Raw genomic sequence first — 57,671 nt, 5'->3', positions numbered from 1 at the left:
ACGATGATGGTGACGGTATCACGGACGAACGACAGGTGTTCGCTGCGAATGCCGATGGTTCCACGTCGACGACCGTCGAAGTACTGAGCGCGAGCGGTGCCATTCTGAAACGTGCCGTGATCGCGGCGTCTGCAGACGGTCTCACGAAAGTCACCAACACCGACTCCACAGGCGCTGGCACGTTCGACCTGGTTCGAACCGAAGTGACGGTGATCGGTGCGGACGGTAACCGTACCAAAACCATCACCTCAACAGCTGCTGACGGCACGGTGCTGGCGAGAAGCGTCGAGGCGATCTCGGCGAATGGACGTGCTCAGTCGATTGACCTCGATCACGCCGGCAATGGCCGGTTTGACGAGCGCCGGTCTGTTGCCACCGACTTGGCCGCGGATGGTGCGGTTACGACGACCGCGCATGTTCGCAACGAGGATGGGTCGCTGAGATCGAAGACGATCACCACTAACAGCGCGAGCGGCCTTTCGAAGGTCGTCTCGGCTGATCTGACCGGCGATGATGTCATCGACAGGGTTTCGAGCAATGTGACCAGCGTTGCCGCCGACGGCACCTGGACAGAAACGATCGAGGAGCGGAGCGGCGACGGATCGCTGCTCTCGCGGCGGGTAACGACCAAGAGTGCTGACCGAACCAACACTACGATTTCCGATGATAAGGATGGTGACGGCTCAGCCGATGAGACCGCAACGATTGCCGTTGCGCCCGATGGTTCAGCGACAACGACGATAACAACGCTGGCGCCTAATGGCGGCGTTGTCACCAGAACGTCGAAGGCAGTCTCAGCCGACGGTCTGTCGGGCGGGTACCAGTCTGACTGCGCGCTCGACGGCTACGACTTCGGCCACTGGTTTGTCGACAACGACAGCCACGGATCTCGACGGCGACGGTGTCGTCGATGACACGACGGTCCAGTGGAAGGCGTTCAATGCCGATGGCTCCACCTATATGGCGGTCGAAAAGCGCGCCGGGAACGGCACGCTTGTTGCCAGGACCGAGACGAACACGAGTGCGAACGGCAAACTGACAAGCCAGTCGATTGACCAGGACGGCAATGGCGTCAGTGACTGGTGGATTGAAGACAAGATCAATGACAACGGCGAACAGGTCCATTCGGTCACCGAGCAAGGCGCAGTCGGAGCCGCGTTGAGCGCTAGTGTCACGATTGTCTCAGCGAACCGGCTGATGACAACGAAGACCTTCGATTTTAACGGCGACGGTACCGCCGATCTGCACAGAAGGGTCGAGACGACGATCGAAGCCGATGGTTCGACCATCGTCATGGATGGCGAATTCAATGGCAATTGGACCCTGCGCGGCGGCACGAGAACAACGACGAGCGCAAATGGACTGACCAAGCAGATTGTCTACGCCGATGGCAACTATGCGACGCTTCGAGCCTACGCGGAGACAACCACCATCAACCAGGACGGATCGACCAGCAACGATCGTCTGTTCTTCAACGCCGATTGGTCACGGGAAAGCTACGCGGGTACATGGACGAGCGCCGACAAGCGGACCACGACAACTACCAGAGATATGGACGGAGACCTGGTCGCAGACCAGTTCGTTTTGACGCAACTCCAGAATGATGGCACGACACATCAGGTCTTCTCCGACTACGGTGCTGACGGTCAGACCGTCGTGCGCCAGACGGTGGTCGACACCAGTGGCAACGGCCTGTCGAAATCTACGACTTTCGATTTCGACGGCAACGGCGTTGTCGATGCGCAGGTGATGAAGAGCACCGCGTTCGCTGCTGATGGCACCAGGACCGTCACCACTGACTATAGCAGCCGCGAGAACGGCGCCTTGGTCCTGAAAGGACGCGAACTCGCCTCGGTCAGCGGAAACGGCCTCACCGAAAGTCTGCAGTGGGACGACACCGGCAACGGTACCTTCACGCGTCGCCAAGACAAGGTGACTGTGCTCAATGCTGACGGTTCGCGGACCACGACCGACCAGCGGTTTGAGAACGGCCAGAGATCCCGCAGCCTGACGACGTCTGCTTCCGCCAATGGCCTCGTCGGCTCCAGGCAACTTGACGCTGATGGCGATGGAACGGTTGATCAACGGCAGATCGATACCAAGGTTCTGAACGCGGACCGGACCCTCATGCACACGGTTGCGTCCACCGGGTTAAATGCCGCCGTGCTTTCGACAGTGACGACGACGACCAGCGCTGACGGCAAGACCGTCACGGTCCAGGATATCTCGGGCATCGACGGGGTTGCGTCGCGCACGACGGTCTCCGTATTGCGAGAACGCGCCGATGGTGGCTCGGTCAAGATCGATAACGTCCGTGATGCGGCCAACCAGTTATTCGAAAGGGTCACGACGACCATTTCCGACGATAAGCGGCTCGTGCAGATCGACCGGGACACCAACGGCGATGGCCAACTGGATCAAAGCGAGCAGATCACGACCACCGTCGACGGCCGCCGGGTCTCCATAGTGACAAGCTTCGCCAACGGTTCGATGGCGAGCCGAATGACGACGACGGAAGCTGCCGATGGCCTATCGTTGGTGAGCGAGCTTGATAGGAATGCTGACGGGACTGCTGAAACACGCAAGGTCCAGCAGAACGCATTGTTTGCCGATGGAAGCCGGGAAATCATTGTTGCTGAGACCGATCTGAGGTCAGGCAAGCTACGCTCGAAGACTACCAAGATCACGAGCGCCGATGGCAAAACCTACACTGAAACCAGTGACGTCGACGGGGACGGTGTGCTCGACCAAACCGTACGGGAAACCGTCCTCGCCTCTGGTACTCGACAAACCTCTGTCACCAACAATGTCGGAGCGCGGAAACAGGATCAAAAGGCGAACAACGAAACCTACTGGAATGACAAGGTTCCTGCGGCTACACAGACGACGACGTCGCCCGACGGCCAAGCCAAAACCACATCGCTTGATGTCGATGGTGATGGTCGTTTCGAAGTCTCGATGGAATCCAAAACCCGCATTGATGGCAGCGTCGTAACCACCGTCGTCGAAACCAATGCTGACGGCAGCGTGAAATCACGCGGCCTTTATGAAGTAAGTCATGATGGGATCGTGAACGTCTTCAGGAGGGATGGAAATAACGACGGCTCCTTCGAATTTGTTGAAACGACGACCCGGTTGAGCAGTGGTGGGACAGAACGAACATCGGTCACCAGGGACAACGCCGGCGCGATCACCAAGAGCGGGCGGGCCAGTGTCGATTCCTTCGGCAATATTGTCCATAGCAAGACCACGGATGGTGCCGGGCGGACGCTGGACGAACAGGTCCGGGCAGCAAACGGAACGTCAACGCGCACGACCTATGTCGCAGAGAGCGGCGCGGTCCGCATGACCGAAGTGCTCGATGCGTTGAACGTGGTTCGCGGTGTCACACATCTTGACCCGGCCAATGCCGAAACCTGGTCACGGATCGAACAGACGTTTGATGAAGCTGGCGTCAAGACATTCGAGAAGCAGTTCCTCGATGACGGCACGACGGCGGACCTCTACTATCGCGCCAGCGATGATCTGATCTATGAATCCCGCACCTTTGCTGGCAACGGTGCGTTGACGTCCACAACGCTCTACGATGCCCAGGGCCGGCGAACGAGCACGGTACTTGTTGACTCGTTGACTGAGCATCCCTGGACACGGGTCGAGCAGACGTTCGACACCGCAGGCGTGAAAACGCTCGAGAAGCAGTTCCTCGACGACAACACCACGGCGGAACTGCTCTATCGGGCGGCTGACGGGCTGATCTACGAGTCCCAGACCTTTGCCGCCAACGGCGCATTGACTTCGAGAACGCTTTACGATGCGCAAGGCAGGAAGACGGGCACGGTCCTCCATGACCCGTTAAACATACAGACATGGGTACGTGTCGAGCAGACGTTTAATGCAGCGGGCGTCAAGACATTGGAGAAGCAGTTCTTCGACAATGGCACCCGTTCGGAACTTCTATACCGCGCACTGGGCGGGGTCATTGAGGAATCCCAGAGCTTTGCCGCTGATGGCAACATGCTGTCCAGAACCTACTATGACGTCGCGGGCAAGCAGACGAGCGCCATCCTCTATGACCCTTCGAACCAGAACCCTTGGGTGCGAGTCGAGCAGGCCTTCGACGTGGCAGGCGTCAAAACGCTTGAGAAGCAATTCATGGACGATGGAACCCGCACCGAGTTCTCCTACCGGTCGCCGGGTGGGGTGGTTCAGGAAGCCCGCAACTACGCGGCCAACGGCGGCCTGCTATCGACGACGACGTACGACACAGCCGGCAAGAGAACGAGTGCTGTCGTCTACGACGCACTCAACCAGAACGGCTGGTTGCGCGTTGAACAGACATTCGATGCTGGGGACGTGAAAACCCTAGAGAAACAATTCCAGGACAACGGGACCAGAACCGACTTCTATTATCGCTCCCCCGGCGGTCAACTCTATGAAGCTCAGGTGTTCTCCACGGCAGGGGTGCTGACGAGCAGAACCGAGTATGATGCGCTCGCCAATCAGGCCTGGAGCCGGCGGGAACACCTCGTCGACGCGCAGGGGCGGATCACGCAGACAGCGACCTTTAACGACAATGGCTCAAGGACTGTCGAACTCTTTGACCCCTCGAATGCCCAGCCCTGGTCGCAAGTTACCCAAGTGTTCAACACCGCAGGTGCCCAGGAATCGCAAGTCAGCCGATGGGACGATGGCTCGACGGAAACAACGACGTTCAACGTCTATAACAATCAGCCGTGGTCACGCCTTGTCCAGGCCAGAAACGCTGGAGGTGCGCTCGCAACTGAAGCTGCCTATCAGGCCAACAACTCGCGTCTCGTGAAACACTGGGACGTCAACAACAATCAGACCTGGTCCTATATCGAACAGCAGGTCAACGGCGCGAACGCCACTGAATGGCAGATGAACCGATGGGACGATGGGTCCAGTGAGACGACGCGGTTCAACGTTTACAACAACCAGCCTTGGGCGCGGCTCGTCGAAGCCCGAAACGCTGGTGGCGCGCTTATGTCCGAAGCCGCCTATCAGGGAGACAACTCGCGCTTCGTGAAGCATTGGGACGCAAGCAACAACCAAGCCTGGTCGTACATAGAGCAACGCGTCAACGGCGCCAATGCTGTCGAGTGGCAAATGAACCGCTGGGATGACGGCTCGACAGAGACGACAACCTACAATGTCGCGAACAATCAGCCCTGGGCACGGTTCGTGCAAGCGAGGAACGCTGGCGGAGCGCTGACTTCAGAAACCGCGTTCTTCAGCAACAACACCCGTCATTCCAAGTTCTGGGATCCGAGCAATGGCCAGCCCTGGTCGTACCTGGAGCAATATATCGATGCTGCCGGACAGGTGACGGCCCAGTTCCAGAAGCGGGATGACGGCTCGGTCGAGGAGCTCAGCTTTAACGGGCAAGGCACAGCCCGCCAGATGGCAACCTTCGATGCGAACTACTATCTCGCCATGAACCCGGACATCGCCAACGGCTGGCATGCGCCGGCAATCGAGCACTACAACCAGTTCGGCTGGAAGGAAGGGCGTCGGCCAAACGCCTGGTTTGACGGCAACTATTATCTGCAGCAGAACGCGGACATTCGAAATGGTGGCCTCAATCCGTTCGAACATTGGCGGGCTAATGGCTATGCCGAAGGGCGCGCGCCGCATGCCGGCTACCAGCGTTTTGATGGACGGGCTCAGTCGGATCTGGCGGGCCTCAACGAACCGTTGTTTGCCGATCTGCAGCTCGCGCGAATTCGAGAAATGCGCCGCTACGCAGCGGACCAATTGAGCTGGTGGCTTCCGTACGACAAGGATCGCGGCAGGCTGGAGGTTGGTATCCAGAACACATTGTACCAGGTTACAAACGGCAGCGACCGGACTGTCCTAAGTATGTACCCGCAATATGTCGCCAACCGATTTGGCCTGATGAATAGACCGGTGGTGCTTGACCTCGACGGCGACAATCACATTGATCTACGGATTTTCTCGCCGGCTGAATTCGAAGCCGGCAATGGCCCACGGTTCGATTGGGACGGCGACGGTGTCTCTGACGGGACCGGCTGGATTGGCCCGAATGATGGATGGTTGGCGATTGACCTTGCCTCCGACGGAAGCTCCGGTGCGGATGGTCTCATCGACCAGGCCAAGGAACTCGCGTTCACCATGTGGAAGACCTACGATGAGCTTGCCGAAGAACAGGCCGAACTCAGCGATCTTGAGGCCCTGCGTCTGGTGTTCGACACGAACGGCAACAATCAACTGGACGCGGGTGATGCCCGTTGGAGCGAGTTCCGCATTTGGCGAGACGCCAACCAAAACGGGGCTACCGATGCAGGCGAACTGCGGACGCTGGCTGAGGCCGACGTTAGCCTGATCGAGCTTGTGCCCTCGACGGCGGGCGCGCGCCAATTTGCAGACGGCTCCGCTATTACCGGGACCAGCAGCTACCTGAAAGGTGACGGAACACGGACACTCGTTGGCGACGTCAAAGTCTTGTCTCGACCCTCTCGGTTCGAGACACCAGTTGCCTATTAGGGCCATTCGTTGCTGAAGCGAGGCCCCCGGACGGCTGAAGTCCCCGAGGGCCTCGCTATCAATCTCCTCTCAAGAAAATTGACGCTTAGCGATCATGAACGCGCCCCTTGGCCCCCACCATCCTGTCGCATCGGAGTCCGAGGCGCTGGATATCGATTCCGGCCTGAAGGCTCTCTGCCTCGTCGCCGGCTACTACCGCATTGCCGCGCAACCCGAAGTCATCGCCAAACAACTGGCGCTCGGTGAAAAGGCGGCGGCCGACGACCTGCTTCGGGCCGCCAAGCTCGCCGGTTTGAAGGCACGGCATGTCTCTGCGGTGTCCGCAGCGCGGCTCACCGCATTGCCGACGCCAGCCATCGCCTGCCTCGCGGATGGCAGGTTCGCGATCTTTGCCGGCTCGACCTCATCAGGAGAATTGCGCCTCGTCGATCCCGCGACGATGGAAACGCGCGAGGTCGATGCCGCTGAACTCCTGCGATTGACCGGCGGTTGCTTGATCCTGCTGCAGCGTAAGTTCCTGGGCGCCGGTGCGTCGGCGACGGTGTTTGGTTTTCGTTGGTTCCTGCCGTCAATCTGGCGCTATCGGAGGTCCCTCGGCCATGTGCTGATCGCCAGCCTGTTCATCCAGCTGTTCGCGCTGGTGACGCCGATGTTCTTCCAGGTGGTGGTCGACAAGGTTCTGGCGCATCGCAGTTATTCCACACTGACCGTTCTCGTGGTTGGACTGGTCACGATTGGCCTCTTCGACGTAGTGCTACAATATCTGCGCACCTATGCGCTCACCCACACGACGAGCCGCATCGACGTCGAGTTGGGCCGTCGTCTATTTCGCCATCTGCTCAATCTGCCGCTCAGCTATTTTGAGACGCGCGCCGCCGGCCAGACGGTGGCACGCATGCGCGAGCTCGAGACGATCCGCGAGTTCCTGACCGGGCAGGGGCTGTTCAGCGGTCTTGATTTCATCTTCACCTTCGTCTTCATCGCCGTGCTCTTTGCCTATTCGACGACGCTCGCCTGGGTGGTCGTTGCCTCGATCCCGTTCTACGTCGCCATCGGCTTTCTCATCCGGCCATTCCTGCGCGAGCGCATTGACGAAAAATTCGATCGCGGCGCCTATAGCCAGCAGTTGTTGGTCGAATCCGTCGTCGGCATGCAGACGCTGAAAGCCTCGGCGATCGAACCGGTGGTCGCCTCGCAATGGGAAGAGCGGCTTGCAGCCTATGTGCGGTCTTCGTTTCTCGCCGCCATGCTGGCTGCCAAAGGCCAGAACGCCATCCAGTACGTCAACAAGCTGACGAGTGCTGCACTTCTAATGCTCGGCGCTCAAGCCGTGATCGACGGCAGTTTGAGCGTCGGCGCGCTGGTCGCCTTCAACATGATCGCCGGCCAGGTGTCGCAGCCGATCCTGCGGCTGTCGCAGCTCTGGCAGGATTTCCAGCAGGTGCAGATCTCGGTGACGCGTCTGGCTGATATCCTGAATGCGCCGGCCGAGCCGCGGCCGCTGCAGCCGGTTGCCCTGCCGAAGCCGCGGGGCGCCATTGGCTTCAAGAATGTCAGCTTCCGCTACTCCCCGAACGGCCCAGAGATCCTGAAGACCATCAATCTCGACATTCAGCCCGGTGAGGTGATCGGCATCGTCGGCCCGTCCGGGTCGGGAAAATCGACGCTCACCAAGCTGATGCAGCGCTTCTACATTCCTGACACCGGCCAGGTGTTTGTCGACGGCCAGGACATTGCCCAGGTCGATCCGGCCTGGCTGCGCTCGCATGTCGGCGTCGTTCTGCAGGAGAACTTGCTGTTCAACCGCACGATCCACGACAACATTGCCCTTTCCAATCCGGCAATGTCACGCGAAGCCGTGATCAGCCTTGCTCGCCTTTCCGGCGCCGACGAGTTCATCGCTAAGCTGCCGAACGGTTACGACACGATGATAGAGGAACGCGGCGCTAATCTCTCCGGCGGTCAGCGGCAGCGGATCGCGATCGCGAGAGCGCTTTCGACCAACCCGCCGATGCTGATCCTCGATGAGGCGACCAGCGCGCTCGATTACGACAGCGAGCGCATCGTGCTTGCCAACATGCGCCAGATCGTGCGCGGCCGCACTGTCATCATCATCGCCCACCGACTGGCGACCGTTCGTTCATGCAACCGTATCATCGGCATGTCGGAGGGGCGCATCGTCGAGGTCGGCACGCATGACCAGCTGCTCGCGAAGAACGACGGGCTCTATGCGCATCTCTGGCGTCTGCAGAACGGCATGGCCGACGTGACTGCGGAGGTGCGGGCATGAACGTGCATCAGCCACGCCCAAAAAAGCCGGTCAGTCGTGCCGACCAGGAATTCCTGCCGGCGGCAATCGAAATCCTGGAGACGCCAGCCTCGCCGGTGCGCGCAGCGATGATCTGGTTGATCTGCCTGCTGGCGGCTCTCAGCCTCATCTGGGCGTACTTCGGCAAGTTCGATATCGTCGCAACCGCCCAAGGCAAGATCCAGCCGATCGGCCGCGTCAAGGTCGTGCAGTCGGAGGAGCCGGGGAGGGTAATCGCGGCCAATGCCGTCAACGGCGCCCGGGTGGAGAAAGATGCGATCCTGATCGAGCTCAACCCGACCACGGCCAAGGCGGAAGAACGGGCCCTAGCCCTCCGCCTCGAAGCGCTTCAGGCCGAGATCGCGCGAAGGCAGACCCTGAACGACGTGGTCGGCATGTGGGCACAGGCAAGTGCCTGGGAGAGGGCAGGCGGCCCTTCGAATCGCGCAATCAAGTTTCCCGAACAGACCAGCAAAATCCTCCAGGCGCGTGAGCAACAGGTCTATGCCGCCGAGATCGCGAAGCTCGTCAGCACGATCGCCAACCTGCGCGCTCAGCTTGGCAAGGGGCAGGCCCAAATCGAGCGGTTGGCCGGGACGATCGCCGCGCAGCAGGTGTTTGTGGCGACCCTTGCGCAACGGGTGACGATGCGCAGCAAACTTGTCGATGCGGAAGCGGGCAGCAAGGCGGCGATGATCGACGCCCAGGAGACCTTGCTGGAAGCCGAGCGTGACCTTGCCTCACAGCGGGGCGAGGCCAAAGAAGCCGAGATCGCTCTCGACGTAATCAAAAGCGAGGGGGCAAGCCAGTTCAGCCAATTCCTCGCCGACAACACGCAACATCTTGCCGAGGCCCAGCGCGAAGCAGACCAGACGGACCAGGAACTTGCGAAAGCGAACCGCAAGCTTTCGGCGATGACGATCAGGAGCCCCGAGACGGGAGTGATCCAGGCATCGGCGATCACCACGGTCGGGCAGGTGCTGTCACCCGGCACGGAACTGATGCGCATCGTGCCGACCGGCCAAAAGTTGGAGATCGAAGCCTATCTGCCGAACCGCGACATTGGGTTCGTCGAAGCAGGCCAGGAGGCGGTGATCAAGGTCGAGGCTTTCCCCTTCACTCGCTACGGTGTTTTGCACGGCAAGGTCATCCGCGTCGCCACCGACGCGATCCCGGAGCCGGACGCCAGGCAGACGGAAGAGTCTTCCTCCGCGAGCTTGCAGACCTCGGTCCCGTTCAGCAACGCGCAACGCATGCAGAACCTCGTTTATCCCGTCGTCATCGAACCGATCGAGACTGACATTCTCGTCGACGGCCGGGCTGTTCCGCTGTCACCGGGCATGTCCGTGACCGTCGAGGTCAAGACGGGGCAGCGACGGATCCTTGAGTACCTGTTCTCGCCGCTCGCCGAAGTGTCGTCGAGTGCGATGAAGGAGCGATGAGTGCAACCCACCATAGTCGGTTTAGGTAGCGATCTCATTATTTTCCGGCTTAGTGCGTCCGGGATCGCATAATGTATCAAGTGGAAGCGTCGCAATTCCTTTTTGCGCTCTCCAGCTCAAATTATGCGCATTCGCGGTGGCGAGCTGTAACGGCGGAGGATTGGGAAAACCCGCCCTCCTTAGGGTCGGTTCGGCGATTGCCGCGAGGACACGCTCGCGGCCGCGGGTACCAAGTGAGCGTACGCTTAGTCATACCTTCTTGTCGTGTCTAAACGCTGTCGATCCTTGTGGCGGTCATTTCAAGCGGTTGTGTCCCGGCGGACCGTCCAGTCTATAGTGCCTCGGAAGCTCAACGCGCCGAGATTTGAGGATTTGAGAACATCAGAGCCCACGTTGACGATCCGCGGCCATCGGCTTCAGCTTATGACCCTGGAGGCCGGTCGTTCTGAAAGGAAGGCCGACTATGCTTGCCATATCAGGAGGTGGTTCCGGGGGAGCCTTTGCGGTTGGGATCGAGCGAGCCGGTAGCCTCGATGCCGGTCCGCATTTCGGCAATTTCGTGCGTTATCTTGCCAGACGGTCGCAATCAGGATGGGAAAACTGCCATGACCAAGAACGTTGTTTCGCCGCCAAGGGTCGACCCAAAAGACACGCCGCGGCGCCCGCCCGACAAAAAGAAAACGTCACCAGCCCCCGACGACCGAAGCCCTCCGCCGCGCGATACAAGAGAAACGCCAACCCCAAACCCGAATGGCCCATCTGACAAAGCGCTTGGGACGAGCAAGCGGTGAACCAAGCCGGAGGAACGCATCCCATTTAATCCGGCTGCCTCACAAGCGCAGGCCCACGCCCTTCGAGCGATACAGTTGACTTTTTACCTGTGTGGCGCTGAGCACGAAATATGGTGGGCCCGGCAGGACTCGAACCTGCAACCAATCGGTTATGAGCCGACGGCTCTAACCATTGAGCTACAGGCCCCACCCGAAAAGCTCTTTAGTGACAGCAAACGGATTGTTCAAGCTCGGACCGCGATGAGTTTGTTCGCAAATCCGGAGCTAATCATCATATCGCCCGCCTGTTCGTATCCGTTTAAGGGGGCGGAGCCACGGCGCCCGCAGACATTTGAATAGCAACACATCGTGAATGCAACCGTCCAGTCAAACCCTCTGTTAAATCACTGGCGCTAATATGTCCCAAAATGGGGTAGGAAGGGCATATCTACGAGAGGCGCAGCGCCGGTAATGCAGCAACACTTCCTGAACAAGGAAGAGTCCTTCATGTAGGATCGCGAGGCGAACTTTCCGATGGAGGACACGCGCAACGAAGCGCGCACGAATATACCGAAAAGGGCATGCCCCAACTGAGCGCGCGCCGTTGCGAGATCCTGAAGCTGTCGAAAAGCGGCGCCGTGCTCGGCATCGCCACCCAGTTTCGTTTGCCGCAGAATTTTTACCTGGATATACCGAGCGCGCGCATTCAGATGGTCGGTTGCCTGTTGAAGCGGGTGCATGCCAACAACGTCGTCGAAGCGCGCTTCCTGCGCCTGCTGACCGACCGCGACCTCAATCGCATCTTCGTCTACAGCACTCACTCGAACCACCGGAACCGCAAACTCGAGATTTACCGCTAGAAACTGAGACGGTTCGTATCCCTTCGGCGGGAACCGCCTTGCGAAGTTCCGCGTCTCCCGTGAGTCTGCGCTCTTAAGAGTGGGCTTAAGAGTGCATTGAACATGGGACATGCAGTTTTGCTGACGGGGCCGGAGCGGCGTCGGCGATGGTCGTTGGAAGATCGCGCGCAGATTCTGGCCGAGGCTTTCGCGCCAGGCGCGGTGGTTTGCGAAGTCGCACGGCGTTTCGATGTTGCGACTGGGCTGATCTATACTTGGCGACGGCAAGCTTTGGCGCAGGAAGCCGGTCCGGCGTTCGTCCCGGCCAAGCTCGTTGACGTTCCGAACAATGGTGATGCGGCCGAGCCGGCCATGTGCGTGGACTTCCCGAATGGTGTGAAGGTGAGGATTGGCGCAGCAGCGCCATGCGACCTGGCAGCCGCGATCATGCGAGCGCTCAAATGATCCCGATCAGTTCCGGGGTGCGGGTGTGGATCGCAAGCGGTCACTGCGACATGCGCAAGGGCATGCAGGGTCTGGCGCTGCTGGTGCAGGAGGGCCTCGGCCGCGATCCGTTTAAGGGTGACGTCTTCGTCTTTCGCGGTCGCAGCGGCCGACTGATAAAGGCCCTTTGGGATGATGGGATCGGCCTATCGCTGTATGCGAAGCGGCTCGAGCGCGGCCGCTTCATTTGGCCGGCGACCGAGGATGGCGCGATCGCGCTGACCGCCGGTCAGATGTCCTATCTGCTGGAGGGGATTGATTGGCGAAACCCGCAACAGACTTGGCGCCCGACCAGTGCCGGGTGACCGTCCGAAGGGCGATTATTCCGCAACAAGTCCTTTGAAATGCTAGGCAAATCAGGGCGTCTGTGATTCACTTCGGGCATGGAAACTAGCCCCGATTTGCTTCCCGACGATGTTGCCGCCCTGCGAGCAGAGCTCATAGCGGCACGCGCCAAGGGTGCCCAGATCGAGGCTGAACTTGCCGTTGCCAAGGCCAAGGCCTCGGAGGATCTTGCCGTCATTGCTCGGCAGAAGCTGCGCATCGAAAAACTCGAGCGGCAGCTTTATGGCCCGAAGGCAGAGCGTCACGCCCGGCTGATTGATCACATGGAGTTCCAACTGGCGGAGTTGGAGATGGCGGCGACCAGGCCCGATCAAGGCAACGACCCGACCATGACGACAATTGAACTGAACGAACAGCAGGCCCACAATGGGGCGAAACTCTTGCAGGCCATCGCCCATCCGAAGAGGCTCTTATTGTTGGCTGTTCTTGCCGATCGGCGTTTGTCGGCGGGCCGGCTCGCCGCCGCGGTCGGCCTGCCGTCGGGATTGGTCTATAAGCACCTCCATACGCTGGTCGAGAGCGGCCTCCTCCGGGTCAGCGCGAAGTCCGCAGGGATGTGCTTCTCCTTCAAACTCACGGAGATTCAGGCGGTGCTGGCGGCACAGATTCCGGGGAACGTTGCCTGACAGACAACGCGGCAGGAATGTCAGTTCTAAAAAATCCAGGCGCTTCCGGCCGTCTCCCAGGGTCTCGTTGCCCGACGACCGCAGCCACCGTTCAGACTGGTCCAGCTCATCGGCGCACATTCGCTCACACCTGCCGACAAGGGCGCGTCGGAGCCTGGATAGCGGGAAGGTTGCCTTGAATCTCGTCACCAAGGCTTTGCGTTCAACTTCTCCTTACACCCGGCATCCCCTGCATCCGACAAAGACGCTCCAGCCATTAAGCGACGAAGCCGCGGCGACGTGAGATAGAGCGATCGCCCGAGGGTTCGGTAAGCGAAGTGAATTCGTGCAAGCTGTCGCTTGGGGGAAGCCGCCATGGCTTCGCTATCCATGACGGTCAGTGTCACTCAGTCACTCAATTACTTCGACTTCACCATCTTCGGGACCTTCCTCGAGATCTCTTCAAGTGTCGCCATGGCCCTGTTCACCTGCGAGAGCGTGGACGTCCGCTCAGGAGCATACCTGACGACGAGATACTCTGTGCTTGAGGAGAGCGTCAACAGGTGCGCCAGGGTGCGTTTGCGCAGGACAAGCCCCACGGCCACCGCTATTTGCGCCCGCTCGCCAAGATTATGTTGGAGGCTCGTGTCGTGACCGAATCCTTTGGTCAGAAGAAGAGCGTCGAGATAAAGCTCGATGGCGTGAAGGGCCAGCAACCGTTGCGGAAGGTCGGTGGGCTTGGATGAGGTCTCTCCCAGCTTGACGGCGGCGACTCTGTATTGCGCCGCCAGGTTTAGAAGGTCTCGTCCGCTTGCTGTTTCGCGCCGGTCCATCCTGATAAACCTTCCCGTCAGGGTGAAACGTCGTGGTCGGTTTCGACCGCGTCTTCAGCCGTCTGGGCGGACGCTTTTGGACTTTTCGTCCCCGTGATACGGATCAGGTCCTTCAACATCCTCCGCAGCTCTGGCCAGGGGGCGTCCTCGAGCTTCAGGACTGGATCGTGCGTAACGATTAAACAATGTAGCTTTGCAGCGACTTCGATCACTGAGGAGACTGGTGCGATCAACATCACCCGCCCCAGTACCCCGGTCTGCTCTGCGAGTTCCTGTTCGAGAGCGGCGACTGCGCTGTAGCCAAGGCGCTGATCAGCCTCCTTCCACCGTTTCTGGCGCTCGTTCAGTTCTGCCTGTCCGGCGCCGACGTTCAGCTGCGCGATGCGGTGGAGGGAGGCCGATGAGCGGATCGCCACGGCGCCGTCGTCTCCAACTGTATTCAGTTCAGAAATCGGCAAAGCGCCGGCGGCCGCCAGCATGTCCGAAGCAAGCCTTTTTCGGAGGAGGGCGGCTCGGAGGCAGTGATGATGGTACGCGTACCAGCGCGGCCACAGCTCCCTGACGGGCGTTGGACCGCTTTCCCTTCGCCCGTCAAGTTCTGCAATGCGCGTGCCCAGCATGCGTCCGGCCACTGGCAGGAGGTTACGACGATCGATCCGGTTTGGAAGGTTTTTGGGGGCGTCATCGTCCGCGTCTTTAATTCTACGCGTAATTGCAGGCAAAGTTCTGCTAATCTCAGAATCAGCCATGATCCGAGCTCCCTAAAGCTTGAATTGCGGTCAGGCTACGGACGGTGTCGCAAGCACCGTTCGTGGCCGCTTTGACCATCGCAGTGAGTTTGAATCATCCAGAGATTATGTCAAGGTTATAATGTTGACTGCCGATCAGGTCCGAATGGCGCGGGCTGCTTTGAAGTGGGGTGTCCGAGATCTGGCAAGTCGAGCCAATATCACGGCCGCTACGGTTTCCCGGATTGAGGCTGGGCGCCCAGGGTATTCGGCGACCCTGGAGGCGATACGTATTGCCTTCGAAGCCGCGGGCATCGAGTTCATCCCCGAAAACGGGGGCGGGGCTGGCGTCCGGTTTTCTAAGCCCAAACATCCACCTCTGGGGACAGTATCCGACTAGCTGCAGTGAGCCTATCCTCATTTGCAGTGCGGGCCTCGCAAGGCTGCGAAGTTTTTTCAACGCGAAAGTTCCTCACATCGCGCGACGGGTGACCTGATCCTCACTCGCTCAGTACGTGAGCCCGTGTCATCCGCGCACTTCCTGGTCGGCGCGGCGAATCTCTTTCGCGCGGCTTGTGCCGCCACATTTTTCGTGAGGTGAGGGGCCGGGGGAGCTCCGCCCCCTTCGCCCCTTCAAGCGGCTGCCGCCCAGCTTCCTCCACTCCACTGACGTTGCGTTCCGTGCAGCCGGTTCCCCGCGCAGCCGCTTGCACCCCAATCCCCCGCTGTTCCGCACGAGCTCGGAAGCAGGAGCGAAGGGCTCCCGCTTCACGCGATCCAAGGAAAGGGCAAGGACATGGGAAAGGCAACCGAGACCACCACGACCGTCAGTGACATCTATGAGCGCATCACGGCTCGCATCGTCGAGCAGCTGGAGGCCGGCACGCGACCGTGGATGCAGCCATGGGGTGCTGGCGGCACGCCAGTTCGGCCAATGCGGCACAACGGGGTCGCTTATCGCGGCATCAACACGGTTTTGCTCTGGATGACCGCGGCCGAGCGCGGCTATAGCTCGCGCTACTGGATGACGTTTCGGCAGGCGCAGGAGCTCGGTGGCAATGTGCGCAAGGGCGAAAAATCCACCCTCGTTGTCTATGCTAACGCGATCGAGCGCAAGGAGACGGACGAAGAAGGGGCGGAAATTGAACGCCGTATCCCGTTCATGAGGGGCTACAATGTGTTCAACGCCGACCAGATCGATGGCCTGCCGTCGCGCTACTACGCCTTCGAGACCGCACTGGTCGAGGGGGAGGATAAGCAACGTATCGAGGCTGCCGATCGGTTCTTCGCCAATCTCAACGCCGACATCCGCTATGGCGGCAACAGGGCGTTCTATCATCCCGCCGGGGACTTCATTCAGGTGCCCGTCTTCGACGCGTTCGTTTCGGCCGAAGCCCATGCGTCAACTCTCGGCCATGAATGCATCCATTGGACGATGAAGAGCACCCGGCTTGACCGAAACCTTGGCCATCAAAAATGGGGCGACGAAGGATATGCGAAGGAGGAACTGGTCGCGGAACTTGGCAGCGTCTTCCTCTCAGCCGACCTTGGCATTGCGATCGAACCGCGCGAGGATCATGCCGCCTATATCGCCTCATGGCTGAAAGTGCTGAAGAACGACAAGCGCGCCGTGTTCCAGATGGCCGCCCACGCCGAACGTGCGGTGACCTACCTTCACGGTTTGCAGCCGACCGTCGAGGATGCGGCAGCCACCGCCGGCGATCCGGCTATGGCATAGGGAAGATGTTTCCATCGTCTTTGGCCTCCGGGCTGGATGTTTCAAATCCAGCTTGGAGGCATTTTGCCGGCGTCGCCCCGCGTGCGGGGCGACCAAGATCAGGTGACCGGCTTTTCTACCGGCGCCCGCATCCGCGGGCGATACCCGCGCCGAAGCTTTCGGCGCACTAGCACAAGGAAGAGACGAATAGCTTCGTCCTCCCGAGAGAACCCGTGGGCTGCCGTTTGCCCCAGCGCACCAATGCGTCCCCAGCGGCGGGTAAGGCAGATTTCGCCGAAGAGGTTGCTGCCGATCTCAAGCGAATAGAACCGCGCCATGTTCCGGGTCGCGTCTCTGCGCTCGGTATACAAACGATAGGGCTGCGTGATCATGCCCGCAGAATCGCGCGTTCCCGACCGACCGTCCAACGACACTTATGAATCCGTCCGGCGCCATCGATTCTTTTTCGTGATGAACGAGGTTTCGGCGAACATCGCTCGCAACTGTTCGGGCCTGGCTTTATGAACTGCTGACGGAAGCGCCGCCTTTTCTAGCGCGGCGCGTCTTTGCGTCGGAGCAGATGAGCGCTGATCGCATCGCGCTTTGACGCTGATGCGGCGAGAGAAGATGCTGATGCGTCGACACTGGACCCATTGCGCGCCTTAAAGCCTTCGTACTTCTTCAGCGCATCCAGACGATCGGCATCTGAGACCGGCCCAACCGGCTCGCCATTGATGTCATGGCGCATAGAACCCGGCCGTGCGACCGCGACCTGGTAGCTGCGCGCGTGCACGTAGGTTGCCAGCGCCTTGCGCAATGCCGAGACGCTCACGTCCGGCTTCAGAAGCGGGCGGATGTCGTTCCAGAGCCCGAGCGCAAACGGCCGGATCGGATCGCCAACCCTGGAGGGAAGAACGGCGATGGGTCGAATGAGAAGGGCATTGATCGCCACGGTCTTAGCGACCTCCCGTTCTCGCGCCAGAACCAGGCTTGAGCCCGCGCGAGGAGATTTGATCGTCGGTTGTTTTTGGCCCATCGTAATCCGTCCAATCCAAACTGCCATCTGTCAGGACAGGTCCACGTACACCCGACCCAACGACATCGCTTCAGTGCCAGAGCATCTAGTGCGTGTGGCCTGAGACTTGAAGTGGTGCAATCTCGCTATTGCGGCCGGGTGAACAGGCCGTCGAACTCCTTGTCCTCGAAATACCGGATCTTTGCGACGACGGCTGGCGACTGCCCTTGGCGCAGCAGAATCATCTTCTTTCCCGACAGCCGCAGGATCTCGTCAGCGTTGATGAGATCCCGCGCGGCGATGTGTTCGGAACTGGATGTGGCGCCCTTGCTCCAGGATTGGGTGATGTAGTTGGCATCCCTCTTGCCGATCGTGCGCGCGATCAGCTCGGCGGTCTCGATGTCGTTGACGCCGAAGACCTGTAGGATCGCGGCGTTCGACAGGAACGTTCCGGCGCGCCGGCCATAGGTGGCTCTGAGCTGATGCACATCCTGCAGGATCGGCCAGAGCTGGACACCGTAGCCGGCCATCAAACCCATGGCACGTTCAACCGGCGCCAGGTGACCGAGGGCTGCGAACTCATCAAGAAGATAGAGGACCGGACGGCGAGGCGCGGTCCGTTCGCGGGCCATCGCAGAGAGGCTTTGCGCGACGAGCAAACGAAGCCAGCGGGCATAGCTCGACAGCCGGTCGGGCGGCAGCACGAGGAAGATCGACACGTTCCTCCGCTTCAGGTCGGCGAAGCCAAAGTCCGACCGGCTGAGCACCGCGGTCATGCGCGGACTGTCGAGGAAATGGGTATGCCGTTGCGCCGCCGACAGCACGCCGGCGGCTTCGCGATCCGATTTGCCGAGATGACGATTGGCAGTACGGGCAATCAGGCCATTGCCCTCATCCATCGCCTGCATGCGCGCCAGCAGCGCCAGGAAGCGTTCGGGCGCCAGGGTCAGATATTCGCGTAAGGTTCCAAGGTGCCGGCGGCCGGGGGACTCCGCGACAACGATCTTCAGGATCAAGCCTGATATCAGCGCTTTGGCTTCCTCGTTCCAGTGTGCCTCGCCACCTGTGCCCGGCTCGTCATGAACGAGCGCGTCGGCAAGCGTGCTTGCGTCTTCGGCAACATCGAGACCATCAGGATCGAGCACGTCGAGAGGATTGTAGGCCGATGATTGCTGACAGGTGGCTTCAAAGGGATCGAGAACATGGACCGGACCGAACCGCGCGCGTGCCTGGCCGGCGATCTCAGCGTTCTCACCTTTCGGATCGATGCAGACAATCGAGCGATCGGCGGTCAGAAGGTTCGGAATAACCGTGCCGACGCCCTTGCCAGTCCGCGTCGGCGCCATGGTCAGAAGGTGGGCTGGCCCATCATAACGCAACAGATCCCCTGTCGCCGGATCGCGTCCGATCAGCAAGCCGTCATTGCCGGCGGCAAGCGCTTTCAGTTCGCGATCGTTGGCCCAACGCGCCGATCCGAACACCGAGGTCGCGATGTCGCCCGAGACGAAGGCGGCGATGAAGCCAAGCACGCCAAGCGCGATCGGCAGGTGTTTCGCGATCAGAGTGACGACGTCGTTGGCAAGGCCGTACTCGACGCCGGCGATGAGGTGGATGAGGAAGTTGGAAAGCAGGATCAGCGCCGAAAGCACCAGGCCGAAGAGGACGGATATGATCGCAAAGACCGGCGCCTTGATCAGCGACTTCAGGACAGAGGTGATCCTCATTCTGCAGCCCTGCTGGTCTCCTCAGTCTGAGCGGGTTCGAGGATGTCGTCGAACAGCGCCTTGTCCCCGTCACGCACGAGAAAACCCGGCAGTTCCCGTTGCAGCCATTCTCGCAGTCGGCGGGTGAATTCTGGGTCGTTGGCATTTTCCAGGCGATGCAGCACCAGTGCGCCGATCAAGATCTTGCGGCGCGTGTCCTGGGCGCGCTCCTGTTTGCCGAGCCGAGCCTTGAGCGTCTTCTTGCGCTCTTCCAGTTCGGCGAGGCGCTGTGAGATCGACTTGCGTGCCATGAGATTCTCCTGATGCTTGTGGTATCCGAGAGTTTCTGCCATTGCGCGTTGTGGCCGGAAGTTAGTCGCCGGCGCGGAATGCACAACCCCGAATTGTTATGGGGACGGCGCATCTTGCATGATCCCGGACGGAGAGAGCGGAGCGAACGAAGTAAGAAGGGCGCACTTACGAGTTGCCGTGCAACTCAGTGCTTGGTATGGTTGTGCGACTTTGGGGAGTGTCGCTTGGCCATCTACCATTGCAGCATGAAACCGATCGCTCGAAGCGGCGGCCGCAGCGCGATTGCTGCCATCGCCTATCGCACGGCGACAAAAATGCTGAACGAGCGCGACGGCATCGTGCACGACTTCACGAACAAGCGGGGCGTCGAGCATTCCGAGATCGTGCTTCCGGATGGCGTCGAGGCTGCCTGGGCGCTCGATCGTTCGACGCTCTGGAACGCGGTCGAGAAAGCCGAGAACCGCAAGGATGCGCGCGTCGCACGCGAGTTTGAAGTGGCGCTTCCCCATGAGATGGATGCGGCCGATCGGCTGGCGCTGACGCGTGACTTCGCCCGTGACCTCGCCAACCGCTATGGCGCGGCTGTCGACTTCTCCATCCACCTACCACAGGGCGAAAGCGACATCCGGAATTTCCACGCGCATGTGGTGATGACGACGCGGGTGGTGACGGAACAGGGGCTCGGCGAAAAGACGTTGATCGAGCGCGAGAACAAGTGGCTGTTGAACCATGATCAGCCGACCTCGCACATGCAGCTTCGTGATATCCGGCAGCTCTGGGAGCACCAGACCAATCGCCATCTGACGCGGCTCGGTCTGGATATTCGCGTCGACCATCGCTCGCATCTGGAGCGCGGTCTTGAGATCGAGCCGACCGAGCATATGGGCGTGCATGCGTCGCAGATGGACCGGCGTGGGCTGGACGTGTCGCGCGAGCGGATCGATCAGAAGGCAGCGCAAAAAAATGCCGAGTTGATCCGCAGACAACCGGAGCAGGTTCTCGCGATCATCACCGGTGAGAAGAGCGTGTTTGATCGTCACGACGTGGCGCGAGCGTTGCACCGTTGCATCGACAATCCGGAGCAGTTTCGAAACGCCTTTGCCGCGGTCATGGCATCATCGGCGCTGGTGGAACTGAAGCCCGAAACCGAGACCGAGCTTGCGCGCTATTCGACGCGCGAGATGGTCGAGATCGAGCACGCGATGGCGGCGGGGGCGGAGCGCATGCGCCAGTCGGAAAGACATCCGGTCCATCGTCGTCATGTCGAGCGGGCGCTGAGTATTCAGGACGATGCCATTCGGGCAAGGGCCGCCACGTCCAATTCGAAACCGTCTGGGCTTGCGGGGGAGGAACGGGTGTCGGATCGCACCGGGACGACAGGCCATGTGGGGTTGAGCGACGAACAGCGTCTGGCGGTTCATCACATCACCGGCTCTGAACAGATAGCTGCGGTGATCGGCTTTGCTGGAGCGGGCAAGTCGACGATGCTGGCCGCGGCGCGCGACGCCTGGGCCGCCCAAGGGTATCGCGTGCATGGCGCTGCCCTGGCCGGCAAGGCTGCCGAAGGATTGGAGGAGTCTTCCGGCATTCCCGCGCGCACGCTCGCCTCCTGGGAATACGGTTGGCAGAACGGCAAGGGACAGCTCTCAAGCAACGACGTGCTCGTCATTGATGAAGCCGGCATGATCGGAAGTCGCCAACTGGCGCGCTTCGTCGCCCAGGCGGAGATCTCCGGCGCCAAACTGGTTCTTGTCGGTGATCATGAGCAACTGCAAGCGATCGGCGCCGGCTCGCCGTTTCGGGCGATCGTCGAGCAAGTCGGTGCGGTCGAACTCTCGGAAATCCGCAGGCAGGAGCACGCCTGGCAACGCGAGGCGTCCGTTGCCTTTGCCACGCATCGCACGGGCGAGGGGCTTTCGCTTTATGCGGAGCGTGGTGCTGTCCAGTTTGACGATACTCGTGATGAGGCGAGGGCAACACTGGTGCGCGATTACCTGGCGGACACCAGTACAAGACCGTCCGGCTCACGCATCGCGCTTGCGCATCGGCGCGTGGATGTCAGAGCGATCAATGCCGAGATCCGAGCAGGCCTTCAGCAACGTGGGATGTTGGCGAAGGGCCCGGAAGACCATGACAGCCTAGGGAAGGAAATTGTCTATCGAACGAATGACGGCGAGCGGTCCTTCGCGCGCGGCGACCGCATCGTGCTGCTTGAAAACAACCGCGATCTCGGTGTGAAGAACGGCATGCTCGGGACGGTGATGGCCGTCGAGACGGACGCGCTACATTTACGTGTCGACGGCGGAACCCACGGGAGAAACAGTGCCCGGGCCATCTCCCTACCGGTCAACAGTTACCAAAGCTTTGATCACGGCTACGCCACCACCATTCACAAGTCGCAAGGGTCGACGGTCGATCGCGCCTTTGTCATGGCGTCGCGGACCATGGACCGTCATCTTTCCTACGTCGCGATGACGCGCCATCGGGATGGAGTGCAACTCTACGCAGGGCGCGAAGAGCTGAAGGACATGAAGACGTTGAGCCTCAGCATGGGACGCTCTGGCGCGAAGGAAACGTCGCTCGATTACACCAGCGCCTTTGCCGAACGGCGGGGGCTTGCGGAACAGCTTGGCGTCAGCAGTGAGATCCAGATTGCGCGAGGTCCGGGTCTGGCCTCGCCGCCAATTTCGTCGAATAAAATGGACGATCGAGAGCGTCGGAGCGAAGTCGTTGTGCCGTCGCCTGATCTGTCAGGCGGGCAACGTCGGACCGTCGAGCCGCTTGTCCCCGCAATCACGTCCTACGCACGCAGCGTCGACGATATAGCCCGCGAGAAAGCCCGGCCGGATTTTGACCGGGCAATGGAGCCGGTGCAGTTGCTCGGTCGGAACGTCTTTGCCGACCCGGGTGGCGTTGCTGCCAAGATTGCCATGGCGATCATCGACAAAGGCAGTGATGGAGATGCGCTTGCGAAATCTATCGCCGAGCGTCCAGAGCAGTTCGGTGAGTTGCGGGGCAGGGTAGGGCTGCTTGGTGAGAACAAGGAGCGCAAGACCGCTCGCCAGTTCGCGCGCGCGTTCGGCAATCACGTTGGAGCAGCGGCCGAGACCTGGGCACGGCGTCTCAATGCGGAGCGCGATGCTGAGACCTGGCAGCGGGACAAGCGCGACGTGGTCGAAGTTCCTGTTCTCACCCCACGCAGTGAGGGCATCCTGAAGCAGCTGGATCAGCTGCCCCAGGCGCAGAAGGCGCAGTTCGTAGAAGAGCTCGCGCACAAACCTGAGGGACACGAGGCGCTCGAGGAGGCAAAGAAGATCGCGCATTGTCTCGAACAGCGCTTTGGCAATTCGGACCCACGCTCGTTCAAGAAGGAGCTCGACCGCCTTGGATTGACTGACTCGGCGAAGATCGAGCGCATCACTGACGTCGCCCGGGTTGTCGATCGGGCTCATCGGGCGGAACTGAGCCGAAAGTACGAACTCACGCGCGGACTGAAAAAGGGACTGGGCTTGGGAATGTAAAAGCTGCGCGTCGGGACCTTTCGTGCCGCTCAGTTTTTAAAGCGTGAACTCGCTTGCGCGACAAGGCGGGCGATCCGGCTTGAAAGCGAATCTTCATAGTCCGCGAAAAAAGGGGGTCACGCGCAACCTTGACCACCGCTCGTTGCTGTCCTGATCCTTCCGGTCTATGATTTTGAGAATGGCAGTCACGAACTTAAAGGTGAATGACCATGTCGAGCTTCACGGAAGCGCTGCCCTACCTGTTCACGGGCTTCTTCGGCGCGGTGCTGGCCTGGATTCTCTACTGGTTCGTCCGGTCACTGTTGTTCTACTGGCGGAACGGCTGGGATTTCTCCGTGGACTTCGGCCCGCCGATGGCCTGGGGCAATGAGTTCCAAACATCCAACGAGTTGCGGCCGCGCGAGAAAGTCATGTGTGGCTATCCTGTTGCCCTGCTGATCAGCACCTACCTATTCGGTATCTCGGTCCACCTCTTCTGGGGCCACTGAGGGGTTTTTCTGTTTCGGCGCAATGGTGGAGCCGCCAAGCTGAAATCGGGCCGAACGCAAAAGATGAGTCGCGACCTGGGGTTTGGCAGCATCCTGCGGCTACCGCCGGACTTTGAAACGACTCCGGCGCTGAGAGTTGCCTTTCGCCCCAAGCGCAGGAAATATGTTTGATTATGGGGTCGGTTCCGGCTTGACACTCTAAGCCGTTGCTTCCTTGGGTCATAGGTCAGTAATATGTGTGCCCAACCAATCGGAGAGATATGCGCCAGAAGTTCGGGAGGCACGTCAGGTCCTTCATTCCGCCGCTCTGCGACTGCATGCAGAGCCGCTCAAGCGCGAGGGGCACCTTCTCGTCAGTGAAAGCTTAGAGCGCCATTGGGCCCCGTCCCACAAACGTTTCCAAGAAGGCCCCAATCTCCGAGCGGCTGCACAGCTTTAACTTATGCAACGGATGCACCTCGAAAAAGCGCTCATGGGCTTCGAAAGAATTCAGGTGGTTCTTCCGAAGACGATAACCGCGCGTGTATTCTAACAGTTCCTCGAACTGCTCCTCAGTTCCGCCATCTGCTTGGCCTCGTTGCAGGAGGTTGGAAATGCACTCCTCGTCGGAGATATCGAGCCAAATCAGCGTTGTCACACGCGGGAGTACTTGCCGGATGATCGAACCGTAAATGCCCTCCATCACCCAAGAGCTCTCGTCCATAGCCCGGGCCACCAATCGGTCACGCTCTTCGCGTGGACGCTCGCCGGCAAAATTCGGCATCCAATGGAAGGCATCGAGGTGATGCGCAGCGTGTTGCAGCCTGTGGGTCAGCTGTGTGGCCAACCACGTCTTGCCACTTCCTCCGTTCCCCATGATGAAAATTCTGTCCATCATTCGTTCGTCTCGCTGAAAGTTGGGCCGCAGGTGATAGTAAAGGCATCAATGTCAAATTGCCGGGGGTTGTAAAGATCCTCACCGGACTGGTCGAATGGGGAAACGGTCTCGGCCGGCACGCGCCCGTCAGTCATTGACAGGATGTGATGCCCCCGTATCCTCGCTCAAAAGATCAACCGGTGATAGCGATGTCGGCAATAACGGAACATTTGATTGATCGGGGCGATGGTACTGCTGTTGAGCTTTTCTTGGCTCAGCCCTCAGCGGCCAAACCAGCTGGCGCGCTACTGTTCGTGCATGGCTATCAGCGGGGACTTTTTCTCGGCGGAAGAGAAGCTGTTGATGACGGATCGTTGCTCTATTTCTCATCTCGCCTGAATGTGACGGCGGCAGCAGTTTCGCAGCCCGGTTTTGGTGCATCCGACGGCCCCGCCGACTTCTGCGGACCGGATACTCAACGAGCGATTGTGGTTGCCTTAGACTTCCTCAAGGGCTTACCAACAGTCGATCCCGCTCGTATTGTGCTCTACGGAAACAGCCGGGGGGCCGTCGCTTCCGCGATGGTTGCCGCACAGGTACCCGACCTTCGAGCAATCATATTGGCGAGCGGCGTCTACGATCTCGAAGAGGTGTATCGAAACAGTTCGCGGGGCGTACAACGGGCCATTGAGACCGAGGCAGGGCTTTCGCCTAAAGCGTTTTGGGATCGCTCTGCAATGTATCACTGCGACAAAATCCGTGCAGAAACATTACTCTTGCATGGAAAGTCTGATGACCGCGCGCCGTTTGATCAGGCCGAGAAATTTGCGGGAACTCTTTCGAAGGCTGGGCAGTTAGTGTCGCTCCGTACCTTTGAGAGTGGGCATCGCATCCCACGCCAACAAACTTTCCCAATCCTTCGAGATTTTCTCATGAGAGTGTTCACTTCGACTTCTGCGTATCACTGAGGCGATGGCTGCTTCGAGCCGATTGCGGACCAACTGGGCCCTCCGGAACGCGCGCCAATAGCTGTTGGGCCGTTGCATGGCAGATCGGCTATGACGCCGTCTATGCTACATCGATAGCAAGGACGATGCTGATTTGGGCCTCAGATCAACAGCCATCCTGCTCGGAGAATGCGGAAAGGTCTGGCTTGGCGCATTCTACGCGTTGACCGTCGCCGCCTAGTCAATCGGAGTGCGGCCGGACTCGCTTAGGGTGTCATTTCGCCCTCAGCCGGAACCGACCCATCGTCGGCAATCTGGATATGTCCTGCCTGAAGGCTTTTCAGCCATTCCATCGCCCTTCGGTTGAAGGACGCGGGTCGGCGGACCGTTGACCGTTGGCGAGTTTCGCCTGTGTGATGAAAAGAGCAGATTTCGGGGTAGGCGGACAAATGAAGGCCTCATCGCGGGTGACGAGGCCACACTGCCCTCATTAGTGATGAAACACGCTTCAGGATCCCGGAGGGCGGGGATGCGAATGCAAATGTTGCCTGCTAGGGTTGGCTGTGTAGAAAGATGGCCTAAATAGTTAATAAAAACAAAGACTTAATCGCATAACGTGGATTATGGAACTGGCGCTCCCCTATTTGAGGAGCGACAAGAAGGCGTGAGTGAGGATCGCCCGCAGGCGAAACCTGGGCGGTGATTTGCGGTGTCAAGCTCGCCCCCGCTCTCCCCGAGTTGCCACGTTGAGAAACAACGTGCTACGGACTTGAGACGGAAGATTAGTCAACGGCGTTCTTGAATGACGGCAAAGGCGAACGAAAAGGGATATTTGGTTAACTCGGTAGATCGAGCGATCGATATCCTTGAAGCGTTCACGCAGCGCCAACCAATGATGTCTCTTGGCGAAGTCGCGAGGGAAGCAAATCTCTCGAAGGCAACCGCCTATCGATTGTTGACCACGTTGCAGGCTCGCGGTCTGATCGGGAAAAGGGCTGACAATCAGTATTTCTGCCTCGGTCCATCGATTTCTGCCCTGGCGGCAGTTCGTACTTCGCACACTGGTCTGTTGGACGTTTCCGTGCCCGAGATGAAAAGCGTCCGCGACGACCTCGATGAGACAGTTTCGATCGGCTCGCGGTCGGGTGATGAGAGAGTGCAGCTCTATCAACTAGAAGGCTTCCGGTTGCCCAGGCGGGGTTCAATGAGCGGTGATCGGTCGCCGCTTTATGCTGGTGCCTCGAACAAGCTATTGCTCGCGGCTATGTCGGATGCCGAAATAGAGAACTATCTGGCAAACGGAAGCTTTCGCGCTTTCACGGAGAATACGATCGTCGATCGGGCCTCACTTTGGGATGAAGTGGCGAGCATCCGGCGCCAGGGCTATGCCGAAAGCAACAGCGAGAAGTTTCTAGGCGGTGCGTCGCTCGCTGCCCCCATCTACAATGCCGAAAGGCACATCATCGCCGCCCTGAGCGTTTCCATCCCGATAGAGCGTTTTGATGACGCTCACAAGCAACGTTGTCTGGCGCGCATCATCGAAGCGGCCCACAGCATTTCAAGCGAACTGGGTTATCGTCTGTAGGGCGCTGCGCCCCGACTTTGCTGGATCCTTCCCAATTTTTTGCCAAACAGTCGCTACTCCTGTGCCTAGCGTGGCTTGTTAGATCGCAATTGCGGCCGTGATTCTGGCTGCACACGGTCAGTCGGCGTTATGATATTATGGTTTCATCTAGTGAGACCGAAATATCACTTTACAGAACCGATTTTTCATATAACGTTTGATTAGTACCGCCTGATACAACCAGATTCTCATTCTCAATTGCTATCATCGGAGTTCCCATGCCAGATCGAGCGACTTCCGCAGCCAAGATGCGCGCCCTGCTCAAGGGTGACAAACCCATACTTCGCATGTCGGTTGCTGATCCAATGACAGCGCGAATGGCTCAACATGCCGGCTTCGACAGCCTGGTTGTAGGCGGCTACATGCTCGGCGCGCAAAGCTGCCTGACTGAACCGATCATCGACATGACTCAAAACTGGGAAGCCTCTCGTAAGGTCCAGGCAGCCGTGGATATCCCTGTTTCTGTCGATGCAGGCGCGGGATACGGCGAAGCAATTCAGGTGTGGCATACCGTAAGGCAGATGGAAGCTGCCGGCCTCGCGGCATTGCAAATGGAAGATCAGCTTTTCCCAAAGCGCGCCCACTACCATCGCGATTTCCAGGAAAACACGATTGAACTTGGCCACATGCTCGAAAAGCTGAGCGCCGCCTTCGAAGCGAGAAAGGATCCGGATTTCTGCATTTTCGCCCGTACAGATACCCTGAAGACCCATGGCTACGATGAGGCAATCCGCCGGGCCAATGCATTTCTAGATGCAGGGGCCGACGCGATCATCCTCTTCCCGAATACGATGGAGGAACTTGAGCGAGCGCCGAAAGACGTCAAGGGGCCACTGACTACGATCGTCAGTCATGGCAACCGCGTTGGCCGGCCGGTGTTGTCGGCCAGTGAACTCGCCGACATGGGCTACAAGATCATCTCCTACCCCATCACAACTGGTCTGGTAATTTATCAGTCGCTCATGGAGACCTATCGCGAGATCACACGGACCGGTCGCGCTGAACTTGACCACGAGGAAATGGTGAAGGTTCGCCTCGAACTGGAGGATACGATCGGTCTTCCCGAACTCTATGCAATAGAAGAGCGGACGACGGAAAAGCCGGGTTCCGCTATTCATCAAAATCGCCAGCAAGCCCGTTGAGGCCTCACCATGGCGAACCGTGTCCGAAAACTCATAGAAAAGGGCGCGCCGGCGATCGGCGCGCATGCCAAGATACCCAGCCCCACAGTCGTGGAGATTGCAGCCAACGCGGGTTTGGATTTCGTCAGAGCCGATCACTACCATTGGCCGTACGACGAACACACGCTTCGCGCGATCGCTGACACCGCAGCCGCTCTCGATATTACGCCTTGGGTCCGATGCGCCTGCGACCCGATCATCATTACCTCCATGCTGGAATACGGCTTTCGCGGATTCACACTGCCGTGTGTCGCATCCGCCAGTCAGGCGTCCATGGCAGTCCAAACCATCGATCGCTTCGTCGAGAAAGCGGTCGGGATTGAACGGGAGGACATCCTACTTGGATGCGCCATAGAAAACCGGGAGGGCTTGGAGAGTTTTGAGAAGATCGCCGCGCTCTCCGGCGTCGACGTCTTGTCAACGGGTCCCTCGGACTTGGCATTCGCCTTGGGTGAACGCGATAAATCCAGCGCGAAGGTCCAAGCTGAGTATACCCGTATCCTCGAGCAATCGATTTCGCGAGGCAAGAACGTCTACCTCTCCACACGCACGTCCCCGACGGAATGGGAAAAAACCCGTGTGTGGATCCGCAAGGGCGCGCGCATCATCATCATAGAAGAAGAATATCGCGTGCTGATGAAGCACCTTCTTGCCAGTGAGACCAGCCCGTCCAAGCACGAAGAGAAGCAACCGTGACAAAAGAAGATAAACTTGGCGCAAAGTTCTATTCGGTCTCACAGCTGGTTGGCGCAAGGTCACCCTCCAAAGGTCTGATCGTCAGCATACCATCCGCCGCTGCGGTTGAAATTGCCGGCATAAGCGACTGTGATCTCGTGATCCTGGATGATCGCTCCGCCGAAATGACCCGGGAGAAGACCGACGCGATGGTGCGCGCAGCCTATGCGCATGGCCTTTGTGCTCTGACACTTTCGAATGCTGATGCATGGGAGATCATGAGCCAGCTTGACACGGGCGCTCACGGTTTGGTCGTGCGGGGCGTGAAGACTGCCGCCGACGCCCGAGCCGTCGTCGCGCGAGCGCACTTCCCCCCTGTAGGTGAGCGCGAGGCAAACAAACCCCTGCGCTTTCAGCGGATGACAATGGACGAATTCGCTAGTTGGACCCTGGAGAACATCTTCGTGTCAGTCCTTGTCGACACGGACGAAGCGATCCTGAACATTCGAGAAATTGTCCAGGTTCATGGCATCCACGGCGTCGTGCTTTGTCCGGGGGAACTGGGAACACAGAAGTTTACAGCGAAACAAGTTGAGCACGCCCGAGCGGTTGTTGCGGAAAGCGGCGCTTTGTTGATTGCAACCGCCGCCCCTCACCAACCATCACCCGACGTCACTCTCCTGGGCTCAGACCGGACGATTCTGGGCGAAGCCTACCAGAGAACGGCAATCCATTTGCGGGGATAGAGCGGAGGCGCGAGCCAATCGAGAAATGGGCGCTCGGAATGGGTTTTTGTCAGAAAGGGAGGACAGTATGACAAAGCTAATTACCGGAAATACCAGGCGCGAATTCCTGACCAATATGGGCCTGATGGCCGCAGCATTTTCGTTTGGAGCCACGACGCTCCCCAGCATTTCATCTGCAAAACAAAACAAGGGCGGAACCGTCAACATCCGCCTGTCGAGCGACCCAAGTTCGTTTGACCCCATAGCAAATACCTCGTCGATCGCCATCGCCATTCTCTCCCCGTGTTACAGTTCGCTGGTGTCCTATGACCAAGCTGACCCGAGCAAAATTGTCGGCGACCTCGCCAATGCGTGGAACGTGTCTGACGACGGATTGACCTACACATTTGAGCTGGAGCCATCCGCCAAGTTCCATGATGGCGCCCCGCTCACTGCGGCTGATGTGAAGTTCACTTTCGATCGCGTGCGCAATCCCCCGGCAGGCGTCAGCAGCGCACGAAAGAATCTCTTTCGCATGGTGTCGGACATTGCCACTCCGGACGCGCAGACCGTCGTATTCAAACTTCAGCGTCCAGCACCCGTGTTTCTGGCGACTCTGGCATCGGCCTGGATGGTCGTACTCCCCAAGCATCTGTTGGAGTCGGGTAGTCTCAAAGACCAGATCGTCGGCTCGGGACCTTTTAAGTTCGAGCAATACACAAGGGGAGTAAGCGTGAAGCTCGCCCGCAACCCCGACTACTATCGGGCCGGAAAGCCCCTCGTAGACAAGCTCGCTTTCTATATTGTGCCCGAAGACAGCACGGCATACGCCACTCTGCTCAACGGACAGATCGATATCTTTAGTGAAATCGATGGACAACAGGCTGCTGATACGAAGCTTCGCTATGGCGACAAAATCGCCACCTTGGAGGCGCCCAGTCTTTCAGCAGATGGGATCAGCCTCAATGTTGGCCGGAAACCATTCGACGATCTGAGGGTGCGAGAGGCAATCAGCCTCGCCATTGACCGAAGGGCCGCGATTAAGTTTGCGATGCAGGGATACGCAACTGAGGGCGGATTTCTGCCACCTGGACCATGGGCACTGTCCCCGGAGCAATTAGAAACTGTATCGGGATACTCCGGCAACGTTGCGGACAATCGATCGGCGGCAAGAAATCTCCTCAAAGACGCGGGATACGGTACCGGCTTCGAGGTGAAGATCCTGGCGCGAAAGGGAGTTTCGACGCACGAAGCGCGAGCAATCACTGTGAAGGAACAACTCGCGGAAATCGGCATCAAGGTGACAGTCGATCTCAAGGAAAGTGCAACCTACTTCGATCAGATCAACAAGCACGACTTCGACATGGCCACTACCCAGATCGGTGGTCTCGGGAATGATCCGGACCTGATTTTCGGGGAGTACCACACGAGCGAAGGATCTACCAATTATGCGGGCATGAAGGATCCGGTCGTTGATGCCCTGTTTTCGCGGCAATCCGTGGAACCCGACACGGAGAAACGCAAAGAAGTCGTCGACGACATGAACATCAAAGCGCTCAAGAACTATGCGTTTCTGGTGTTTTTTTGGAAAACCGATTTCACCTCGTTCTCAAAGAGGCTCCACGAATACTATCTGCACTCTCAAGCGGACAACAATCGCAAAATGGATGGCGTCTGGCTGGGCTAGTTTCCCCTATCGTTAAACAGCATCCTTAATTCAGCGGCGGCGTGTGTTCTGCGCGCGCGCGCCACGATGATGGGTATTCAAGACATGAACAAGGTTCGCCGCTTGTGGGCTGAAGATCGCGTTGCGATCGGCGCCCACGTGAAAATTCCTACCCCCGCGTTGGTCTTGGCTGCAGCAGAGGCTGGCTGCGCCTTCGTTCGCTTCGACCTCTACCACTGGCCTTACAATCAGCAAACGCTGGAAGCCCTTACAAATGCTGCAAGGAGTGCTTCGATCTCGCCATGGGTTCGCTGTCGAAACGATGCCAATGAGATTACCCGCTCGCTGCAGATGGGCGTGGAAGGCTTCATGATACCTTGCGTCGGAAGTGCCGAAGAAGCCCGCCACGCAGCCAAAGCGCTAAGCGCCTGCGCCGGCAGTGAAAGACCTATTCTGGCCTGCGCAATCGAAAACAGCTCGGGGTTGAACAATTTCGACGAGATCATTGCCGTCAAGGAAGTCGACATCATCTCGACTGGCCCCTCGGACCTCGCATTTGCCCTCGGAATATCCGATCGTTGGGATCCACGGGTACGCCGACTCTATGATGAGGTCCTCGCGAAAGGTCTGGCCGCCGGCAAACAGATCTACATGACCGGTCAATCCAATCCAGAATCGGTTCAACGGCTTAAGGGATGGGTAGAGCGCGGGTTGCGGGTGATCAACATCGAGGAGGAGTATCATATCGAAACTCGTAGCTACAGGCCCTTGATCGAAGAACTGCGCCGCGGATCCGCGACAGATACAAGTACCGGCGAGAGTGGCCGGCATGTTATGAAGAACAGGCTTGGCAACGAGCAAACTGTTGTCGGAATGGCCCTAAGCTTTACCCCACCGGCAACCGTCGACGTTGCCAGTCTTATGGCACCAGATTTTGTTCTCTTCGAAAACGCCTTCGACGAAACCGGTCAGGAAACGCTCGAAAACCTTATCCGTGCTGCCGTGTCGCACAATATCGTGCCCTGGGCAAAGTGCGAGAACGACCCGTATCAGATCATGCGCACGCTTGATCTCGGAGCGACAGCGCTGACTGTCTTGAACGTGAACTCCAAAGAGGCTGCACTCCAGTGCATTCGATCGGCCTGGTTTCCGCCTTGCGGCGACCGTGAGGCCAACCGGCCATATCGAACGCAACATATCCCGGCAGCCGCCTATGGAGAATGGAGTCGTCAGCATACTTTCATTGCCTGCGAGATCAGCGACCAGAAAGGGCTCTTGAATGCGCTCCAGATTGCCGACACCGACGGGGTAGACGCCATTGTTGTCGACGTCCGGAGGCTGAAGGCCGGGATGAATGTTCTGCGGGACCTCGCAGACTATCTCCAGCCACTTGGAAAGCACCTCATGGTTGAAGGTTGGCCCGAACCGGGTCTCTTGCGCATGCAAGCGGAGCTCGGCGCGAAACTGATCGTACTTGGACCCGAGCGTGATAAGATCGCCGCTACGTTTTCCCAAATGGTCTCAGAGCTCTCCGGCATTAGAATTGCATTGCCGCTGGGGCTTTAGGGCTTCCCATAAAAAAGGCCGCCCAGGGGGCGGCCTTAGGTATGAAGGCTATCAAGCCTTCAGCGGGGAGCTGATCGAGGCGGCAGAAGCGCTGGTGCGAGCCGCAAGAAACCACCACTACTCGTCGTCGGCGAAGACGGGAGGCGCATTTCGTCGGTGGTGTACCAGTCGAGCTACGCCAAAAATGACGACGAGGCAGGCGGCCAGCAAGATCGTTCCGGAGATGGGGCTTTCAACGAAGACGGAGAAATTGCCGTTCGAGATCTCGAGGGCTCGGCGCATATTGGACTCCAACAGTGGACCGAGCACCATCGTCAACACCATCGGCGCGATCGGCAGGTCTATCTTCTTCATGACGTAGCCCACCGCACCGAATGCAATCGTCGTCCAGACGCCGACCATGCTGTTCATGAGCGAATAGGAGCCCACGAGCGTTAGAAGCACGATGATTGGAGCCAGCAGGGAGTACCTGACACGCAACATCTGGATCCACACAAAGGCCAGCGGCACGTTCAGCACCAGTAGAATGAAATTGCCGACGAACATGCTTGCGATCACAGCCCAGACGACATCGGGATTGTCCCGGAAAAGAAAAGGTCCGGGCGTCAGACCGTACATCATCATTCCCCCCATCAGGATCGCCAATGAGGCAGTTCCGGGAATGCCAAGCGCCAGCAAAGGAATGAAGTTCGCGTTCGCAAAGGCATTGTTGGCCGTCTCGGGCGAGGCAACGCCCTCAATCGCACCTTTGCCAAAGCGCGTGGGGTCTTTCGCCACTGCCGTTTCGGCCCCGTAGGCCAGGAATGACGCCAAAGTACCATTGGTCCCGGGGATCATGCCAATGACTGTCCCAATCAAGCTGCCTCGCGCAATCGGCGCGAAGGAGTCACGCAGATCCTTCCGAGTAGGCAGAACCGGCCCCACGTTTTCGGAAATCTTTCCGCGCACGCCCTGCTCCAGGGCGACCAAGACTTCAGAGACTCCGAATAGCCCCATGACGGCAGCGACGAAGTTCACGCCGTCGAGCATTTCGGTGCTGCCAAAAGTCAAGCGAGGGATGCCTACCACCGGATCGATGCCCACGGATGCCACAAGCAGGCCAGCAAACGCTGCCGCCATTCCCTTAGCCGCCTTAGCGCCGAGAAGTGCCGATAGCAGAGACAGGGCGAACACCATCAGGGAGAACCGCTCTGCAGGTCCCATCATGAGACCGACGGTGGCGAGCTGTGCAGCCCCGAATGCCAGGACAATCGTCGCGAAGACGCCCCCTACGAACGAGCCTATGGCCGATATCCCCAAGGCTGCCCCTGCGCGCCCCTTGCGTGCCATGGGGTTCCCGTCGATTGCCGTTATCGCGGATGAGGCTTCGCCCGGAATGTTCAGCAAAATCGTTGTGATCGTGCCGCCATAGTTGCTGCCATAGAACAATCCGGCCAGCATGATGATCGCGGCCGTAGGGGGCAGGACCGTTGTAACGGGTAGAAGTATGGCGATCGCACCGGCCGAGCCAAGTCCTGGCAAAACCCCGACCACATTCCCGAGAAGGCATCCCAGGAACGCCCAAAGCAGGTTTTCGGGCTGCAGTGCAATCATCAAGCCGTGGGCAAGTGCCTCGAGCGTCGACATTTCAGTTTCCTAACTTACAGCGGTGTACCGAGGACACCGAATAGATACTGGACGCCAAAGGCAGTTCCGACGCTTAGCAGGGCGATTGCGATCCAGTTCCTCTCGCCAGTCAGCAGAGCTGTGCCAGCCACAACCAGCACAGCGGCAGCGATGAACCCAAGGGTGTTCATCACGAAGGCGAAGAGACCCAGTAGCGCCAGTTGACAAACGATCGATCCCAATCGGTCAAAGCGTACACTTGCACTGGCATCGGAACTGGCCTGTGCCATCCAGACCAGGCACATCAAGGCAATTCCGCACGATGCGGAAAATGGAAAAAGACCAGCACCCGGGCCCGTCTCGCTCCAGATCCGCAGGCCGTGCGACAGACAAGCGGCACAAATTGCGATCGCAAGCAGCGCGAGGGGGGCAAGGTACCGTTTCAGGAGCAGGTGCGAATGCACGGTCATTTTGAAACCTGAGCCTCCACCGCCGGCTTTATCTGGTTCTCCATTTCATCCCAATACTTGGCCGTCTCGTCGGAATCGAGATAGTGAAGGCTCAACCCAAGCTTCGCCGCCTTATCACGAAGGGCTTGAGCGTCCATGGCTTTCTTTACAGCCGCCGACAGCGCCTGAATGATCTCCACGGGTGTTCCAGCAGGCGCGCTCAACGCTCGACTTGTTGCGGAAGTCATCGGATATCCCTGTTCAAACGCAGTTTTGACGCCCTGGTAGGTTTCAAGCTCCTTGTCTGTAAATACGGCAAGAAGTCGAATTTGCCCGCTTTTCGCCAACTCCACATTGGCTCCGCCAAGGTTCATCGTCATCGCATGGACGTGGCCTCCGAGAAGGTCAGCCATGCCTTCCGCTCCGCCAGCGCCGTGAACGATATTAAACTGGGCCCCGGAGATATCGGTCAGCTTTTCCAACAGCAGATGCCCCTCGCTCAGGACGCCACTATCGGAAACGGAGATCGTGCCAGGCGAGGCCTTTGTGGCTTCGATCAGATCCTTCAGCGTGGTGTAAGGAGAGTCGGCCTTTACGGCTATCCCGCCTCCATCGATGACATACATGGCGATCGGGACAAGGCTTTTGCGGTCGAAGGCGGCCTGGCGAGACTTGTCAAGGTAGATCGTGATGGCTGCCGGAAGATGCGTCCATCCGATCGTGCAGCCATCGGGTTTTGCATGCGACAATTGAGTGATGCCAATTTGAGAGCCAGCCCCCGGCACATTCTCGACTTGCACCGGAATGGCGAGAATGGCGGACATCTCAGGGGCCAAAAGTCTCGCGCCCACATCGCCGCCACCGCCTGCTGTATAGGGAACGATCATCCGGATAGTCCGGCAATGTTCAAGAAGAGGCTCGGGCGATGCCGCGTTCGTAGGTCCATATGTTGCTGCGCAAAGCACGGTGGCAGCAACAGCGGCCGCAAGTTTCCGTTTCATGCTGAGATCCTCCCAGATCTATTTGGAAGCGCCATCTCCCATGGCGCTAGTCTACTCGATTTCGAGTGTCACCAGTGGCCCGTATTGCTGGCCGCCGTAACAATCGCCGTCACCGGCATCGCATTGTCCGTAAGGGCGCGGGATGGAAATCTTGATCGCCAGCGCGGCGTCGTGCTCAAAGAAGCGGACCGTCTCGACCGGTACACGATACATCTCGGCAAAAATAGATGCCGACAGCGCACCTGAGCGGACCACCCTTTCATAGTTCTCCCTGCCATCGAACATGATGTCGAAGGTCAGGTCGAACGGACCCGCGTTCTTGGATCGAATAAGTCGCGCGAGGGTTCCAAGCTCAGCCATTTGTCACCTCCAGATAAGAAATCGGGAACATTTCATAAGGGTCGTCAGGGATGACAACGTGGTTCAAGTTAAAACGATACGCCGCGCCGCGGTTGATTTCCGCCGGCGAGTACGGGTAGGCGATCCCAGTAATAAGGCCGCCCCATTCCGGGATCGGATAGTGAACCGCGAGGTGAGCAAACGATTTTGCGATCGTTGCGCTTACGGCTTCCTCGTTGGCGGTGACCGTGAACACCAATCCGACTTCTGCCGGTGTTTCCGGGTTTGGCTCAAGTTTTCCCATCGTGCCGTCACGGCCGTAGATGCGATGATGGATCGAGTAGTCCGAAGGGCCAACAGACCCTCCGAAAATCTCCTGCACCCGCTCCTGCATCTTCGTTTTCATGTTCGCAAGCCAACTGTCCAGCTGGCGCAAGATATAGGGATCGCGGACGCCACCAATGATCACATGTTGATATCCAACCAACTCGGCGCCTTCGAGCTTGATGGTGTATTGTTCGGAGTGCCTGAACGTGGACCCATAGACACGCACTGATCTTTCGGACGCCTGCTCGTAGCGCGCCGCAGAAGAATCGATGATACCGCTTGGTTCAGTGACCAGATGCGGATCAGCGTTCTCATAGAGCGTGTGGGAAGCGATGCTCTGTGGCGTTACATAGTTTTCGAGGTCAAGGGGCTCGACTTCGAAATGATCCTGCCGGATCCAAGCAAACATGCTGTCGGGTCTCTTCCTGTTGACGGAAGCGGACGCGCCACACTCGATTGTTTTGGCCGCATGCCACACCGGTCCAGGAGAAATCCCCTGAAGGAGGGGATAGGCGGAATACAGCGATGTATCCGAGGACCTGCCCGCAAGGACCACGTCGGCTCCACTTTCGAGGGCCGCTTGAATAGGCTCCGGGCCCATCATGCCGACAATGTGCGTACTGCGATCGAAAACCTGTTCATCGATCTGGGGAGCATTCGCCAGTGGCAGGATCCTTCCCTCTCTGAAGCGCTGGATCAGATATGGAACGTCCTGCTCGCTTCGAATGACCGCGAGCTTGAACGACAGCCCCTCTTCCCTCGCGATCTCAAGCACGATGCTCTTCACGCGCTCCACGCCGGCATCCCCGCCGGCAGTACCGCATGAGCCAACGATCATTGGAATCTTCAACCGATCGCGCCCTCGCAACATGATCCGCAGATCGCGCTTCAGGCTCTTTGACGGGTGAGTACCCGATCCCTCGCCGAGCGAGGTCGGTCCACCGTCGGTCGACCCTCCGTCGCAGGCGATGACGTGCGGCAGAAGGCTCAGACCGCGCTCAAATGATTTCTCCGAAAATCCCGCCCCCAGCATTCCGGTCGCGGCCAGTATTCGAACTTCGTTCACTGTCGTGTTCCTCGATTTTTGTCTCCTCGTTTTTCGCTCTTTTGAGGCCATTGTAACAAGCGATTAACACGCGTTTTGTACGGAGAAAAATGCAAAACAGAACTACAGGTCTCGTGAATAGAGATCGTGCCCTGATCTGCCAAGCGTGATGTTGCCACCGAGGCGAAAATCACGTCACTACGCTCGAAGTTCGCCCGATCCATGGACGCTAGAAGCCGCCCAATGGCGGATTGGATGCGTCGCGCTCTGCGTTCCACTGATCTCGGCGGTCGATTGGATCAACGAACTTGTGCCAGGTTAAACAAAAAAGCACCCGCTTCGGGCGGGTGCTTGTATGGCCTGTTTTGTCAAAATGGTCAGCTTCGACGAGGTGACGCGTGATGGCCCACGCGAGGGTCGTAAAGACCAATAGTGTTATCGTATTTTGCCAGCACCTCGGCCGAGAGATATTTCCGCTCCATCTCCACGATTTCTGGGAAGCCGGAAAGATCAAACCCTCCAAACCCGCCAAGCGGATGATCCTTCACCCTGTCCATAAACTCATTGTAGGGATCCATTCCTCGCGTCTTCATATCCCCGAGCATGTCCCACATCGCTACAAGGCCCGCCTTGAAGTACATGGTGCCGCTCGTCATGCAAAGGCCAAGGTCCTGCATCTGCTGAAGAGTCAGTTGCGGCTCGATGGCGCGAGCCGTACATGTGAACAGTCCGCCCACTTCATCCCGAACGCGTTCAATTTCCTCAATCGACTGCAGTGCCTCTATGTATAGCATATCGACGCCAGCGGCGCGGTAGGCCCTTGCCCGGCGGATAACTTCGTCCATGCCGCCCCCAACGGCCGTTCTCGCGTCGGTACGAGCGATGAGAACGAAATCAGGATCGAGCTCATTGCGGAGATCGACCGCCGCGCGGTATTTCCCCACGGCCTCTTCAAGCGAGATAAGTTCCTTCCCCTTAACGAAGCCACAGCGCTTGGGCGCCACCTGATCCTCGAAAAACAAGCCGGCGGCCCCCGCTTGAATAATATCTCGAACCGTTCGCCGAACATTGATCGCGTTGCCAAAGCCGGTATCGCAATCGACGATGACCGGGATTTTCACAGCGTTGCAGACGCGTCTGGCGTTTTCGACCACTTCCGTTTGGGTAATCAGACCTGCGTCGGGCATTCCAAGAACGTGGGCCGCCATATTGGCGCCCGACAGGCCCACCGCCTTAAAGCCTTGTGCTTCGGCGATCTGAGCGTGAATTGCGATCGCGATGCCCGGTCGCAACAGGATTTCCTCGGCTTCGATCAGGCGACGCAGGACTGTGGACTTCTTCTCTGTCATTGCATTGGTACCCATGTTGGCGGTTTAACGACGCTGGCGGTGCGTCACGCTAACGCGCGCTCGGATTCACCGTCCAGCTGCGATTTGATCTTGGGAATGGCCACGAAGAGGGTGCGTCAACTCCCCCCCCGCAGGATGCCCACCTTGGCGAGCATCCTGCGGCGCGGCCTTGGGAGGGTTACTCCGACGACAGCCAGACGTCTTCCATACGCCTGTTGTTGTCCATCTGTGGGTGACGCAGCAGATCATGAACACGGCGCGACTGCCCAAGGAAGCTCTTGCGCCAAAAGAGCACGACCCTGTCCAGATTGCTCATGGCGCTCAGTTCGAGTTCCTTGACGAGTTGGTGCCGCTTGGCCTGGTCGAGTTCGACGGTCTGTTTTTGGAACAGGTCATCGACCTTTTTGTCGCAAATGCCCGAGAAATTGCGCCCGCCATCGCAGGTATAGAGCTCCCCGAGCACTGCGTCCGGATCATCCGCGTTTACTGTCTGCTCCCATGCGGCGATTTCGAACTTGTGGCTTGTGAGATTGTCGTAAGCCGAGGCATCTTCCTGCAAGTCAAGGGATGCCTTGACCCCGACCTCTGCAAGCTGGGCGGTCAGAAACACCCCAAGCGCTTCGTAGGACGCGCCCCGCTTCGTCATGAGCTTGGCCTCAAGTCCGTCAGCGAACCCCGCCTCCTCCAGCAGCTTGCGAGCCTTCGTCAAATCTGCTGCACGATCGGTACCGAAGCCCGGAAGCGAAGCAAGCTCTTCCTGAGACAGAGACCATACCCCTTCGGCCGGCATGAGACCACCCAGGTAGCCGTCATTCTGACGTAGCACCTTGAGGGCTTCGCGACGGTCGATCGCTAGATCCAAAGCCTGCCGTACTCGAGGATCATTCCACGGAGCCTTGGTGGCATTGAACACCAACGAACTAAACCCATAGGAAGGCGTGCCCTGGACGAGAATTTTATCGCCGAATTCTTTCTCTGCGCGTCGGCCATCCTCGCCTTGCAGGCTCTCATAGACGTGGATCTGCCCGGTGCGGAAGTATCCATAGACGGTCGCCGGATCGGGCACGATGTAGAACGTGATCCCGTCAAGATAGGGCCGATCGGAGACGTGGTAGTCGGGGTTGCGGACCAGATTGACGCTGACGCCCGTCTGATAGCTCGCAAATTTGAAGGGGCCGGAGCCCATGACGGTCTTCTTGAGATCACCACCACCCTCAACGAAGTGTTTCGGGATGATCAACATCCATCCAGTCGCCAAGTTGGTGAGAAGCGAGGGCGACGGCTGCTTCAGTTTGAAGATAACTGTGTAGTCATCTGGCGTGGTAATTTCATCAACCGCTGCCAACGCAGATTTTCGAACGCTTACGACACCTTCAGGCGGGTTGCGAATGCGGTCGAAGGTAAACTTTACGTCCGCGGAAGTGAGTGGGTGTCCGTCGTGAAAATGGGCATTGTCAACGATCTTGAAGACGATCTCCTTGCCATCTGGCGAGACGACCCAGCTCTTCGCAAGATCTCCCACGATCTTCTTCGGATCCATTGGATCAAACTTGATCAAGCTGTTGTAGCACGGCGCGATCGCGTAGAGGGTCCGTGAAGTAGAGTTGGATAGAGGATCGAAGTTCGGCGGATCAGACTGAAAATTGAACGTCAGAGTTCCGCCCTTTTCGGGCTCAGACGCATTTGCGGCGCCCGCTTCGTATGGCAGGCAGAGCGCCGCCAGACTGATCAGGGCTGCGCCGAGGAAAGATCGGCGGCGAGATTTAAGATAATAGGTTTCCATTTTCTCCTCCCAGGAAACCGCAACGTTTGGCGGCTGAGAGCAGTAATAGAACGGGCCAAAGCTTGCAAAAACCCACAATAACTCGTCCTTGAATGAGGAAATGTAAAGTCTGGAGTGACGTTACAAAAACTCCGTCTTGCGTGAGATTTGTTGCGTTGACGCGTCTGCCGTCCAATCCTATCGCTCGGTCCCTGCATCAATATAGGGAGGAGTTGAGGTGGGCGAGAATGGCCAGGTGTGCCGCGAGGGTTGGCAATGGTGGCGATCACAGCTTGATCGGCCTGATCGGGCTTGCTGGCAACCATCAGCGACACCAATTTCGGAAGCCGCAGTCACGCTGACGGTCAAAGCTTCGGTCGGCGACGAAGATCAATATCAAGCGCGCCATGCAAGACCGCATTGGCCCGGTGGTGAAGCCGGCATCACGGTCGGAATTGGTTATGACGTCGGATACACGACCAGTGCGCTTTTGACTTCCGATTGGCGGTCGCGGATCGACGAAATGCTCATTCATCGCCTCGAAGGAAAGATCGGGGTTACGGGTGAGCGCTCCAAAGGCGCGCTTGCGGACCTCTTCAAGCGCATCGAAATGCGGATCGAGTGGGAAGACGCGTTGTGGGTCCACCGCTACCGTCTGCTGCCGCGGATCACAGGAATGGTTGAGCGATCTTTTGGAAACTCGTGGCGGCTGGGTCCGAATGGGCTCGGAGCACTTGTTTCTCTGGCCTGGAACCGTGGCGTTCGTTTCGGTGACCAAGGCGAGAGCGTGGCGGCCATGCGTCAGATCGCCCACGAAATGAACTCCGGCAACTTCGCGGTCATTCCGCAGCTGATCGCTTCGATGAAGGACCTTTGGCCGGCGAATGATAGGCAAGCGCAAACGCGGCAAGCCGAGGCGGCCCTCTTCGAAGAGGGTCTGTCCGAGATCCTTCACTAAGGATCAACATCGAAACAAGCGACAAGGCAAGCAAGTGGGAGGGGATAGAAAATGACCGTGGGACAGGGGCAATTCTCCTATGATCTGGACGAAAACTGGGGGAAAATGCCCAACGGCGATCGCGTCCGCTATGTAAGCAGCATTGCGTGCGACGCAGAAGACCGTGTGTACGCCTTCTGCCGTGCCGGCGAAGCAGTCAGAATCTTCGATCAGGTCGGTGCGCTCATCACAGCCTGGGGCGAAGGGCGTTTCCTGCGTCCTCACGGCATCGGCCTGTCACCGGACGGACTGATCTATTGCGCCGACGACAAGGCCCATGTCGTGCACAGTTTCACATTCGATGGCGAGCTTGTCCGCACGTGGGGCAAGTCCGGCCAGCGCCGGGTGACCGAATTCGATGGCAGGCTGACGCCAGAAACTGAAGGCCCGATGTTCAACGCTCCGACCGACATCACATTCAGCGCCGACGGTACGATGTACATTGCCGACGGCTACGGAAACTCCGAACTCCATCGATTTGATCGCAATGGTCGCTGGACCCGTTCCTGGGGTGCCCCTGGCAGCAATCCCGGTCAATTCAAAACCGTCCACGCCGCATGCCTCGACAGCAAGGGCAGAGTAATTGTCGCAGATCGAAGCAACGACAGACTGCAGGTTTTTTCGCCGGATGGAGATCTCCTCCAGGTAATTCCGGAAGTCGTGCATCCAAACGCTATTCAGTGTGACAGGAACGACTTCATCTATTCCACCGGAAAGGGTCAGGTCGATATCCGCACTCCAGAAGGGGAACTGGTGTGCCGCTGGGGTCGTCGGTGCGTGGACGATAGAATAAAGCCATCAGAGATTTTGCATCGAGCACACGGTCTGGCGGTCGACTCTCTCGGAAATCTTTATCTTGGCGACGAGATGCACGATCATGGCGGCTTTTTGCGCAAGTACCGCCTTCGATCTTGAAACCGCTTCTATTGAGCGGCAGGCGCCGGGTAATGCCCCCATCATTGACGCGGTGCGCCATCCCCCACGCCATCAGTCGATCAAAATAGCAGTCCGTTCAGTTCCAAAGAGGATGGCAGATGGTCGCGTTCGAAACGCGTCAAACGGCCCCGGACAGTTTCGAGGCCAACTGTCGCGAATCAATTCTTCGCAGTCTACAGATGGTCGAACCAAATTGGAGATGGGTGACCGCCTCTACTTCGTCCGGGGATTGCGCGCTTACCTACAGATCCCAGAGGTTTGCCGCCGCCTCACTCATCAGGGTAGAGCATTCTGTACCACTCATGGCGACGGTCCGTCGCGATGAGGCCCGTATCAGTGTCTTTTTTGTCCGGGAGGGCGGAATTGAGGTCAGCGATCGGTTTGCTCGACGGGTCTTGTCAATACCTGCAGGCCACATTGCTGCTATCAGCGAGACGGCGGGGAAGCGATTGGTAATTCAATCGAAGAGTTCGTGGCTAGGGTTCCAGATACCTGAGCCTGCATTGCGCAAGCGTTTCGAAGACCTGACTAACCGCCCATACGTTTCGGGATTTTCGCTCGCACCCATCAGTGCTTGTCGCACCGATGTCCAGGGCTTCTACGATATACTGTGCCAGGCCGCAACGGACCTTGCCTCGGCCTCTCCCGAGGTAAAACCGAAACTTGCCGCAGCTTATCAAAACCTGGCGCTCGTCAAGCTGCTTGTGCAGTTGCCCAACAGCTTAGCCGAGGTAGTTGATCAAGGAAGCTCACTTGATGCTCCAAGCCAACTTAAGGCAGCCGAGGCCTTTATGCGGAACAATCTCCTAAATCCCGTCAAGATCGAGGATCTTGCCGACTTCGTGGGGTGCAGCCCGCGCGCGCTGCAAAGAATGTTTCGTACCTATCGCGGGGCGTCCCCCATCTCCGTCTTGAGCAGCTATCGGCTGTCTGCCGCCCACAGCGAGATCACGGCCGGACGGACTAGAAGCATATCGGACCTGGCAAAGAGCCTTCAATTTTCTAATCCCGGGCGTTTCTCGGTTCTTTACAAAGACGCCTACGGCATTAGCCCCTCTAACGCGCTTCGCTTCACGCGCCAGCCGGACGAAGAACCGACTGATTGAAGGGAGCGGAACTTCCAACAGTACAACGGAAAGCCCGAGTACCAGGACATCCCTGCAAATTCCTGTCGGATCTGGCGCAACGACCAGATGAGCTGAAGTCGCAATGGGACGGGACGTCCCAACAGTATGGCGCCGCCAGTTATGTAACTCTGGCGGCGCCGCACTGGAGTGCCCCCCTTCTCTTGAAGGCAAGTAGTCCCTAGATCATATTCAAGTCTATTTCAATTGACAATCAGCATAAATCCTCTTCGTATTTGATTTTGCAACTTACATTTAGCGATTAAGTTTGAATACTACTGAAAAATCATCATTGTACAAATTACGACGCAACTTTAGTCACGTAAATATCACAAATCAAACAATAACTTATCGACACAATTGTCGCCAACACGATAACGATCAGTAATGGAAATACTTAGTGATAATTATATTTCTGCTGCCCACCAGTGTTGGATGGACTGTACGCCGCAGCGCGAGCGAGCAAACCGGTGAAGTCATCACGCCTGCACCGGGCCTTGCCTAACCTAATAGAGAGACCAACCGTATGACTATCAAAAGCCTTCTTCTCGGCTCCGCTGCTGCGCTTGCAGCAGTTTCCGGCGCCCATGCAGCCGACGCAATCGTCGCAGCCGAGCCGGAGCCCATGGAATATGTTCGCGTTTGCGACGCTTTCGGCACCGGCTACTTCTACATCCCAGGCACGGAGACGTGCCTAAAGATCGGCGGCTTCATCCGCTTCCAGACCTCGTTCGGTCCGGACGAAGTCAACAAACGCCAGGGCTGGGGCGCTGCCGGCACGTCTGACTGGGATGCCTTCTCGCGCGCGTACATCTCGTTCGACGCCAAGAGCGACACCGAATACGGCACGCTTACCGGCTTCTTCGCCGCCGAATTCAACGCCGACAACGACACCGACTTCGGCGACAGCATGATTGACGTCGATGAAGCCTACATTCAGCTCGGCGGCCTGAAGGCCGGCTTCTTCTACAGCTGGTGGGATAAGGGTATCAACGGTGAAACCGACACGATCGGCAACGTCACCGAATTCAACTCGATCGCCTACCTCTATGACGGTGGTTCGTTCCAGGCGGGTGCCGCAATCGACGAACTCGAGGGTCAGTCGACCAAGAGCAACGGTCTCGGCTTCGAAGGTATTGTCTCGGCTACGGTTGGTGATGTTTCATTCGACCTGCTCGGCGGCTACGACACCGAGTGGGAAGAAGGCGCAATCCGCGCCCTGCTCTCTGCTAAGCTCGGCCCGGGTACCCTCCAGGTTGCCGGCATCTGGGCTTCCGATCCGAACACCTATTGGCGCGCATCGGAATGGTCCGTCGCGGCATCGTACGCCTACAAGGCCACCGACAAGCTGAAGATCACCCCTGGCGTACAGTACTGGGACAGCCTGCGCACCGGCAACGACTTCAACAACGATCTCGACAAATGGCGCGCCGGCGTTTCATTCGACTACGCGATCACCGAGGGTCTCGCGAGCCGCGTATCGGTTCAGTACAATCAGGAAGACCTGACAGCTACGACCGACCGCGACTACGTTTCGGGCTTCGTCCGCCTGCAGCGCAACTTCTAAGAAAAGCTGCCCCGCAATTTTATCGATTGCGGGGCTGTTTGCGGCCGTCAACAAGGCTGAAGCCGGTTTTTGAACGATGCAACCACGCTGCTCCGAGGCCCGTGGGACAGCCTAGGTCCCCGGATTCCCTTTGTGTGAATTTCGCGCGGCGTCATCGTCACGGCGAAACTCAAATCATCCTGGATGCCTCACCGATTTTCCAGATTGCCGGGTCATACACCCATGCAAAAAAAGCGCGCTCAGAAACAGGTCCTGAACGCGCAGCTTCTTTAGACGGAGAAAGGCCGTTCCCACCCCCTCCTGAAAGAGTTACAGAGTTTCGAACAAGCCGATGGTTTGCGCTGAGCGCTTCGATCGAGACGCACCCACCGGCTCATACTTGACAATGTAGTCCAGCGCGCATCCAGCGACGTAAATGCATCCCTTGGAGTCCAGCGCCATAGTATGCGCCCGTTTGAGGTGTTCACCGTCCTCGGCGAAGGGCTCATCCCTGCCCCAGCGGCAGATTATTCCGCCGTTCAAGTCGAAAACGGTGATCTGTCCGGGGCTCTCCAAGACGTGAATTCGATCGAATGCGTCAATAAAAATGTCGTTGGGTCGGTTCAGATCCCCCCAAGTCGCGAGGTGTTCTCCGGTCTGCGTAAACACTTGCAGGCGCGAATTTTCCTTATCCAGGACATAAACGCGACCGTCCCGGCCGATTCTGAGGCAGTGCGGTGAGTGAAATTGACCTGGACCGCTTCCTGGCGAGCCCCATGAAAGCAAGAGTTCGCCGCCGCGACCGAATCGATGCACGCAAGCGTTGCCATAGCCGTCAGTGACAAACATCTCGCCATTCGGGCTTTTGGCTATCCCTGTCGGCCGGTTGAATGGCCCGGCTGAACGAACAATCGTTTCGGGGCTTTTCCCATCATACCCGGTCTTTGAGCCGACGCCCTTTTCGCCCCACGTACGGATAAGTCGTCCGTCCGTCGTAAACTGCCGGACGGTGTGGTCTTTGTCGTCTGCGCAAAACACATTGTCGTCTGCGTCGATGTAAATGCCATGTGCCCGTGTGAATACACCGGCACCCCACGAACCGACAAACGCACCGTCTTGTTCGAAGACCAGAACCGGATTTGGGGTGCGCGCGAACAGGTACACGCGGTCTCGAGAATCAACGGCCAACCCGCTGATCTTGTCGAAGGTGACGCCTCCCGGTAGTTCGCCCCAACCGTCCACCTTTCGGTATTGAAGCGAGCCTTTGCCAACTGTCATCTTGCATTTCCTCCCTTGTGAAATTGTCACGCCTCACTCAGCCAGACATCCTGAAGGCGCCGCGCATTGTCCGGTTGCGGATGGAGCACCATCCCGTGCACTTTCGATGACATCCCAAGGAAGCGTGTCTTCCAGTAAAGCCCGATCCATCCGAACTGATTTAGAGCGGCGAGCTCCATCCGCTTTACCTGCTCGCGCCGGGACCCCGGATCGGCGAGCAGTCGCTGTTCGTTGTAGATTTCATCTACGGCCGGGTCACATGCTGCCGACTGGTTCCTCGTTCCGTGACAGGTGTGAAAATCACCGAAGAACGCGTCGGGATCGTTGATCCCTGCACCGAGCCCATCAGTAAGCAATTCGAAGTTCCGAGCCTCGACATTGTCGAAGTATGCAGCGCTTTCCTGCAAATCGATCCTTGTTTTCACACCGATTCTTGAGAGCTGGTCCTGCACGAAGACGGCTCGGGCTTCATGGATCCCTGCCTTCCTCGCGGTGATGGTTGCAGACAGCCCCTGGGGAAACCCGGCCTCGGCTAACAGACGCCTCGCCTCGGCACGGTTAGCTTCCGTATCTCTCCCGTAACCGGGAACGGTGAGGAGTTCCTGGTCGGAGAGTGCCCATTGTCCTGGAGGCATAAGCCCGCCGACCACACCATCACCACCGAGGATGACGCGCACCGCCTCCTCCCGGCTAAGCGCCAGGCTCACAGCCTGTCGAAGCCTCTTGTCCGACCAGGGCGATTTCTTGGTGTTGATCGAGATGCCTTCGGTAGACAGGCCGATCGCCTTCTGGACAACAACCGCGTCGCCCAACTCCGACTGAATGCGCCGCGCATCACTGCCTTCGATATTGTCCCAGAAAAATAGCCGTCCGGCGGTGAAGTTTGCGTATACCGTGGCCGGGTCTGGAACGACGAAGAGCTTGATTGCATCAAGATAGGGACGCCCCGGTTGATGATAGCTTTCATTGCGGACAAGCTCGACACCAACGCCCCGGGTGTAGTTTTTCAGCCTGAAGGGTCCAGACCCGATGACCGTCTCCTTGAGGTCATTGCCGCGGGCCTCCATCACATGTTTCGGCATCACGAGCATCCAGCCGATGGCAAGTGTGCTTAGAAACGAAGGTGACGCTCGTTTCAGGTCGAAGACGACGGTATGCTCGGTCGGCGTGGAGACCGCTTCAATGACCTCCAGCAGGTCCTTGCGCGCACTCGTCTTTCCCTCTGGCGGGGCGCGCATGATATCGAAAGAGTACTTTACGTCTTCCGACGTCAAGGAAACGCCATCATGAAACCTGGCAGTTTCAATCAGATTGAAGACGTATCTGCGACCGCCGTTTTCCTCGCGCCAGTTGCGCGCCAGATCACCGATTACCCGATCCGGTGCTTCGGAGTCGAACATGACGAGGCTGTTGTAGCACGGTGCGATGACGCTCAATGTGAGCGAGCTCGTGCTCGAAACAACGTCGAAACTCGATGGGTCTCCCGAAAGCTTGCCCGTGAGCACGCCCCCGCTGCGCGGGACGGGCGCCTTCGTCGCCCTGGTATCGCTTGTGCCGGCTGCCACCCCGATCAGGCCGGCAGCCACACCACTCAACAAGAAGTCACGACGATCAATTTTGTAAACCACTCTGCGCCCTCCCAGCCGCTTCGCAAATTCACGCTACTTCAAAGACGTGTGCTGCCCTCCGATGCGCGCACCCCAAGGAAGTGATGCTCGGAATGAGCGATCGCATCCATTTCGTCGATCTCGTCACTGCGCCAACAGGCGGCATAATGCCCGGGGCTCACCTCAGAGAACGAAGGTTCCTGTGCGGCGCACTTTGCCGTCGCCATGGGGCACCGAGTGTGGAATCGGCATCCTGACGGAGGATTGAGCGGGCTCGGGATGTCGCCTTGCAGGATGATCCGTTTGCGCGTTTTCTCCACCTTCGGATCAGGAATCGGAACAGCCGAAAGCAGCGATCGCGTGTAGGGGTGCTTGGGCGCCGTATAGAGGTCAGCAGCCTTGCCGAGCTCGACGATCTTCCCAAGGTACATCACGGCGATGCGATCACTGATATGTTTGACCACCGCCAGACCGTGCGCGATGAAGAGATAGGTCAAGCCGAGCCGAGCCTGCAGATCCTCTAGCAGGTTGATGACCTGAGCCTGAATTGAGACGTCCAGCGCCGAAACGGGCTCGTCGCAGACAAGGAATTTGGGTTCCATTGCCAAAGCTCGCGCGATACCCACGCGCTGACGCTGCCCACCGGAGAATTCATGCGGATACCGCTGTGCGAAATCGGGCGCGAGTCCGACCAGCTCAAGCAGCTCTCGAACCCGCTCGTCGATAGCTGCGCTGCCCTTGCGCAGACCATGAATACGAATGGGTTCGGCAATGGCATCACCAATACTCATGCGGGGATTGAGCGATGAATATGGATCTTGATAGATCATCTGCATTTCACGACGCATGCTTCGCATTTCTTCTTCAGACGCAGATGCCAAATCCCGCCCTTGGAAGTGAACGCTACCCGACGTCGGCCTGCGCAATTGCAGGATGGCCCGGCCCGTGGTCGATTTTCCGCAACCACTCTCTCCAACCAGACCGAGTGTTTCGCCTTCGTAGATGGAGAAGGAGATATCATCGATGGCCTTGATGGCCTCTCCCGTTGGGCGTCCGAGAATCCCACCTCTCAATGGGAAATGAACCCGCATGTTTTGGACTTCAACAAGCACGGGGGCAGCGGCTTTTGCGGTGGAAGTCTGGTCTTCAGTCGTATGCAGCATTGCTTGCTCCGTGAGCGGTTCAGCCGCGAAGTTAGGGGGCTGGATGTTCATCGGGCTCCCTCCGAAATGTTGGCTATGGGCCCGCGCACGCTCAACTCTTCCGCGTTGAAGAGGCAAGCGGCCCTGTGATCCTCAGCGACGTCGCGTAGCGGCGGGATGCGTGTGTCGCACAGACCTGGCGACATGTATCGGCAGCGAGCGTTAAAGGGGCACTCGTTTCCGAGGCGGGTAACATCCGGTGGCAGCCCAGGGATCGGGATGAGCGGTTCATCGACCAAGTGATCAAGCCGGGGAATGGAGGACAGCAGCCCCATCGTGTACGGCATCCGAGGATCGTCAAAAATTCTGTCGGTCTGGGCGTCCTCGACGACCCTTCCGGCATACATGACAAGCAGGCGGTCCGCCATGCCGGCAACCACTCCGAGATCATGTGTGATCATGATAACCGCGGTCCCGAGTTCCTTCTTGATTTCGCCGATCAGTTCGAGAATTTGTGCCTGAATGGTTACGTCAAGAGCCGTCGTAGGCTCATCGGCAATCAAAAGCTCTGGATCGCAGGCAAGCGCCATCGCAATCATCACGCGCTGGCGCATGCCGCCGGAGAACTCGTGCGGGTACTCCTTGAGCCGTCTCTTGGGGCTGGGAATTCCGACAAGATCCAACAACTCTGTCGCCCTGACTTCTGCCGAGCGACCGTTCATCCCCATGTGAAGCCTCAGGGACTCGGTTATCTGCCGACCGACGGTAAGCACGGGATTGAGGGAACTCATCGGATCCTGAAAGATCATCGCGATCCGCTTGCCACGGATGCGACGCATCTCGTTCTCACTCAGGTCCAGCAGGTTCTTGCCGTCGAACAAGATCTCGCCGCCGGCAATTCCGCCCGGCGGATTTGGAACCAGCCGCATGATGGCCAGCGACGTGACACTCTTACCCGACCCGCTTTCGCCAACAATTCCAAGGGTTTCCCCCCGCTTGAGACTGAAAGAGACATCGTCTACCGCACGCACGACCCCGCGCTCGAGGCGGAATTCCACACGTAGGTTTCGAACATCCAAAAGATTAGACATTGCAACTTACCTCCCTCGGCATTGCCGAATTCAAACCCGAAGCCTTCGTATCGCCGGCGTCAGGAGAAGCAGACCGAGCGCGAACGCCAAAATGGCGGCGGACATGATGAGAAATGCGACACGTGGGCTCATCAGAGACGCCACGGTGGCGGAGAAGGCGGTACCCAGCGAAACAAGACCGCGATTTAGAAACAACGTACTCAGAACGCGCCCGCGATAATTGTCCGGGACAGTCATCTGAAGCAGCGTCGCGTGGGTTGCGTTGTAGCTCATGTACATTGCTCCGGCGGCAATCAGCAGTACGGAGGCAAGCCGCTCCGACGGATTGATTGCAAACAGGGCAAGGGCGAGACTGAACCCCAGCAGGAAGACAAGCATAGACAAGCCGCGGGTCAAAAGGCTCGGCATGTTGGCCATGAGCAAGGCGCCTATCACTGAACCGAAAGCAGCCGACGCCGTGAGGATCCCGAGTCCCACGGGCCCCGAGTGGAACACCTGCTGTGCGAAAACCGCCAACAGATTGATATACGGCTGACCGAAGAACGTGGGCACCATCGCGACCAGCACGAGAAGCAGAATAACTCGGTGACCGACGACGAACTTGAGGCCTGAGCCGATGCTCTGGGCGAGTGTCTCTTCCTTTGCCGGACCGTCCTTGACCCGCGTTTCCTGCGGAAACTGCATTGCAGCCAGGGTCCACAACACGGCCAGAAAACTGACCGCGTTGACGAGAAAGCACGCGGCCGTCCCGAAAAGCGCGATGATTGCGCCTGAGAGCAACGGGCCGATCACCTTGGTCAGGTTCATGGTCATTGTGTTCAACGCGACGGCATTCGGAAGGTCGTTGCGCGGAACGAGTTCCGAGATGAGCGAGTGGCGAGCCGGCAGATTGAAGGCGATAACCACGCCCCTCATAGTAGCGACCAATAGAATGCCGACGAGCGGAGCGTTGCCGGATAAGACCATGACTGCGAGCAGAGCCGCCAGAACCATGTTCGCGGTCTGGGTCAGCATCATCAGCTTGCGACGCTCCATCCTGTCTGCCATGGCGCCGCCAATCAAAGTGCAGAACAGGATCGGAAGGCCCCGGCATAGATTGACCATGCCGAGATAGAAGACCGATCCCGTCTGCTCCAGCACAAGCCAGTTCAAGGCAATTTGATCGAGCCAATCGCCGGTATGTGAAATGAGCGTGCCGATCCACAGCAGCCGATAATTGCGGTGTTGCAGGGCGGCCAGAAACTTCATGCGGCGTGGCTTTTGATTGAGCTCGAGCATACGGTGCTTGGTCCTCCGGCGAGGTGGACGTCCTTTCCATTTTCGTCATGTCGTTCATCTGGAACGCAGCCTGGGGTCGAGAAGATCGCGTAGTGCGTCTCCGAGGAAATTGAAGCCGAAGACAACCAGTGTGATCGCAAGACCCGGGAAGATGGCTAGCCACGGCGCTTCGGTCATGTACCGCTGGGTCTTGCCGCTGAGCATGGCACCCCACGAAGGCTCAGGCGGCGGGGTTCCCAGTCCCAGGAAGCTCAGCGATGCCTCGGACAAGATGGCACTGCCAAGGCCAGCGGTGGCCAGAATGATGTATGGAGCCAAGCAGTTGGGAAGGACGTGCCGGAACAGGATGCGCCACGTCGAAAGCCCGAGGTTGTGCGCAGCTTCGACGAATGGCTTTTCCTTCACCGCCAGCGCGGCAGACCGGATGACGCGTGCCGCGTTCGGCATGATCACCACGGCCAGCGCGATGATCACATTTCTGATGCTCGACCCGAGTGCCGCCACCATTGCCAGGGCGAGAACAAGCATCGGGAACGCCATCAGAGTGTCCATGACGCGCTGGATGATGGCATCGAGCTTGCCGCCGAAGTATCCACTCATCAGACCGAGAACCGACCCGGTTGTCGTTCCCAAGGTCACGGCCAACAGGCCAACGAAAAGCGAAATGCGGGCACCCCAGATCAGTCGGCTCAAAATGTCGCGCCCAAACTCGTCCGTACCGAACCAATTCGTCAGATTCGGCGGCATGAGAAGGTTCGCAGAGTCTATCTTCATCGGGTCGAAGGGAGCGAGCAGTGGCGCAAACAACGCCACGAGGCAGAACCCGAGGATAATCAGCGCCCCTATTGCACCGAGAGGTTTCTTCCGCGCGAGCTTTATTGCTTTGCGAAAAATGCCAGGCTTTGCGTTGGGGGCAGTGTGGCTGGTGTCAGCTATGACGGCCATTTGCGACTCCTACTCATATCGGATTCGGGGATCGAGCACCCCGTAAAGAAGATCGGTGACGAGGTTGAGGACCACGAAGAGCACGCCCATGAGGACGATGATCGTTTGAACAACCGGATAGTCGCGGTGAAAAATGGCGTCGACCAAGTAGCGGCCGATGCCTGGCAATGTGAAGATCGTCTCCATCACAACCGTACCGCTGAGCAAGTTTCCAAGTTCGATCGCGGCCAGGGTGATCACAGGCAGCAAGGCGTTGCGAAGGGCGTGAACGGTCAGAATGGACCGTAGGTTCAGACCCTTTGCCCAGGCTGTTCTGACGTAGTCTTCGCGAAGCACCTCAAGCATCGCGGATCTGGTCATTCGGCTGATGATGGCAGCGTTCGAATAGCCGATCACAAGTGCGGGCCAGAACAACTGCTGCAGGTTGATCCAGGGATCCTGGGCGAAGGACACATAGCCGAGCGGCGGAGTCCAATTGAACCAGACCGTCAGGCCAAGGATCAGCAGCGTCCCAATCCAGAAGCTTGGAAGCGCAAGGCCACCGATGCTTATGGCCCGGAAAAGATAGTCGACCCAGGTGTCTTGCTTCAGAGCGGAAAAGATCCCGATCGGCACCGCGATGATCAGTGAGATTGCAAGAGCAAACACGGCCAGCTCGATGGTTAGCGGCAAGCGCTCACCGATTTCGGCGAAAACCGGACGACCGCTCCAAAGCGAGGTCCCGGCGTCGAGCGTGAAAAGTCCACCAATCCAGTCGAAATATTGCTGATAAAGCGGCACATCGAGTCCAAGTTGAACGCGAAGTGCTTCGATCGCTTCCCGACTGGCGCCCGTGCTGCCCTCCTCGTCGCCGCCCATCAAGATCATCGCAGCCACGTCGCCAGGCAACATTCGCATGATCAGGAAGACAACGACCGAAATGCCAAACAGGATTGGCAGAAGGCTAAGGATACGCCTCGCGGCATATGACCCCATCTTAAAATTCCTTCATTTGTTTTGCCGATTTCGTCTTCGATCAGGTCCCCGTCTGTTGACGCGAACCAGCCTTGAGTTGATCGAACGCAGAGCCGTAAGTCCGGGCGAGAATTCGATGCTCGGTTTCCAAGGTGATGATCCGCACGCCCTGTTCGATCCACCAGGCTGCCTCATCCATGCCGCGCGGCGTGCAAGGATAGGTCATGGAGACTTCCTTACCGGCCTCAAGCGCAGCAAACAGGACGCGCTTTTGTGCCTCGATCACCTTGTCTTGATTGTCGCGATCATTGGGGACGCCGAGCGCAAGCGAAATGTCGCCGCGCCCGGTCGCAATTACGTCCACGCCCTCGACCTTGACGATGTCCTTGTAGTTCTCCAGGCCATCCTTGTCTTCAATCGAGACGCAAACGAGCAGCTCGTTCGCGGCCCATTCGAAGTAGTCGGCGTCAGTCATGCCGCGTCGGGAAACCGGACGGTTGGACTCGCGCACACCGGCGGGTCGGTATCGTGTGGCAGCCACTGCGGCCTGCGCGTCGTCTACCGATCGGCAATTGGGGATCGAAATCGCCTCAATGCCAAGATCCAGCATCGTCATGATCTCGTAGGCATCGTTTCGGCAGCGGATCCAAGGAGTCATGCCGCCAGCTCGGGCCGTTGCGATCATCCCATAGAGGGCCTCAACGCCGAAAGGCGTATGATACTGGTCGAACTTGACGAAGTCGGAGCCCACGTTTGCGGCAACATCAACAAGGGCTGGAGCGGGTACTTTGACATGCACTCCGTAATTGACCTTGTTTTGCTTATAGTTGCTCTTCACGCGGTTTTTCAAAGTAACCAACTCGGGTCTCCATCTTTTTTGGGTATGAGGCCTCGCTCGCGGCCCTGCGGACCGACGGTGAAGGCTGTTTGCGATTTTGAGTGTTCTGGCCGTTATCCGGCCGAGCGTGCTGTCAGGCGCGTGCACATGCGTCGGCAACCCGACGCATTGCTTTGTGATGCCTGAGAACTGGACGGTTCATCCTCTACCTCCCCCGTCGGATCCTTGTGCATCCCAACTCCTCAGTAAGGGTCGCACTCGATCCAGCCAATTTGCCGATTTATGATCGATGACTGTTATTCCTGCGAATGTACGCCCCCGGCTGACCCGCTCGCAAACGAGAATTCGTCCCTCCTGATTGACATTTTCTCAATTCAATCTTGTGCTATTGCCGTCGGTATTTATATTTGATTCACCTAAATAACCTAGACGGACCTCATGAAACTCCCGCCATTGAACCCTCTGAGAGCCTTTGAGGCGGCCGCTCGCCATGAGAGCTTTCTTGCCGCCGCCAACGAACTCAATGTCACACCAGGCGCGATAAGCCGCCAGGTCAAGACGCTCGAAGAATACCTCGGCTTTCCTCTCTTCGTTCGCGTTCACAATGGCATCGAGGTCAGTGCAGAGGCGAAGCCCTATCAGGAGGCGATGAGAGCTGCATTTTTGCTAATGGAACAGAGCACCAAGCAACTGCTTTCGGAGCGAAGCCAGAGCCCTCTCAATGTCTGGTGCTCGCGCTTGTTCATGCGGCAATGGCTCGTGCCTCGACTTGCTGACTTCCAGGACATGTATCCGGGCCAAGAAGTGCGGCTGACCGGGGGGCGCTCGGATGAACCGCTCCCCATTGAAACGGACCTGGCGATACGGTTTGGAACCGGTCCTTTCGAGCCATGGCAATCGCACTTTCTCATGGGCACCAGTATTATCCCTGTATGCAGCCCCGAATATCTCAAGCAACACGGGCCCATCGAAAGGCCCGCAGACCTTCTCGGCCACACGCTTCTGTTCACCACGACGCGTCTCGACGATTGGTATCACTGGCTAAGCTCGGCAGGGGTAGAGAATGTCGTATTTGGAAAGAAGCTCACCCTGCAAGGAGATGGTCTCGCGTACCGCGCGGCAATCGAGTCGGCCGGAGTGGCGATCGGGCGCAAAGAGTTCCTTCAGCCCGATGTGGCAGCCGGCCGACTGGTGACGCCCATTGATCACAGCGTGAGGCTGAAGGGCGACTTTTATCTGATCTACCCGAGGGCCCCGAGACACACGAGGCAATTCAACCAGTTCCGAGACTGGCTCCTCAACGACGCGAAGGAAACCTGGGACCAGCATGTCTGCGCGGATAGCAACGGCACGGCCGTGGCAAGTCCATAACGGGCGATACGAAGCTCTTCTTCCGTCACGGAGACGTGCTGTTGCCAATCCGTGGGTCATAAAGACCGATCGAGTTTTCGTATTTCTGCAGCCTTTCCGCGTCGAGATATTTCTTCTCAAGCTCGGCAACTTCAGGGAAACCTGCCAGATCAAACCCTCCGAAGCTTCCGAGCGGGTGGCTTCGAGTTTGTTCCTGATACTCATAAAGTGGGGACATTCCTCGCTCCTTCATATCGACGAGAAGATCCCACATGGCCGTAAGTCCGGCCTTGAAGAACATTGTCCCACTGGTCATCGCCACACCGAGCCCTTGCAAGGTTTCGAGCACCCTGACAGCATGCGGTACCGCGAATTCTCCGGGTTGTGCACCGGGCTGCCCCCAGGATGTCAGAAGGTCACCTTCGCGGGAAAAGCGGTGCACGCGCGCATTGCCGCAGCCATCGGCCACATAAATGTCGCCGTTCGGACCAAGCGCCGTGCCCTGTGGCCGGTTGAAAGGACCGGCCGCACGGGTCACGACGGGGGAACGTGTCTCGTGATAACCGCTATCAGACGCCTGGTTGACCTCCCCCAACACCATCAGGAGTTCCCCATCCGGGGTGAACTTTCGCACGGTGTGATCACGATCATCGGAGAGGTAGACACAGTCATCAGGCCCGATGTTGAGACTATGGGGTGTCGTGAAGATACCCGCACCCCAACCCCTGAGGTAACGACCGTCAGGATCAAATACCAAGACCGGCGTCTCTGAACGCTGGAAGACGTAGATTTCTCCGCGGGAATTCTCTGCTACGCCACTGACCATGTTCCATGTGACCCCTGGAGGCAATGTCCCCCAGTTTGGCTCGAGGTCATAGGTAAATTGCCCTTGTCCGACTGTCATTGCTGTCCTCCTCTTCGCTTTGCGCTGAAGAGAACTTTAGTGAGGCCATCGACATCATCTAATTGAATTTTGATTTGATGATTATCATTCGTATGAATAACGCACGATCTGGCCTAACCCGTTTTGAGTTTTCATCAGTTGTCGTTACGGCTTTTTCGCTTGTCACGATTGAAGCCTTGCCTTCAAAGCACCTGTCGTTTGGGCTGGCTGTTTGAAGTCAAAGGCTTTCAGGGAAGGTGATAAATGCTGCAGTTTACGTCGACGCGGACGACCACAGTCACCGCGCAGGAAGCGCTCGATTTTCACTCGCAGGGTCGTCCCGGAAAGCTGGAGATTTCTCCCACCAAGGCGATGGCCACCCAGCGCGACCTGTCGCTTGCCTATTCTCCGGGCGTTGCAGTCCCCGTGAAGGCGATCGCCGAGGACCCCAACACCGCCTATGACTACACGACGCGCGGCAACATGGTGGCCGTGATCTCGAACGGCACGGCCATTCTCGGCCTCGGCAACCTCGGCGCGCTTGCGTCAAAGCCTGTCATGGAAGGCAAGGCCGTGCTGTTCAAGCGCTTTGCCGACGTCGATTCCATCGACCTTGAAGTCGATACCGAAAACGTCGACGAGTTCATCAACTGCGTGCGTTTCCTCGGGCCCTCTTTCGGCGGCATCAATCTTGAAGACATCAAGGCGCCGGACTGTTTCATCATCGAGCAGAAGCTGCGCGAGGTCATGGACATCCCGGTGTTCCACGACGACCAGCACGGCACGGCGATCATCGCCGCAGCAGGCCTCATCAACGCGCTGGCCTTGACCGGCCGCGACTTCAAGACGACGAAGCTCGTCTGCAACGGTGCGGGTGCGGCGGCAATCGCCTGCATCGAGCTCATCAAGTCAATGGGTTTTGCCTCTGAC

At 58.3% G+C, this 57,671-nt stretch carries 46 protein-coding genes, 1 tRNA gene and 4 pseudogenes (1 of these 51 running past the window's edge); 27 read left to right on the top strand and 24 right to left on the bottom strand.

The window, feature by feature from the left end; all coding sequences use genetic code 11:
• From BLU15_RS39215 to BLU15_RS32865, 4 genes are all read left to right on the top strand, one after another.
• Positions 1-914, top strand: the 3' portion of a protein-coding gene (locus BLU15_RS39215; RefSeq protein WP_143034315.1) for a hypothetical protein. 2,293 nt of this gene lie to the left of the window's left edge; only the last 914 of its 3,207 coding nucleotides appear in the window; its start codon lies beyond the left edge, outside the window; it ends in the stop codon at positions 912-914.
• Entirely contained in the window at positions 865-6,525 is a 5,661-nt protein-coding gene (locus tag BLU15_RS32875; protein WP_090301175.1) for a hypothetical protein, read from the top strand. The genes BLU15_RS39215 and BLU15_RS32875 overlap by 50 nt, the downstream gene beginning before the upstream one ends.
• Before the next feature lie 94 nt (positions 6,526-6,619).
• The gene (locus BLU15_RS32870; RefSeq protein ID WP_090301173.1) at positions 6,620-8,815 is read left to right on the top strand and encodes a type I secretion system permease/ATPase; all 2,196 of its coding nucleotides are present in this window, start codon (positions 6,620-6,622) and stop codon (positions 8,813-8,815) included.
• Positions 8,812-10,275 carry an HlyD family type I secretion periplasmic adaptor subunit gene (locus BLU15_RS32865; RefSeq protein ID WP_090301172.1) on the top strand — a complete coding sequence of 488 codons (1,464 nt, stop codon included), beginning with the start codon at positions 8,812-8,814 and terminating at the stop codon, positions 10,273-10,275. Before BLU15_RS32870 ends, BLU15_RS32865 begins: the two co-directional genes overlap by 4 nt.
• A 902-nt stretch (positions 10,276-11,177) precedes the next feature.
• Here BLU15_RS32865 and BLU15_RS32860 read toward each other — a convergent pair.
• Positions 11,178-11,253: transfer RNA gene (locus tag BLU15_RS32860), tRNA-Ile, on the bottom strand.
• Between the two features lie 326 nt (positions 11,254-11,579).
• Between BLU15_RS32860 and BLU15_RS32855 the strand changes: the two are divergent.
• The 5 genes and pseudogenes from BLU15_RS32855 (at position 11,580) to BLU15_RS40370 (ending at position 13,359) form a co-directional block, all read left to right on the top strand.
• Positions 11,580-11,905 (top strand): annotated as a pseudogene (locus BLU15_RS32855) (hypothetical protein).
• 102 nt (positions 11,906-12,007) lie between these two features.
• Positions 12,008-12,349: an IS66-like element accessory protein TnpA gene (locus tag BLU15_RS32850; RefSeq protein ID WP_090301170.1), complete on the top strand. Its 342-nt coding sequence runs from the start codon at positions 12,008-12,010 to the stop codon at positions 12,347-12,349.
• Positions 12,346-12,693 (top strand): IS66 family insertion sequence element accessory protein TnpB, encoded by a 348-nt coding sequence (gene tnpB, locus BLU15_RS32845; RefSeq protein WP_090301168.1) that lies wholly within the window; start codon positions 12,346-12,348, stop codon positions 12,691-12,693. Before BLU15_RS32850 ends, tnpB begins: the two co-directional genes overlap by 4 nt.
• A gap of 78 nt (positions 12,694-12,771) precedes the next feature.
• Positions 12,772-13,044, top strand: a pseudogene (locus tag BLU15_RS40375) (IS66 family transposase); the annotation flags it as partial.
• On the top strand, positions 13,024-13,359 hold the full coding sequence (locus BLU15_RS40370) for a helix-turn-helix domain-containing protein (RefSeq protein WP_371590256.1): 336 nt from the start codon (positions 13,024-13,026) through the stop codon (positions 13,357-13,359). The pseudogene BLU15_RS40375 and the gene BLU15_RS40370, both read left to right, overlap by 21 nt.
• Before the next feature lie 398 nt (positions 13,360-13,757).
• Here BLU15_RS40370 and BLU15_RS40365 read toward each other — a convergent pair whose 3' ends face one another.
• Together BLU15_RS40365 and BLU15_RS40360 are read right to left on the bottom strand one after the other, a co-directional pair.
• Positions 13,758-14,171 carry a hypothetical protein gene (locus BLU15_RS40365; protein WP_244546889.1) on the bottom strand — a complete coding sequence of 138 codons (414 nt, stop codon included), beginning with the start codon at positions 14,169-14,171 and terminating at the stop codon, positions 13,758-13,760.
• 17 nt (positions 14,172-14,188) lie between these two features.
• Positions 14,189-14,920: a hypothetical protein gene (locus tag BLU15_RS40360; protein WP_244546888.1), complete on the bottom strand. Its 732-nt coding sequence runs from the start codon at positions 14,918-14,920 to the stop codon at positions 14,189-14,191.
• Between the two features lie 145 nt (positions 14,921-15,065).
• Between BLU15_RS40360 and BLU15_RS32830 the strand changes: the two genes are divergently transcribed.
• A complete protein-coding gene (locus BLU15_RS32830) occupies positions 15,066-15,299 on the top strand; it encodes a helix-turn-helix domain-containing protein (RefSeq protein ID WP_090301184.1) in 234 nt (77 codons plus the stop codon).
• A 396-nt stretch (positions 15,300-15,695) separates the two neighbouring features.
• Positions 15,696-16,637 (top strand): ArdC family protein, encoded by a 942-nt coding sequence (locus tag BLU15_RS32825; protein ID WP_090301164.1) that lies wholly within the window; start codon positions 15,696-15,698, stop codon positions 16,635-16,637.
• A 98-nt stretch (positions 16,638-16,735) separates the two neighbouring features.
• Here the strand turns inward: BLU15_RS32825 and BLU15_RS32820 are convergent, their stop codons facing one another.
• The 4 genes from BLU15_RS32820 to BLU15_RS32805 all read right to left on the bottom strand — a co-directional run bounded on the left by BLU15_RS32820 (position 16,736) and on the right by BLU15_RS32805 (position 19,645).
• Entirely contained in the window at positions 16,736-17,008 is a 273-nt protein-coding gene (locus BLU15_RS32820) for a WGR domain-containing protein (RefSeq protein WP_090301162.1), read from the bottom strand.
• A 158-nt stretch (positions 17,009-17,166) separates the two neighbouring features.
• On the bottom strand, positions 17,167-17,568 hold the full coding sequence (locus tag BLU15_RS32815) for a ProQ/FINO family protein (protein ID WP_244546887.1): 402 nt from the start codon (positions 17,566-17,568) through the stop codon (positions 17,167-17,169).
• 209 nt (positions 17,569-17,777) lie between these two features.
• Positions 17,778-19,355, bottom strand: a complete 1,578-nt coding sequence (locus BLU15_RS32810) for a type IV secretory system conjugative DNA transfer family protein (RefSeq protein WP_090301158.1) — start codon at positions 19,353-19,355, stop codon at positions 17,778-17,780.
• Positions 19,352-19,645, bottom strand: coding sequence for a mobilization protein (locus BLU15_RS32805; protein WP_090301156.1), 294 nt, complete (start codon positions 19,643-19,645; stop codon positions 19,352-19,354). Before BLU15_RS32805 ends, BLU15_RS32810 begins: the two co-directional genes overlap by 4 nt.
• Positions 19,646-19,870: 225 nt before the next feature.
• Between BLU15_RS32805 and traA the strand changes: the two genes are divergently transcribed.
• Both traA and BLU15_RS32795 read left to right on the top strand, forming a co-directional pair.
• Positions 19,871-23,167 carry a Ti-type conjugative transfer relaxase TraA gene (gene traA, locus BLU15_RS32800; RefSeq protein ID WP_090301154.1) on the top strand — a complete coding sequence of 1,099 codons (3,297 nt, stop codon included), beginning with the start codon at positions 19,871-19,873 and terminating at the stop codon, positions 23,165-23,167.
• 209 nt (positions 23,168-23,376) lie between these two features.
• Positions 23,377-23,655 (top strand): hypothetical protein, encoded by a 279-nt coding sequence (locus BLU15_RS32795; protein ID WP_143034314.1) that lies wholly within the window; start codon positions 23,377-23,379, stop codon positions 23,653-23,655.
• Positions 23,656-24,019: 364 nt separating this feature from the next.
• Here BLU15_RS32795 and BLU15_RS32790 read toward each other — a convergent pair whose 3' ends face one another.
• Positions 24,020-24,532, bottom strand: a complete 513-nt coding sequence (locus BLU15_RS32790) for a P-loop NTPase family protein (protein WP_090301150.1) — start codon at positions 24,530-24,532, stop codon at positions 24,020-24,022.
• A gap of 188 nt (positions 24,533-24,720) precedes the next feature.
• Here BLU15_RS32790 and BLU15_RS32785 point away from each other — a divergent pair, with 188 nt between their 5' ends.
• The 8 genes and pseudogenes from BLU15_RS32785 (at position 24,721) to BLU15_RS32755 (ending at position 32,895) form a co-directional block, all read left to right on the top strand.
• Complete coding sequence (locus BLU15_RS32785; RefSeq protein ID WP_090301148.1) at positions 24,721-25,479, top strand: alpha/beta hydrolase family protein; 759 nt, start codon at positions 24,721-24,723, stop codon at positions 25,477-25,479.
• Positions 25,480-25,547: 68 nt separating this feature from the next.
• Positions 25,548-25,696 (top strand): annotated as a pseudogene (locus tag BLU15_RS40355) (4-hydroxybenzoate octaprenyltransferase); the annotation flags it as partial.
• A 564-nt stretch (positions 25,697-26,260) separates the two neighbouring features.
• Positions 26,261-27,043 (top strand): IclR family transcriptional regulator, encoded by a 783-nt coding sequence (locus BLU15_RS32780; protein ID WP_090301146.1) that lies wholly within the window; start codon positions 26,261-26,263, stop codon positions 27,041-27,043.
• Between the two features lie 257 nt (positions 27,044-27,300).
• Positions 27,301-28,224 (top strand): isocitrate lyase/PEP mutase family protein, encoded by a 924-nt coding sequence (locus tag BLU15_RS32775; RefSeq protein WP_090301144.1) that lies wholly within the window; start codon positions 27,301-27,303, stop codon positions 28,222-28,224.
• 9 nt (positions 28,225-28,233) lie between these two features.
• Entirely contained in the window at positions 28,234-28,959 is a 726-nt protein-coding gene (locus BLU15_RS32770) for an aldolase/citrate lyase family protein (RefSeq protein WP_090301142.1), read from the top strand.
• Positions 28,956-29,684 carry an aldolase/citrate lyase family protein gene (locus BLU15_RS32765; RefSeq protein WP_090301140.1) on the top strand — a complete coding sequence of 243 codons (729 nt, stop codon included), beginning with the start codon at positions 28,956-28,958 and terminating at the stop codon, positions 29,682-29,684. Before BLU15_RS32770 ends, BLU15_RS32765 begins: the two co-directional genes overlap by 4 nt.
• Positions 29,685-29,751: 67 nt before the next feature.
• Positions 29,752-31,350, top strand: a complete 1,599-nt coding sequence (locus BLU15_RS32760; RefSeq protein ID WP_176960430.1) for an ABC transporter substrate-binding protein — start codon at positions 29,752-29,754, stop codon at positions 31,348-31,350.
• Positions 31,351-31,416: 66 nt separating this feature from the next.
• The gene (locus tag BLU15_RS32755) at positions 31,417-32,895 is read left to right on the top strand and encodes an aldolase/citrate lyase family protein (RefSeq protein WP_090301136.1); all 1,479 of its coding nucleotides are present in this window, start codon (positions 31,417-31,419) and stop codon (positions 32,893-32,895) included.
• A 117-nt stretch (positions 32,896-33,012) separates the two neighbouring features.
• Here BLU15_RS32755 and BLU15_RS32750 read toward each other — a convergent pair whose 3' ends face one another.
• The 7 genes from BLU15_RS32750 to BLU15_RS32720 all read right to left on the bottom strand — a co-directional run bounded on the left by BLU15_RS32750 (position 33,013) and on the right by BLU15_RS32720 (position 40,793).
• Positions 33,013-34,521, bottom strand: a complete 1,509-nt coding sequence (locus BLU15_RS32750) for a tripartite tricarboxylate transporter permease (RefSeq protein ID WP_090301134.1) — start codon at positions 34,519-34,521, stop codon at positions 33,013-33,015.
• Between the two features lie 14 nt (positions 34,522-34,535).
• Complete coding sequence (locus BLU15_RS32745) at positions 34,536-34,970, bottom strand: tripartite tricarboxylate transporter TctB family protein (RefSeq protein WP_090301132.1); 435 nt, start codon at positions 34,968-34,970, stop codon at positions 34,536-34,538.
• On the bottom strand, positions 34,967-35,950 hold the full coding sequence (locus BLU15_RS32740; RefSeq protein ID WP_090301130.1) for a tripartite tricarboxylate transporter substrate binding protein: 984 nt from the start codon (positions 35,948-35,950) through the stop codon (positions 34,967-34,969). The genes BLU15_RS32745 and BLU15_RS32740 overlap by 4 nt, the downstream gene beginning before the upstream one ends.
• Before the next feature lie 51 nt (positions 35,951-36,001).
• Complete coding sequence (locus BLU15_RS32735; RefSeq protein WP_090301128.1) at positions 36,002-36,310, bottom strand: DUF4387 domain-containing protein; 309 nt, start codon at positions 36,308-36,310, stop codon at positions 36,002-36,004.
• The gene (locus BLU15_RS32730) at positions 36,303-37,682 is read right to left on the bottom strand and encodes an acyclic terpene utilization AtuA family protein (protein ID WP_210187486.1); all 1,380 of its coding nucleotides are present in this window, start codon (positions 37,680-37,682) and stop codon (positions 36,303-36,305) included. The genes BLU15_RS32735 and BLU15_RS32730 overlap by 8 nt, the downstream gene beginning before the upstream one ends.
• Before the next feature lie 356 nt (positions 37,683-38,038).
• Positions 38,039-39,010: an isocitrate lyase/PEP mutase family protein gene (locus BLU15_RS32725; protein WP_176960429.1), complete on the bottom strand. Its 972-nt coding sequence runs from the start codon at positions 39,008-39,010 to the stop codon at positions 38,039-38,041.
• Between the two features lie 178 nt (positions 39,011-39,188).
• Positions 39,189-40,793: an ABC transporter substrate-binding protein gene (locus BLU15_RS32720; protein WP_090301123.1), complete on the bottom strand. Its 1,605-nt coding sequence runs from the start codon at positions 40,791-40,793 to the stop codon at positions 39,189-39,191.
• Positions 40,794-41,010: 217 nt separating this feature from the next.
• On the opposite strand from BLU15_RS32720, the gene BLU15_RS32715 reads away from it, so the two are divergent.
• The 4 genes from BLU15_RS32715 to BLU15_RS32700 all read left to right on the top strand — a co-directional run bounded on the left by BLU15_RS32715 (position 41,011) and on the right by BLU15_RS32700 (position 45,396).
• A complete protein-coding gene (locus BLU15_RS32715; RefSeq protein WP_090301121.1) occupies positions 41,011-41,730 on the top strand; it encodes a lysozyme family protein in 720 nt (239 codons plus the stop codon).
• A 51-nt stretch (positions 41,731-41,781) separates the two neighbouring features.
• The gene (locus tag BLU15_RS32710; protein WP_090301119.1) at positions 41,782-42,684 is read left to right on the top strand and encodes an NHL repeat-containing protein; all 903 of its coding nucleotides are present in this window, start codon (positions 41,782-41,784) and stop codon (positions 42,682-42,684) included.
• A gap of 119 nt (positions 42,685-42,803) precedes the next feature.
• Positions 42,804-43,811 (top strand): helix-turn-helix transcriptional regulator, encoded by a 1,008-nt coding sequence (locus BLU15_RS32705; protein WP_090301117.1) that lies wholly within the window; start codon positions 42,804-42,806, stop codon positions 43,809-43,811.
• Between the two features lie 544 nt (positions 43,812-44,355).
• Entirely contained in the window at positions 44,356-45,396 is a 1,041-nt protein-coding gene (locus BLU15_RS32700; RefSeq protein WP_090301115.1) for a porin, read from the top strand.
• Between the two features lie 309 nt (positions 45,397-45,705).
• On the opposite strand, the gene BLU15_RS32695 is transcribed toward BLU15_RS32700, so the two are convergent.
• The 8 genes from BLU15_RS32695 to BLU15_RS32660 are packed head-to-tail and all read right to left on the bottom strand — an operon-like array spanning position 45,706 to position 54,529.
• On the bottom strand, positions 45,706-46,653 hold the full coding sequence (locus tag BLU15_RS32695) for a peptidyl-alpha-hydroxyglycine alpha-amidating lyase family protein (RefSeq protein WP_090301113.1): 948 nt from the start codon (positions 46,651-46,653) through the stop codon (positions 45,706-45,708).
• A 26-nt stretch (positions 46,654-46,679) separates the two neighbouring features.
• Positions 46,680-48,281, bottom strand: a complete 1,602-nt coding sequence (locus BLU15_RS32690; protein ID WP_090301111.1) for an ABC transporter substrate-binding protein — start codon at positions 48,279-48,281, stop codon at positions 46,680-46,682.
• Positions 48,282-48,319: 38 nt separating this feature from the next.
• Positions 48,320-49,423: an ABC transporter ATP-binding protein gene (locus BLU15_RS32685; RefSeq protein ID WP_090301183.1), complete on the bottom strand. Its 1,104-nt coding sequence runs from the start codon at positions 49,421-49,423 to the stop codon at positions 48,320-48,322.
• Positions 49,424-49,470: 47 nt separating this feature from the next.
• Complete coding sequence (locus BLU15_RS32680) at positions 49,471-50,493, bottom strand: ABC transporter ATP-binding protein (RefSeq protein WP_090301109.1); 1,023 nt, start codon at positions 50,491-50,493, stop codon at positions 49,471-49,473.
• Between the two features lie 30 nt (positions 50,494-50,523).
• The gene (locus BLU15_RS32675) at positions 50,524-51,771 is read right to left on the bottom strand and encodes an MFS transporter (protein ID WP_090301107.1); all 1,248 of its coding nucleotides are present in this window, start codon (positions 51,769-51,771) and stop codon (positions 50,524-50,526) included.
• 54 nt (positions 51,772-51,825) lie between these two features.
• Positions 51,826-52,716, bottom strand: a complete 891-nt coding sequence (locus BLU15_RS32670; RefSeq protein ID WP_090301105.1) for an ABC transporter permease — start codon at positions 52,714-52,716, stop codon at positions 51,826-51,828.
• A 9-nt stretch (positions 52,717-52,725) separates the two neighbouring features.
• Complete coding sequence (locus BLU15_RS32665; RefSeq protein WP_090301103.1) at positions 52,726-53,691, bottom strand: ABC transporter permease; 966 nt, start codon at positions 53,689-53,691, stop codon at positions 52,726-52,728.
• Positions 53,692-53,731: 40 nt separating this feature from the next.
• A complete protein-coding gene (locus tag BLU15_RS32660; protein WP_176960427.1) occupies positions 53,732-54,529 on the bottom strand; it encodes an HpcH/HpaI aldolase family protein in 798 nt (265 codons plus the stop codon).
• A 417-nt stretch (positions 54,530-54,946) separates the two neighbouring features.
• Here BLU15_RS32660 and BLU15_RS32655 point away from each other — a divergent pair, with 417 nt between their 5' ends.
• On the top strand, positions 54,947-55,879 hold the full coding sequence (locus BLU15_RS32655; RefSeq protein ID WP_090301100.1) for a LysR substrate-binding domain-containing protein: 933 nt from the start codon (positions 54,947-54,949) through the stop codon (positions 55,877-55,879).
• A gap of 25 nt (positions 55,880-55,904) precedes the next feature.
• Here the strand turns inward: BLU15_RS32655 and BLU15_RS32650 are convergent, their stop codons facing one another.
• Positions 55,905-56,762, bottom strand: coding sequence for an NHL repeat-containing protein (locus BLU15_RS32650; RefSeq protein WP_090301097.1), 858 nt, complete (start codon positions 56,760-56,762; stop codon positions 55,905-55,907).
• 243 nt (positions 56,763-57,005) lie between these two features.
• Between BLU15_RS32650 and BLU15_RS32645 the strand changes: the two are divergent.
• Positions 57,006-57,671: pseudogene (locus BLU15_RS32645) on the top strand (malic enzyme-like NAD(P)-binding protein); the annotation flags it as partial.

The organism is Ensifer sp. YR511 (genome assembly GCF_900103045.1).
In the GTDB taxonomy this organism is placed as follows: Bacteria; Pseudomonadota; Alphaproteobacteria; order Rhizobiales; family Rhizobiaceae; genus Ensifer; species Ensifer adhaerens.
Note: the sequence above shows the minus strand (reverse complement) of the source record. Positions and strands in the feature narration are given on the sequence as shown.

Bases quoted from the DNA above. Each gene is read 5' to 3' on its own strand.
- BLU15_RS32685 (WP_090301183.1), bottom strand. From the start codon at position 49,423: ATGCTGCATACGACTGAAGACCAGACTTCCACCGCAAAAGCCGCTGCC.
- BLU15_RS32655 (WP_090301100.1), top strand. From the start codon at position 54,947: ATGAAACTCCCGCCATTGAACCCTCTGAGAGCCTTTGAGGCGGCCGCT.
- BLU15_RS32695 (WP_090301113.1), bottom strand. From the start codon at position 46,653: ATGACAGTTGGCAAAGGCTCGCTTCAATACCGAAAGGTGGACGGTTGG.
- BLU15_RS32750 (WP_090301134.1), bottom strand. From the start codon at position 34,521: ATGTCGACGCTCGAGGCACTTGCCCACGGCTTGATGATTGCACTGCAG.
- BLU15_RS32700 (WP_090301115.1), top strand. From the start codon at position 44,356: ATGACTATCAAAAGCCTTCTTCTCGGCTCCGCTGCTGCGCTTGCAGCA.
- BLU15_RS32850 (WP_090301170.1), top strand. From the start codon at position 12,008: ATGGGACATGCAGTTTTGCTGACGGGGCCGGAGCGGCGTCGGCGATGG.
- BLU15_RS32680 (WP_090301109.1), bottom strand. From the start codon at position 50,493: ATGTCTAATCTTTTGGATGTTCGAAACCTACGTGTGGAATTCCGCCTC.
- BLU15_RS32720 (WP_090301123.1), bottom strand. From the start codon at position 40,793: ATGGAAACCTATTATCTTAAATCTCGCCGCCGATCTTTCCTCGGCGCA.
- BLU15_RS32725 (WP_176960429.1), bottom strand. From the start codon at position 39,010: ATGACAGAGAAGAAGTCCACAGTCCTGCGTCGCCTGATCGAAGCCGAG.
- BLU15_RS32745 (WP_090301132.1), bottom strand. From the start codon at position 34,970: ATGACCGTGCATTCGCACCTGCTCCTGAAACGGTACCTTGCCCCCCTC.
- BLU15_RS32805 (WP_090301156.1), bottom strand. From the start codon at position 19,645: ATGGCACGCAAGTCGATCTCACAGCGCCTCGCCGAACTGGAAGAGCGC.
- tnpB (WP_090301168.1), top strand. From the start codon at position 12,346: ATGATCCCGATCAGTTCCGGGGTGCGGGTGTGGATCGCAAGCGGTCAC.
- BLU15_RS32825 (WP_090301164.1), top strand. From the start codon at position 15,696: ATGGGAAAGGCAACCGAGACCACCACGACCGTCAGTGACATCTATGAG.
- BLU15_RS32675 (WP_090301107.1), bottom strand. From the start codon at position 51,771: ATGCTCGAGCTCAATCAAAAGCCACGCCGCATGAAGTTTCTGGCCGCC.
- BLU15_RS32865 (WP_090301172.1), top strand. From the start codon at position 8,812: ATGAACGTGCATCAGCCACGCCCAAAAAAGCCGGTCAGTCGTGCCGAC.
- BLU15_RS32735 (WP_090301128.1), bottom strand. From the start codon at position 36,310: ATGGCTGAGCTTGGAACCCTCGCGCGACTTATTCGATCCAAGAACGCG.
- BLU15_RS32650 (WP_090301097.1), bottom strand. From the start codon at position 56,762: ATGACAGTCGGACAAGGGCAATTTACCTATGACCTCGAGCCAAACTGG.
- BLU15_RS32740 (WP_090301130.1), bottom strand. From the start codon at position 35,950: ATGAAACGGAAACTTGCGGCCGCTGTTGCTGCCACCGTGCTTTGCGCA.
- BLU15_RS32670 (WP_090301105.1), bottom strand. From the start codon at position 52,716: ATGGCCGTCATAGCTGACACCAGCCACACTGCCCCCAACGCAAAGCCT.
- BLU15_RS32870 (WP_090301173.1), top strand. From the start codon at position 6,620: ATGAACGCGCCCCTTGGCCCCCACCATCCTGTCGCATCGGAGTCCGAG.
- BLU15_RS32755 (WP_090301136.1), top strand. From the start codon at position 31,417: ATGATGGGTATTCAAGACATGAACAAGGTTCGCCGCTTGTGGGCTGAA.
- BLU15_RS40365 (WP_244546889.1), bottom strand. From the start codon at position 14,171: ATGGACCGGCGCGAAACAGCAAGCGGACGAGACCTTCTAAACCTGGCG.
- BLU15_RS32790 (WP_090301150.1), bottom strand. From the start codon at position 24,532: ATGATGGACAGAATTTTCATCATGGGGAACGGAGGAAGTGGCAAGACG.
- BLU15_RS32710 (WP_090301119.1), top strand. From the start codon at position 41,782: ATGACCGTGGGACAGGGGCAATTCTCCTATGATCTGGACGAAAACTGG.
- BLU15_RS32770 (WP_090301142.1), top strand. From the start codon at position 28,234: ATGGCGAACCGTGTCCGAAAACTCATAGAAAAGGGCGCGCCGGCGATC.
- BLU15_RS32830 (WP_090301184.1), top strand. From the start codon at position 15,066: ATGGCGCGGGCTGCTTTGAAGTGGGGTGTCCGAGATCTGGCAAGTCGA.
- BLU15_RS32810 (WP_090301158.1), bottom strand. From the start codon at position 19,355: ATGAGGATCACCTCTGTCCTGAAGTCGCTGATCAAGGCGCCGGTCTTT.
- BLU15_RS32780 (WP_090301146.1), top strand. From the start codon at position 26,261: ATGACGGCAAAGGCGAACGAAAAGGGATATTTGGTTAACTCGGTAGAT.
- BLU15_RS32785 (WP_090301148.1), top strand. From the start codon at position 24,721: ATGTCGGCAATAACGGAACATTTGATTGATCGGGGCGATGGTACTGCT.
- BLU15_RS40370 (WP_371590256.1), top strand. From the start codon at position 13,024: ATGGCGGCGACCAGGCCCGATCAAGGCAACGACCCGACCATGACGACA.
- BLU15_RS32795 (WP_143034314.1), top strand. From the start codon at position 23,377: ATGTCGAGCTTCACGGAAGCGCTGCCCTACCTGTTCACGGGCTTCTTC.
- BLU15_RS32705 (WP_090301117.1), top strand. From the start codon at position 42,804: ATGGTCGCGTTCGAAACGCGTCAAACGGCCCCGGACAGTTTCGAGGCC.
- BLU15_RS40360 (WP_244546888.1), bottom strand. From the start codon at position 14,920: ATGGCTGATTCTGAGATTAGCAGAACTTTGCCTGCAATTACGCGTAGA.
- BLU15_RS32760 (WP_176960430.1), top strand. From the start codon at position 29,752: ATGACAAAGCTAATTACCGGAAATACCAGGCGCGAATTCCTGACCAAT.
- BLU15_RS32820 (WP_090301162.1), bottom strand. From the start codon at position 17,008: ATGATCACGCAGCCCTATCGTTTGTATACCGAGCGCAGAGACGCGACC.
- BLU15_RS32775 (WP_090301144.1), top strand. From the start codon at position 27,301: ATGCCAGATCGAGCGACTTCCGCAGCCAAGATGCGCGCCCTGCTCAAG.
- BLU15_RS32665 (WP_090301103.1), bottom strand. From the start codon at position 53,691: ATGGGGTCATATGCCGCGAGGCGTATCCTTAGCCTTCTGCCAATCCTG.